This window comes from Enterobacter cloacae complex sp. 370H10, from assembly GCF_050031535.1.
Classification (GTDB): Bacteria; Pseudomonadota; Gammaproteobacteria; order Enterobacterales; family Enterobacteriaceae; genus Enterobacter; species Enterobacter intestinihominis.
Map to the genome: position 1 here is coordinate 1538988 of NZ_JBLGWG010000001.1, position 57671 is coordinate 1596658.

Consider the following 57671-nt stretch of genomic DNA (forward strand, 5'->3'; position numbering starts at 1 on the left):
CGGCCAGCGCCAGAAATACCGTGTTGCGCATGAGGCGGCGCGGGCGGTGAATTTCCGTGAGGCGATTTTTACCGGAACCCTGGACGCGCCGCCGCAGGACGGGCGCATGTCCTGGCTGGTTACGTTCACACTGACCGAACATATCAGCGTGCAGGAAAAACGTGAGGCCAGGGCAAGCGGCAAAACCAAAGCCGTGAAGCAAACGGCGGGAAGTGGCGGCGGCCAGAACGGTGGCCAGGCCGCTGGCGAGGATGAGGAAAAACTGACGTGGTTTGAACGTAAGGTGCTCAAGCCCGTGAATGATGCACTGGGATAAAAATGAAGCCGATTAAACGCCTGTACCTTTCAACGGATGAAATTCACCTGGCTGATGCCAGCCTGGTGCTGGAGCTGAACAGCTGCGGCCGGGGCTTTATTACGGCCGGAACAACGCAGGACTATACGGGGAAGCTGGTGCGTCTCGATGTGGGTTACACCGATCTGGTGTTGCGCTGGTTTACCGGGTACGTGGAACGCTCGCAACCTGCTGAAAACGGCTTTCAGCGCCTCTTTGTCCGGGAGCTGGTCGGCGTATTTGAACGCCTCTGGCCATGTTCGTTTCAGCATCCCACGCTGCGCGATGTGGCCAGCTGGCTGACAGAGCACAGCGGGTTAACCTTCAGCGTGCCGGATGCTGATTACTCAGACCGTCCGATCCCACATTTCACCCACAGCGGTACGGGTTATCAGTTGCTGGATAATCTCGGAAAGGCTTTTGGCATTACGGATTACGTCTGGTATCAGCTGCCGGACGGCGCGGTATATGTTGGCGGTGCGGAAAAAGCCCTGTTTGCTGGTCGCCCGATTGAGATCCCGCATGAATTTAATCAGGGGGCAGCCGGGGGGAACTCCATGACGCTTCCCCTGGTGCAGAGTCTGCGCCCCGGCGTGGAGCTGAACGGGGAACGGGTGACAAAAGTCCACCTGCAAAATGACACGATGGCTGTCACCTGGACACCCCGCAACCGTGCGACGGGTAAGCCACTGCAAAAAACGCCCGTTCAGCGCCAGATTGAAAGCCATTATCCGGAGCTGGCATCCGGGCTGCATTTGCCAAAGTTTGGCCGTGTGATGAATCCCGTTGAGGCAGTGAAAAGCGGCAATTTCTCCGATCCGTTCCGTCCCCGCTATGCAGTTGACGTGCAGCTGTTAGACGCGGACGGCAACCCGGATAAGGACACGCCTGTTTACTCAGCTGTGCCGCTGCCGGTTCCTATGGCGGGTAATGATTCGGGGATGTTCCAGTTTCCGCCTGAAGGGACACTGGTCGAAATCGCTTTTACTGGCGGGCGGCCGGATAAGCCGTTTGTGCGGCAGACCGTGCCGGACGGAACCAGTCTCCCGGATATCCAGCCTGGCGAACAGCTGCAACAGCAGCGCGCGGAAGTGTCGCAGCGCGTCACCCAGGCGGGGGACTGGGTGAGGCAGACAGACCAGACGATCAGTGAAAACTCAATGGCGCGGGTGGTTAAGGCCGATACAGAACAGCGGGAGCTGGTCAGCCGGGAAACCACGATTAAAGCCACGGATAAAATTACCGTGCTGGGTACGTCCACGCTGATGGCCGGAGCCATTCAGCAGGTATGCACGGGGGATTACAGCCAGGCTGTAAATAACCGCGTGGCGAGTATCGGCGGCAATGATGAAACGGATATAGCCGGGAGCCAGACAGTCACAACGGGTAAAGACCTGATTGAGAAAATTGGCCAGATACGTAAAAGCGTGGCGGCTGTGCAACAGCAAATTATTGCCCCGGTGGTGTGGATTGGCTCTGGCACTATCAACGTGGCACAGCTGATGCTGGACACGCTCGACGTGGTTAAGGAGCTGGCAGAGCAAACGGCAAGCCACACGCACAGCAATACGGGGACACCGACCAACGCGGGAGCCATCCGGAACACCGGAGCGAAAGCGGACACGCTGAACGGCAAATACTCCCCGGTGATTGGCAAGTAAACCTGTCCAGTACATAACCCGCGAAAGCGGGTTTTTTTATGCCCTTCATCCCCTGGCGGGGATATCTCCTTTCTTACCTCGTAAGCGGCTATCGCTACGCGCTGTCAGCGGCGCTCTGGCGCGTTCAGCCTTTTCGTACACTCAGAGCCACCCTTAAAACAGATCGTGCCCACTGCGGGGCGCTGGCGCGTCACAGCATGGCCAAAAAAATCTTTCGCAGACCAAAATCGCACTACACCGCACCCGCCTGCGGTTTTTGGATCATAAAAATTTTTCAGTTTTATTTTTCTTCAAACCGCCTCGCCAGGCCGCGCCAGTGCTGGCGGCCTTGCGGAAAACCAGAACTGAAAAGATTGAAAAGAATTTCAGTATTTTTCACTTTTATGGATCTGCGGAGGATCGAAAGAAAATTGTAAGTATAAGATATATAACGGGTAAATTAATTTTATGTGTGTTTGAAGGATCGTTTTTATTTTATGGCTATGGCCAGACTGTCACAGCTAAAGCCAGAACTGGCGAGGCTCAGGGGCAGACAGAAAGTTACTGGCAAACTGAAAAACTTGCGCACTATAATACTGTTTATATATGGGTCTTCCCTTGTTGTGGTGGCTGAAGGCATGATAATGGTGTATTTAATCGCCAGAGGTCACCGCCATGGACGAAAAGTCCCTCTACGCTCATATTCTCAACCTGTCCGATCCGTGGCAGGTAAAGTCCCTTTCTCTCGATGAAAATGCCGGTTCTGTTACTGTCACTATTGAGATCGCTGAAAACACCCGGCTAGCCTGTCCGACCTGCGGTAAATCCTGTTCTGTTCACGATCACCGTCATCGTAAATGGCGCCATCTTGATACCTGCCAGTTCACCACTATTGTTGAAGCCGATGTTCCACGAATTATGTGTCCGGAGCATGGCTGCCTGACGTTGCCTGTTCCGTGGGCTGGCCCCGGAAGCCGGTATACGTTGCTATTCGAATCGTTCGTTCTCTCATGGCTGAAAATCAGCACCGTTGATGCTGTCAGGAAGCAACTTAAGCTCAGTTGGAATGCGGTTGACGGCATTATGACCCGGGCAGTTAAGCGAGGTCTTGCCCGGATAAAAAAGCCATTATCCGCCCGTCATATGAATGTGGATGAGGTCGCCTTTAAAAAAGGACATCGTTACATAACGGTGATCTCCGATCGCGATGGTCGGGCGCTGGCCTTAACGGATGATCGCGGCACAGAGAGTCTTGCCGGCTATCTTCGCACGCTCACTGATGGGCAGTTGCTGGCTATCAAAACGCTCTCAATGGACATGAACGCGGGCTATATAAGAGCAGCGCGTATCCACTTACCCAGTGCGGTTGAGAAAATCGCCTTTGACCGCTTCCATGTGGCGAAGCAACTGGGCGAGGTAGTTGATAAAACCCGTCAGAATGAACATCCGCACCTCCCTGTTGAAAGCCGACACCAGGCAAAAGGAACCCGCTTCCTGTGGCAGTACAGCGATAAGTGGATGACCGAATCCCGGCAGGAAAAGCTGATGTGGCTGCGTGCACAGATGAAGCTGACGAGCCAGTGCTGGGCGCTGAAAGAGCTGGCAAAGGATATCTGGAACAGGCCATGGAGCGAGGAAAGACGGAGTGACTGGCAGAGATGGTTGGCGCTGGCGGCTAACAGTGACGTTCCCATGATGAAAAATGCCGCGAAAACGATAGGAAAAAGGCTGTACGGGATCCTGAATGCGATGCGACACAGTGTCTCAAACGGAAATGCGGAGGCACTTAACAGCAAGATCAGGCTGCTGAGGATAAAAGCCAGGGGATACCGAAACCGGGAGCGCTTTAAACTGGGGGTGATGTTCCACTACGGAAAGCTGAATATGGCGTTCTGAGCCTTCCCACCATGATCGGGGAAGACCCTTATATATACAGTATTTGTTTTGTGAAGAGACGCAGCTATGGGCAAAATTTCAATTAACGGCGCGGTTTTTATCTTTATGGCCAGAGGCGAAAAACTTAAAGATTCTGACGTTCTTTCCAGTAACTCACTACCTGACCAAAAATATGTGTTGTGGCCACGCGGCGAAGGGTGGGACGTGCGTTATCTGGTTTACGGTGCGAAAGGGATTGAGTGGTTGCCGATTGCAGAACAACTTTTCGCCGATGAGCCGGAGGCATGGCAAGCGGCATATGGACATTGGATGGAAAATTGTAGGCATTGGGAGAATATGTTGACTACTTCAGGTGCTGATAACTGGCAATATCTTTTAAGTCAATCAATAGATATATAAATTTATAATCAAGAAGTTGAACTTCAAGAAATAAAAAGGCGTGATAATCACGCCTTAGTGATGAATTAAATCGCAGCAATTGCTTTGTGTATCTCTACGCGAATGTCTCTTATATAGAAATCCCACTTTTCGCTATATTTGCTAATAAAGTTTAAAACCTTATACTCAATATTATCAAGTCTAGCTCTTCTAGCTAATTCAGGATAATAATCATGATAATCTGTAAGCGCACCGATACTTTGAGAATGTTTTTTGAGATTTACAAACATCGTTTTATCATTATCACTCACACCATTTACATCGATTGCTTCAAACCATAAGCGATGATTTTTTTCAGGTGAGCCTTTTACGTCTGTTACATCTAAATTAAACTGAAAAATTCTTGATAAAACTTCTTCTTTTTCGACTCTTTTATCAGTTCCTGAAAGAACTTTATTGACCATCTTAGTTTTTTCCGGAGAAGTGATATAGTAATCTCCATCTAAAATGGCTAAACTGGTATCGATTCTTTTTTTTGTAAGTTTCAGACCTGATAAAATCACAGCGGAGTTTTCTGCTGAACCAAAAAGAGAGATGTCAACTTTATCGTTTAAGCCTTCACTTTCAATTAATATGTTTATTGCTGTCTTTGCTAAGTTGTCTTCCACAAAGACATTGACCATATAGGGTTCAACATCAGTTATCTGTCTTAAAGCATCAGCTGATACACCTGGATATGCTTCTATCCCATTCCCTATGTTCCAAATGCTGATAATATTAATCTGGTTTTTAAAGTTGATTACTGACTCTCTATGCGTAGTAAAGACAACCTCAAAGCACATAGCCTTACTTTCTTTGATTAAGAAACTAATAAGTTCCTGAAATGCTCGTTCATGCAGTAAAACATCTATTTCATCAATTATTAAGTAACCGTTCCGATTTAGTTTTCCACTATAGACGTGTTTAACAATCTCGAAAACTCTTTTTTCTCCTGCGCCCATTGTATGTTCTGTGTATTCAATATCAGCTTTAACCATCCCTATGAATTTTTTATTGCCTTTAAGTGTATGGCATTCAAATAGATCATTATAATCAGCGTCAAGGATTTTGTTCAAAGCTAAAATCATCTTTTCCTTGATTGTCTTTTCGTAAATGTCCACCCTTTTATATTCTGCATATCTTGAAGCTCCAGTGTTGTCGGCTAAGGTGGCTAGATTTTGTAAACCGATATATATGGATTCTCTTTCGAGTCTTCGTGCGTAAACTGGTGTCCAGCGTTTATCCTTTCCATAAACAATATCTTTTTTATCATCCATTGCGATTCCTTCAAAAGAAACTGTTCCTCCGTTATATTTTATTTCTCCAGCGCGGAAAACAACCGAGAATTTACTATCCTGCCAGTTGTTTTCATTGTGGGGGGTAAAAAAGTCCGAAAACCTATTATTTTCTTTCGAAGATTTTTCAAGTGGTTTGAAAACGCAAGAGAGTGCATGAAGGATAGTTGACTTACCAGATCCGTTAATCCCCATGATAGCGGTTACAGATTTATCTTCTGGGAAAGAAATTGGGCAGTTATTAATACCTTTCAATTTTTCTATATTAATACTTTTTATTCTATATGATAAATTTTGGGGTTTATCGGTTTTTACTTTTTTAGCCATGTTAGGATCCATTCTAATTGCTTGTGTATAGTATGTTCTCAAAACCAAAAAGCAGCCATTAGCATAACAGTAAACTTCCTTTATGAGTAAGGGGAGAGCGAACAGGAGTCCTCAACATGCTTCTTCTATGTGTTCAAACTTTTCTCAAAGCTGAAAAACACTTTCAATTTAGCGACACTTTTGAGACATAAATGATTTCTACTGTTTGTAAGTTGTTGACTTATAGGTATATTTAATTATTAAACAGACTATATTGTATAGCTATGGCTAATTCGTTAATTTTTTGTGCTTGTAGAGCTATGGTTTACAATGTGCGCTCCGTTACAGGGCGCTGGAAGCGTCAACCCATTGAGGAAGCACAATGAACCGTCGCGCAGGTAAGCCAACAACAAAAAAAACGACGCAACTGGTGAACGTTGAAGAGCATGTGGAAGGCTTCCGTCAGGTGCGTGAGGCGCACCGCCGGGAGCTGATTGATGATTATGTCGAACTGATCTCCGATCTGATTCGTGAAGTTGGAGAAGCGCGCCAGGTGGATATGGCCGCACGCCTGGGGGTGTCGCAGCCAACCGTTGCCAAAATGTTAAAACGTCTGGCGTCGGTCGGGCTGATCGAGATGATCCCCTGGCGCGGGGTGTTTCTCACCGCTGAAGGCGAAAAGCTGGCGCAGGAGAGCCGCGAGCGCCATCAGATCGTCGAGAATTTTTTACTGGTGCTGGGCGTCAGCCCGGAAATCGCCCGTCGGGATGCCGAAGGTATGGAACACCACGTCAGCGAAGAGACGCTGGTGAAGTTCCGCGAATTTACGCTCAAATATGGCCCCGCCGCTGAATGAACATCCCCGGCTTGCAGGCCCTGAAACGCGATCGTTTTTTCCATCTTTTACTTATCACTGGCGTTGGGCTCAGCGTCTTTGTGCCCTTCACGCCGCACACCTGGCCGGCGGCCATAGACTGGCGCACCATTATTACCCTGAGCGGTTTGATGATGCTCACCAAAGGCGTGGAGCTGAGCGGCTATTTTGACGTGCTGGGGCGCAAAATGGTGCGCCGCTTCGCCACCGAGCGCAAACTGGCTCTTTTCATGGTCTTTTCGGCGGCGCTGCTGTCGACGTTCCTCACTAATGACGTAGCGCTGTTTATCGTGGTGCCGCTTACGCTCACGCTGCGTAAGCTGTGCGAAATACCGGTTACCCGTCTGATTATCTTTGAAGCGCTGGCCGTCAATGCAGGCTCGCTGCTCACGCCGATCGGTAACCCGCAGAACATTCTGCTGTGGGGACGCTCCGGCCTGTCGTTTACCGCATTTACCTGGCAGATGGCGCCGCTGGCGCTGGCGATCGTGGCGACGCTGCTGGTGGTGGGCTGGTTTGCTTTCCCGAATAAATCGTTGCAGTACCACAGCGGTACCACCGGCCCCCAGTGGCAGCCGCGTCTCGTCTGGAGCTGCCTGGGACTGTATATCGTTTTCATTACCGCGCTGGAGTTAAACCAGGCGCTGGCGGGCGCGCTGCTGGTGGCGTGTGGCTTCCTGTTCCTCGCCCGGCGGGTGCTGGTGAGCGTTGACTGGACGCTGCTGCTGGTGTTTATGGCGATGTTTATTGACGTCCATCTACTGATCCAGCTCCCGGTATTGCAGACCGTTCTCCATAGCGTCAGCGGTCTGTCGCAGACGGGACTATGGCTGACGGCGATTGGTCTCTCGCAGGTGATCAGTAACGTGCCGTCCACCATTTTGCTGCTTAACTATGTTCCCCCAACGGTACTGCTGGCGTGGGCGGTCAACGTCGGCGGCTTTGGGCTGCTGCCCGGCTCGCTGGCCAACCTCATCGCCCTGCGGATGGCCAACGATCGCCGCATCTGGTGGCGCTTCCATTTATGGTCAATCCCGATGCTGCTCTGGTCTGCGGCGGTCGGTTTCGGACTATTCCTTCTCATATAGTGCGCAATTTGTCAGTTTTTCCTGGCAAATGTATAGCAACGTCCTAGCTTTAGTGAACGGCATAGTGTGATGCCGCTCACTGACAGGACCGTTGCTGAACTATGGCAGAAAATCAAAATCCACCTGCTGACGAGCAGGATCAAAACAATAACGAGCGCAAGCGCCCGGGCAAAAAACCGTTAATTATCCTTGGCATCGTCGTCATCGTGATGGTGATTGTGGCGCTGGTCTGGTGGTTTTTGACCCGTAACGAAGAGACCACCGACGACGCCTTCACCGACGGCGACGTAGTGACCATTGCCCCAAAAACGGCAGGCTACGTTACCGAACTTCGCGTGCGGGATAACCAGCGTGTAAAGAAAGGGGATGTGCTGGTGGTGATCGATCCGCGTGATACCACCGCCCAGCGCGATCAGGCTCAGGCCCAGCTTGGGCTGGCGGTTGCGCAGTTGCATCAGGCGCAGGCGCAGCTGGCGCTCTCGAAGGTGCAATATCCCGCCCAGCGTGATGAAGCCAAAGCCCAGGTACTGAAAGCCCAGGCGGATATGGCCAACGCTCAGGCGGAGTACCGCCGTCAGCGCGGCGTTGACCCCCGCGCGACCACACAACAAAGCATCGATGCCGCGAACGCTCAACTGCGGAGTGCCCAGGCGGGTCTGGCCAGCGCGCAGGCGCAGCTGGAGGTGGCGGAGCAGGTCCAGCTGCAAATCCGCCAGCAGGAGACTAACGTCGAAGCCCGCGAACGGCAGGTCGATCAGGCCAGAGCGCAGTTGGAAACCGCCAACCTGAACCTCTCTTATACCGAAGTCCGCGCCCCGTTCGACGGTTTTGTCACCAAACGCAACGTCCAGCCTGGTACGCTGGTGCAGGCAGGCACGGCACTGTTCTCGCTGGTTTCCCCGAACGTGTGGGTGGTGGCGAACTTCAAGGAGTCGCAGCTTGAACGTATGAAGCCGGGCGACAAAGTGACCGTGTCCGTCGATGCCTGGCCGGATATGGCGCTCGAAGGCCATATTGACAGCATCCAGCAGGGCAGCGGCTCGCGCTTCTCCGCCTTCCCGTCGGAAAACGCCACCGGTAACTTTGTGAAGATCGTTCAGCGCGTGCCGGTGAAAATCGTCATTGATAAGGGGCTGGATCCGAACAAACCGCTGCCGCTGGGGCTGTCGGTTGAACCGAAGGTCACCGTGGAATGACGGACAGCAGCCACGAAAACTGGAAGCCCGCCAGTAACCCGTGGGCGGTGGCGATTGTGGTCACCCTGGCGGTGTTTATGGAAATTCTGGACACCACCATCGTCAACGTGGCGCTGCCCCACGTCGCGGGATCGCTCTCGGCCAGCTATGACGAATCTACCTGGGTGCTCACCAGCTACCTGGTGGCGAACGGCATCGTGCTGCCGATCTCGGCCTTCCTGAGCCGGCTGTTTGGCCGCAAGCAGTTCTTCCTGATCTGCATTGTGATGTTCACCATCTGCTCGTTCCTGTGCGGCATCGCCACCGAGCTTTGGCAAATCATCCTGTTCCGTGTGATGCAGGGCTTTTTTGGCGGCGGGTTGCAGCCCACGCAGCAATCGGTGCTGCTCGATTACTTCAAGCCGGAGGACAGGGGCAAAGCCTTTGGCCTTTCATCCATTGCCATTATCGTCGCGCCGGTACTTGGCCCGACGCTGGGAGGCTGGATCACCGATAACTACTCCTGGCGCTGGGTGTTCTTTATCAATATTCCGGTAGGGATTGTGACGGTGCTGGCCATCTATCAGCTGCTGGAAGATCCGCCGTGGGAGAAAAAGTCGGAAGAGAAGCTCACCGTCGACTGGACGGGGATCGGCCTGATCGCTCTCGGACTTGGCTGTTTGCAGGTGATGCTCGACCGGGGCGAAGATGATGACTGGTTCTATTCGAACTTTATCCGCACCTTCGCGGTACTGACGCTGGTCGGCATTATCGGCGCGATCTACTGGCTGATGTATGCCAAAAAGCCGGTGGTGGATCTGCACTGTATGAAGGATCGCAACTTTGCGATCTCCAGCCTGCTGATGGCGGGGATGGCGATGATCCTCTACGGCAGTTCGGTGGTTATTCCGCAACTGGCGCAGCAGGATTTGGGCTATACCGCCACCTGGTCCGGGCTGGTGCTCTCGCCCGGGGCGGTGCTGATTGTGCTGACTATTCCGCTGGTACTGAAGCTGATGCCGGTGGTGCAGACGCGCTGGATCATCGCCTTCGGCTTTACCTGCCTGGCGGTGTCCTTCTTCTGGTCCCGGACGCTGACGCCGGATATCGATTTCGAAACGCTGGTGCTGTTCCGCAGCGCCCAGTCGATTGGACTCGGGTTCCTGTTTGTGCCCCTTACCACCATCGCCTTTATCTCGATCCCGAGGCGGCTTAACGCCGACGCGGCGGCGCTGTTTACCATGTTCCGCAACGTGGCCGGCTCGATTGGGATTTCGCTCTCGACGGCGGCGATCACCGAGCGCTCACAGGCGCACAGCGCGCATCTGGCTTACCACGCTTCGCCGTTTAATGAGCAGTTCCAGCTGGCGATACGCGAAAGCGCCCAGGCGATCCAGAACTTCACCACTCAGGTGGGCGATCCGACCGGCATTGCCACCGGGCGGATGTACCAGACCATGATCGAGCAGTCGCGCTTTCTGGCCTACATTGACGTCTTCACCATTCTGAGCGCGGTGGCCTTCTTACTGATTCCGTTTTGTTTGTTGCTCTCGCCGGTTAAGAGCGAGGGGAGTGCAGGAGCACACTGATGATACACAGACGTTTACACCCCCTGATGATAATGATGCTGCTGGTGGGCTGCGCCGTCGGGCCGGACTACCAACAGCCTGCACCGCCCGCCACCACGCACTGGAACGATAAGGGCGACGGCGCGGTGAAATCACAAACGTCTTCCGCCGCCACCAACCCGCGCTGGTGGAAAACCTTCGGCTCGCCGCAGCTCGACAGCCTGATTGAACGCGCCATCGCCGGAAATCTGACGCTACAGCAAACCGTATTACGCATTGCCGGCGCGCGCGAACAGATTAACCAGGCCGGCGGGGCATTTTTCCCGTCGGTGAATGGCAATGTGCAGGCGACGCGCCAGCAGCTTGGGCTGGAAGGGGAGCTGAAATCCCACGGCGTGTATGACCAGTTGAGTAATGTCGATCCGCAGCTGCGAAGCGCGTTAGGCCCGCTGACGCAGCCGATTAACCTCTATCAGGGCAGCTTCGACGCTCAGTGGGAAATCGACCTGTGGGGCAAGGTGCGCCGTCAGGTAGAAGCGGCCGAGGCGCAGCAGCGGGCGGCGATCGAGCAGCGTAACGATGCGCTGGTCTCGCTGGAAGCCGAAGTGGCGCGGGCGTGGCTACAGCTGCGAGGGGCGCAGAGCATCATTGCCACGCTTAATACGCAAATTGAAAGCGCGCAGCAGACGCTGGATCTGACCGAAAGCCGCCAGCGGGGCGGGCTGTCACCGCAGATGGACGTAGAAAACGCCCGGGCGCAGTTGGGCAATCTTGAAGCCCAATTGCCGCAGTATCAGGCGCAGGAACGCCAGGCGATGAACGGGCTGGCCATCCTGCTCGGCAAACCGCCGGGGGCGCTGGATGCCGAATTACAATCCGTGCAGCCGATGCCAGCGTTGCCGGATATTGTGCAAACCGGCATTCCGTCAACGCTGGCGCGTCGTCGCCCGGACGTGCGCGAAGCTGAGGCGAACCTCCATGCCGCTACGGCGCAAATTGGCGTCTCGGTAGCCGAACTGTTCCCAAGCTTCACCCTCTCCGGGCAGTTTGGCCTGCGTAACAGCGAATCCGGCTGGCTGACCGACTGGAGCAGCCACTTTTACAGCTTCGGTCCGCAGGTCTCCATCCCCATCTTCCAGGGCGGTCGGCTGGTCTCCAGCGTCAAGGTGGCCCGCGCACAGCAAGGGGCGGCGGTGCTGGACTATCGTCAGACGGTGCTGACGGCGCTCGGCGACGTTGAAAACGCGCTGGTGAGCTATCGCACTGACCAGCAGCGTGAGGCGGGCCTGGCGAAAACCATCGACGCGCTGCAAAACGCTTTTGATCTCGCCAGCGACAGCTACCGACAGGGGATCGCCAGTTTTATTGACGTGCTGGACGCCCAGCGTCAGCTCGCTCAGGCCGAACAGCAGCGGGCGCAGGCGCAGGTGCAGAGCGCGCTTGACCTGGTGGCGCTCTACAAAGCCCTCGGCGGCGGCTGGGAGCCGTATCAGCAGGTTCAGCTGCCAGACTACAGCGTCTTTGGCGATGCCCCGCGCGGATAGATTCAGAGGATTGGGCAAGAAACGGACAGGAACGCCACATTCGCGATGGCTGGGGGGCGGGTATAACTAACAGACACCCAATCGACATGCGAGGAAAGCGTTATGCGTTATCAAAAACTGGGCAATACCGGACTGTTTGTTTCTGAACTCTGCCTCGGCACCATGACCTTCGGCGGCGAGGGCGGCATGTGGGGCAAGATTGGCCAGCTAAGGCAAAACGAAGCCGAGCAGCTGGTGGGCCGCGCGCTGGACGCGGGCATCAACTTTATCGACACTGCCGACGTCTATTCGGAAGGACGCTCGGAGGAGATCCTCGGGCAGGCGCTGAAAAACCTGAACGTTCCACGTGAAAACGTGGTGGTCGCCACAAAGGTGTTTGGTGAAACGGGCACGGCGGGAGTGAACTCACGCGGCGGCTCGCGCTATCACATTATCGACAGCGTAAAGGAGAGCCTGCGCCGCCTGCAGCTCGATCATATCGATCTCTATCAGCTGCACGGTTTCGACCCCGCGACCCCCATTGAGGAGACGCTTTACGCACTGGATAACCTTGTACAGCACGGTCACGTGCGATACATCGGCGTCTCGAACTGGACTGCGTGGCAGATTGCCAAAGCGCTCGGTATTTCTGAACGTCTTGGGCTGGCGCGTTTCGCATCGTTGCAGGCGTATTACACCATTGCCGGACGTGACCTGGAGCGCGAGCTGGTGCCGATGATGCAGAGCGAAGGCGTCGGATTGATGGTCTGGAGCCCGCTGGCGGGCGGCCTGCTGAGCGGAAAATACGGTCGTGACGGGCAGAGCGAAACCGGAGGCCGCCGTCTGGAATTTGACTTCCCGCCGGTGAATAAAGATCGCGCCTTCGACTGCGTGGACGTAATGCGCGTCATTGCCGAGCGTAGGGGCGTCTCCGTGGCGCAAATCGCGCTGGCATGGCTGCTGCATCAAAAAGCGGTGACCAGCGTCATTATTGGTGCGAAACGCGTCGATCAGCTGGACGATAATATTGCCGCCACCGGGATCCGCTTAAGCGAAGACGAGCTTAAACAGCTTGATGCCGTCAGCGCGCTGCCGCGCGAATATCCAGGCTGGATGCTGGAGCGGCAGGGGGAATACCGTCGTAGTCAGCTCGCGCAGCAGTAACCTTCCTTTTCCCCGGTGGCGCTTCGCCTACCGGGGCTACTATCTCTGGTCTTTATTTCAACCCACCTCACAAAAAATACTCCTTCTCTTTGCCTGATGTTTGATCTCGATCTATATGACTAGTCATGAAATTTAAATGACTAGTCATATAGGGAGAGACCATGAACAAATCACTGCAAGCCAACTTTTTATGGGGCAACTCGGTATCCAGCATGCAGACGGAAGGGGCATGGAATGAGGGCGGGAAGGGGATGTCGGTATATGACATTCGGGAAGCAGGAGAAAACATCTCCGACTGGAAAGTGGCGACCGACTCCTATCACCGCTACCGGGAAGATTTCGATCTAATGCAGGATCTGGGCATGAACTGCTACCGCTTCCAGATCTCCTGGAGCCGCGTCTGCCCGCAGGGTGACGGCGAGTTCAACGCCGAAGGTATCGCGTTTTACGACCGCTTTATTAACGATCTGCTCGCCCGCGGTATTGAGCCGATGGTCTGCCTCTACCACTTCGATATGCCGCTGGCGCTGGCGCAGGAGTACAACGGCTTCAACGACCGCCGGGTGATGGAGGCCTTTATCCGCTACGGCAAGAAGATGATCGACTGCTACGGCGATCGCGTGAAGTACTGGCTGACCTTCAACGAGCAGAACATTTTCCATATGCCGGAAGCTTTTCGCATTTCCGGTTACATGAAAGGCGAGCAAACCCTGCGCGAGCTGTATGAGCTTCAGCACCATGCGATGGTGGCGCACATGACTCTGACCGAATACCTGCACCAGACTAAGCCAGGCAAGCTGATGGGCGGCATGCTGGCGCACCAGCTGATTTATCCGGCCACCTGCAAACCGCGTGATATCTTCTGCGCCCAGCAGTACGACGAATTCCTCAACCAGAACCTGCTGCGCGTCTTCGCGGGACAGGGCTACAGCCCGGCGGTGATGGCGGTGGTGGAGCAGGAGGGCTTCGGTGATATCTACCGCGCAGACGATCTCGCGCTGTTTGCGCGCACGAAGAACGACTTTTTGGCCTTCAGCTATTACGCCAGCAAAACGCTGGACAGCGATGCCATCCCGGAAGGCACGCCGGTGAACCATTACCTGCTGCATGGCGAGAAAAATAACCCGTACCTGAAAGCCACCGAGTGGAACTGGCAGATCGACCCGCTGGGCTTTCGCACCATCATCACCCGCTATGCCAACGACTGGCGGATGCCGGTATTCCCGATTGAAAACGGCATCGGCGTGATCGAGTCCTGGGACGGGGTAAACCCGATCGAGGACACCTACCGCATCGACTACCACCGGGCGCACATCGAGGCGATGAAAGCGGCAATATTCGAGGACGGGGCAGAGGTAATGGGCTACCTCGGCTGGGGCTTAATCGACATTCTCAGCTCGCAGGGTGACATGCGTAAGCGCTACGGCGTGGTCTACGTCAACCGTGAAAATCACGACCTGAAAGACCTTAAGCGCGTGCCGAAGAAGAGCTACGCGTGGTTAAAACAGGTTATCCATACTAACGGACGCGAGATGTAAGCCGTACGCTGCCGGGCCGTTTTTGTGACTGATTGATGGGAATACTCCGCTATGTCTGAAACAAAAATAACACCGCACATGCAGTCTTTTGTCGATAAATTTGTTGAGTTCTCGGCGCGCCTGGCAAACCAGGTACACCTGCGATCCCTGCGGGACGCTTTCGCCACGGTGATGCCGATTTTCATCCTCGCCGGTCTGGCGGTGCTGGTGAACAACGTCGTGTTTCCATGGGTGCTGGAAGGCGACACGCTCACGCAGTTTAAGGTGTGGGGCGAGGCGATTATCAACGGCACGCTGAACATCGCCGCGCTGCTGCTGGCGCCGATGATCGCCTGGTCGCTGGCGCGCAACAAAGATTTCGACAATCCGGTCTCGGCAGTGGTTATCGCCGTCAGCAGCTTCATCATCATGATGCCGATGCGCTTACAGATTACGCCTGTCGGCAGCGACGCCACGGTGAACGTCACCCAGGTGCTGACGTTCGCCAATATCGGCTCCACCGGCATTTTCGCCGGGGTGCTGATTGGGCTGCTCTCAACCGAGCTGTTTATCGCCATTTCACGGCTGAAGGCGCTGCACATTTCGCTGGGGGAGAACGTGCCTCCGGCGGTGAGCAAATCCTTTACCGCGCTGATCCCGACAATCCTTACGCTCTCCCTGTTTGCGGTGCTGGCGGCCATACTGGCGAACGTGCTGCATACGGATCTGATCCATCTCATTACGACATTCATTCAGCAGCCGCTGCGGCTGATCAACACCAGTCTGCCCGGGACGATCTTCATTTACAGCTTCGGTAACTTCCTGTTCACGCTCGGTATTCATCAGTCGGTAGTCAACAGCGTGGTGCTGGAGCCGTTTCTGCTGATCAACACCAACGAGAACATGCTGGCCTTTGCCAACGGCCAGCCGATCCCACACATCATCAACAACATTTTTGTGCCGACCTTTGGCATGGTGGGCGGGACGGGCAGCACTATCTCATTGCTGATCGCTATCTTCATCTTCTCAAGACAGAAATCAGCGAAGCAGGTGGCGCGTCTGTCACTGGCGCCGGGTCTGTTCAACATCAACGAGCCGGTGATTTTCGGCCTGCCGATTGTCTTTAACCTGCCGCTGATGATCCCGTTTGTGCTGCTGCCCGCCATCGGGATTTACTTTGCGTGGCTCTGTACCACGCTGGGTCTGATGTCGCGCTGCGTGGTGATGATCCCGTGGACCACGCCGCCGATCCTCAGCGCCTGGCTGGCGACGGCGGGGGACTGGCGGGCGGTGGTGGTGCAGTTGGCAATCATCGTATTTGGTGTATTCTTCTACCTGCCTTTCCTCAAGGTGGCCGAGCGAGTGGCCGTGAAAAACAGCGGGACAGAAAACTAATTTAAGGAAGGAAGATGGCGGCGAAGTACATCACCATAGCGCGGGAAATTAAGAAACGCATTATTACCCAGCAGTACGCCGCCAATGAACCGTTGCCGGACCAGTTCGCGCTGGCGGCGGAATTCAGCACCAGCCGGATGACCATTCAGCAGGCGATGCGTCAGCTGATCGTAGAAGGGCTGGTCTATACCCGGCAGGGACAGGGCACGTTCATCCGAAAAAATTTCCTCCAGCTTTCCCAGTGGGATCTCTCCGGCAGCGACTACTTCGGGGCGACCAAAACCTGGGAACATTTAGGCACGGTGAGCAGTCAGGTTGTGCACTTCGAACTGCGTTTCCCGAACGAGAAAGAGCAGGCCTCGCTGATGATAAATCCGGATACGCCGATCTATGACTTCATCCGTCTGCGTTTACTCAACGGTGAGCCGATGTCCCTGGACGCCACGGTGATGCCGCTCAATCTGGTGCCCGGCCTGAACAAAGCCCATCTTGAAAGTTCGGTATTCCGGTATGTGCAGGAGACGCTGGGGCTGAAGATCATGGGATCGTATCGTGTGGTGCGGGCGCTGAAGCCCAGTGCGCTGGATATGCAGCATCTGGTCTGTGAGCCAACCGACCCGGTGCTGGAGGTCGAGCAGGTGATCTATCTGGAAGATGGTACGCCGCTGGAGTACGCCCATTGTCACTATCGCTATGATCATGGCGGCATCGTAATTGTGAATAACGGATAAAAAAGCGGGCCTCGAGGCCCGCTTTGTTCGTGCTCGCGATTAGTTCAAACGCACCGGCATACCGGAACGGTTCTGAATCGCCTGGTCAACGATGGTCGTGTCAACATCCGCCTGAGAGGTAACGGACTGCACCGCGCTGGTCAGCTTAATCGGTACGATTTCGTTGTTATTGATCTGATCTTCGCTGGTGGACAGCGGGTTATGCACTTCAATGTAACGGCTGCCGTCCGGCTCTGACGTCGCTTTCACCGGTTCGTTAATGAACTGCACGCGCGTACCGACCGGCACGTTATCGAACAGGAATTTGATGTCTTCATTACGCAGACGTACGCAGCCGTGGCTTACGCGCAGGCCGATACCGAAGTTGGCGTTAGTACCGTGGATGGCATACAGACGACCAATGTACAGCGCGTACAGACCCATCGGGTTATCCGGGCCAGCAGGCACAACGGCCGGCAGCGGTTCACCGGCAGCAATGTACTCAGCGTGCATTTTGGCGGTCGGCGTCCAGGTTGGGCCCGCTTTCTTACGCTCCACTTTGGTGGTCCAGTTCAGCGGGGTGTCTTTACCCAGCTGACCGATACCGATAGGCAGAACGATCACGGTGTTGGTGCCCTTCGGGTAGTAATACAGACGCATTTCGGCGCTGTTAATCACGATACCTTCGTGCACGGTATCCGGCAGGATCAGCTGCTGTGGAATGTTGAGTACGGTACCCGCTTTCGGCAGATACGGGTCAACGCCCGGGTTCGCTTCCAGCATGTTAGACAGGCCGAGCTGATACTGCGCCGCGAAGTATTCCAGCGGCTGAGTGTTACCTTCCGGAACTGTCACCACCAGGTTTTCACCCACCAGACGGCTTCCGTCTGTCGGCAGGGGATACGTCACCGCAGACGCGGTCTTACAAAAACCTACTACGGCTAACGCCGCCGCAAAAAGCGTTGTTAATTTCATGTTCATGTTATGCGAGGTATCTAAGCCATTCTGGCGATGAGTTGAGAAGTCTGAATCTGTAATGGGAGCGCATTATATGTGCATTCCCGTTAACTGGGAATTCAGATGTGTACGAAATCACATTTTTTTCGATTTTGTTAAAGTTTAGTGGATTACCGCAACACAGGATCTCAATTCGGAATTGTGGCATAATGCCGCGTTTATCACACTTTTCGCAGGAATCTCTCCGTGTTAGTTACCAGCAACGTCACTATGCAGTTTGGCAGTAAGCCGCTGTTCGAAAATATTTCCGTCAAATTTGGCGGCGGCAACCGTTACGGCCTGATTGGTGCCAACGGTAGCGGAAAATCCACCTTTATGAAGATCCTCGGCGGTGACCTGGAGCCGACGCTGGGCAACGTGTCGCTCGACCCGAACGAGCGTATCGGTAAGCTGCGTCAGGATCAGTTCGCCTTCGAAGAGTTCACCGTGCTCGACACCGTGATCATGGGGCATGCGGAGCTGTGGGAAGTGAAGCAGGAGCGCGATCGTATCTACGGTCTCGCTGAGATGAGCGAAGAAGACGGTTACAAAGTGGCCGACCTGGAAACGCAGTACGGCGAAATGGACGGTTATTCTGCGGAAGCGCGTGCGGGCGAACTGCTGCTGGGCGTCGGCATTCCTGTTGAACAGCATTATGGTCCGATGAGCGAAGTTGCGCCAGGCTGGAAGCTGCGTGTGCTGCTGGCGCAGGCGCTGTTCTCTAATCCAGACATCCTGCTGCTCGACGAACCGACCAACAACCTGGACATCGACACCATCCGCTGGCTTGAGCAGACGCTGAACGATCGCGACAGCACCATGATCATCATCTCGCACGACCGTCACTTCCTTAACATGGTGTGTACGCACATGGCGGATCTGGATTACGGCGAGCTGCGCGTTTATCCGGGCAACTACGATGAGTACATGACGGCGGCAACCCAGGCGCGTGAACGTCTGCTTGCCGACAACGCCAAGAAGAAAGCGCAGATTGCGGACCTGCAATCCTTCGTGAGCCGCTTCAGCGCCAACGCCTCTAAATCGCGCCAGGCAACGTCGCGTGCCCGTCAGATCGACAAAATCAAGCTCGAAGAGGTAAAAGCCTCCAGCCGTCAGAACCCGTTCATTCGCTTCGAGCAGGACAAGAAGCTGTTCCGTAACGCGCTGGAAGTGGAAGCCCTCACCAAAGGCTTCGATGAAGGCCCGCTGTTCAAAAACTTCAACCTGCTGCTGGAAGTGGGCGAGAAGATTGCTATCCTGGGTGCCAACGGCGTGGGTAAATCTACCCTGCTGAAAACTCTGGTGGGCGAAATGCAACCGGATAACGGTACCGTGAAATGGTCTGAAAACGCGCAGATTGGTTACTACGCGCAGGACCATGAATATGAGTTCGAAAACGATCTGACCGTCTTCGACTGGATGAGCCAGTGGAAGCAGGAAGGCGACGACGAGCAGGCGGTACGCAGCATTCTGGGGCGTCTGCTGTTCAGCCAGGACGACATCAAAAAGCCCGCCAAAGTGCTCTCCGGTGGTGAAAAGGGCCGTATGCTGTTCGGCAAGCTGATGATGGAAAAACCGAATATCCTGGTGATGGACGAACCAACCAACCACCTGGATATGGAATCGATCGAATCCCTGAACATGGCGCTGGAGATGTATCAGGGCACCCTGATCTTCGTCTCTCACGACCGTGAGTTCGTTAGCTCCCTGGCGACCCGCGTGATCGAAATCACGCCAGAGCGCGTGGTGGACTTCACCGGTAACTACGAAGATTACCTGCGCAGTAAAGGTATCGAGAGTTAAAAAAATAGCCGGGTGGCGGCTTCGCCTTACCCGGCCTACGTTCTGTCACCTCTCCCTGTGGGAGAGGGTTAGGGTGAGGGCATCAGGCCGTACTAAACCACCCACTCGCCCCCTTCAACCCCGTTCACCCGCAGCGTACGTTTTTCCCCCGTCGGTAACGACACCTTCAGTGCCTTCCATGCCGGACGATAGTCGCCGCGCGCATTCACCTTCAGGTTGATACTTGCGCCGTCGCACACCATCTCCCATTCCACCCACAGCGCATTGCCGTTCAGGTAGCCCCAGCTTTCGCCGTCATCCTCAAACAGCAGCCCGGAGGTGGTGCCGACGCCTTTCACCGGGAACAGTTTTAGCTCACGGGTATCGTCTTTATCGGCGCTCACGTGACGGATGCGTTCGCTGAGCGGCAAACCGGCCCCTGCGCGCACCAGAAGCGGCAGCTTTTCCAGCGGCGCATCAAGGACGATCGATTGCCCGCCCGCATACCACGCGTGGGTGTAAAAATCGTACCAGCCGGTTTCGTTATCCGGCAGCCAGACGCGGCGCTCGCGCTGCCCGGCTTCGACGACGCTAGCCACCAGCAGGTCACGGCCCAGCAGGAAGTCGTCGCACTCTTCAAAGGTCTGCGCATCGTGCTCATGATCGAGGAAGGTCGGGCGCAGCATCGGCTCGTCGTCGGCGTGCGCCTGCCAGAGCAGGGTGTAGAGATACGGCAGCAGGCGATAGCGCAGTTCAATGGCGCTGCGAATCGCAGGGGTCACGCCCGGGTACATCCACGGTTCGTTCACGGTGCGATCGTCATTCCACGAGTGGATGGTAAAGCGCGGATGCATCACGCCGTTCTGTACCCAGCGCACGAACAGCTCGGCATCCGGCTTGTCGCCGGAGAAACCGCCGACGTCGTGACCGACGTTGAACAGTCCGGACAGGCTCATGCCCAGGCCCATGCGGATGTTATAGCGCAGGGTGTCCCAGTTGGTACGGTTGTCGCCGCTCCAGGTCTGAACGTAGCGCTGCATTCCGGCACAGCCGGAGCGGGAGATCAGATACGGACGTTTATCCGGCGCAAAGCGCTGCTGTGCTTCCAGCGAGGCGCGCATCATCAGCAGCGGCATCACCGGGCGAATATGCTTGATGGCGATCGCCTGGCCGAAGCCATAGCAGCGCGCCTCCCCGTCCCACACTTCATACTCGTTGTTGTCGTTCCAGGTGGAGTCGATGCCCATCTCCAGCAGCTGCGTGGTCACGCCGTTCTGCCACCACTGCACCGTCTGCGGGTTGGTGAAGTCGAGATGCGATCCTTCGTCATCCCAGAAGCTGGAACGTTCAGGCGCATCGGTTTCTGAATCGCGAATGAACAGGCCGCGTTCCGCCACTTCGCCGTAGCGGGGATGATCCTGCAACAGGCACGGCTTGATGTTTGCCGCAAGCCGCAGCCCCGCGTCGTGGAACGCCTGGCTCATCACCTTCGGCTGCGGCACTTTGTCGTAGTTCCAGTTAAAAACGTAGCGCTTGCCGTTAATCGAGGTATAGCCGGAGGAGAGCTGGAACGAGTCGCACGGAATGGCATGCTCATCGCACAGGCGGATGAAGTTCATCAGCTGGTCCTGCGCGTCCGGCGCGTCGGTGTAGTGCATGGTTGAGCCGCTGTAGCCCAGGCTCCACTTCGGTCCGAACAGCGTTTTCCCCGTCAGGCGCACGAAGGCTTTCGTCACGTCCAGCACGCGCTTGCCGGTGAAGAGGTAGTAGTCAATATCGCCCGCTTCCGCCTGCCAGCGGCGGTAGGCGGTGTGATAGTTGTCGATCTCGTTACCCAGATCCAGCCAGCAGCTGCTCAGGTTATCGTAGAACAGGCCGTAGCTCACGTCATCGCGACGGGTGAGGGTGAACGGGATGTGCTTGTAAAGCGGATCGGTGCTGGCGGCGTTATAGCCCATCGCGTCCAGGTTACGCATCTCATAGCGTTTGCCGTTACGCTGTAAATCCCCCGCTTTCTCACCCAGACCGTAAAAACGTTCATCCTTGCGACGGCTGAGATAGTGCGCCACGCCGTCACCGTGGGCATTGAGCAGGTAGGCGCTGGTGGGACGGTCGTTAACCAGCGGCTGCCACTCGCCCGCTTCATTGCGGTAGTGCCACTCCAGCCACAGGGGCTGGTGGACGGTGACGCGCAGCTGTTCGGTCGCTACGGTTAACGCATCGCCCAGCTGCGTCAGTGTCCAGGCCGGGCAGGTGAAGCCACTGACATCGTCACGACGGCGGCCTTCCCACGGTACGTCTTGTTCCGGCGCGATGCTCCAGGTGCGGTCCAGCGCCAGCTGGCCTTTACGCTTGATCAGCACGCGGAACAGATTCTCTTCCAGCACATACAGGCACAGACGGTGCTGGTTATCCACCAGCAGTTCCAGATGATTCGCCGACTGCGTATCGATGGTCCAGTTTTTCAGGGTTTTCATATGCAATACATCCACTATCAGGCGCGCTTGGCGCGACGTTCAGCAATAAATGCCACCAGGAAGAAAGCGCCAATCAGGTCAAAGAAGCCCATGGCGATAAAGAGCGGGTTGAAGCCGATTTTGTCGGCGGTCACCCCAATCAAAAGGGAGAACAGGAAGCTGGCGATCCACGCCGCCGAGCCGCGCATGCCGTTAACCGTCGCCATCTGGCCCTTGTCGAACGACTCCACGACCAGCGCGCTCAGCATGCAGGAGATGATCTGGTGGCCGAAACCGCCGATGGAGATCAGCACGATGGTGATATACGGGTCGCGGGTCACGGCCACAACGGCCAGAGAAATCATCAAAAACGCGCCGGTCACTGAACTTGCCACCACCGAGTTGACGCGGGTGCAGCCGAACCAGCGGGTATAAAGCCGGGTGAGGTAGCCGCTCGCCACGCTGCCGAGGTCGGCGGCGAGGAACGGCAGCCAGGCGAACATCGCGATCTGTTTCAAATCCATGCCGTGCTCTTTGGCGAGGTACAGCGGCACCCAGAAGCTCAGCACAGCCCAGGCGGGTTCCGCCATAAAGGCCGGAATGGCGATACCGTAGAACCGTTTGTTCTTCGAGACGGTTTTCAGCGCGGTCAGAAAGGGCAGCCTGACCGGTGCGGGTTCGTTATCCTGTTTGATAAACGCCAGCTCGTCGCGGCTCAGGTTCGGGTGCTGCTCCGGGTTGTGATAGAAGATCCACCACAGGATCACCCACAGCAGCGCCAGCACGCCGGTAAACATAAACGCACCCTGCCAGCCGAACGACGCATGAGCGAAGTAAATGATTGGCGGAGCCAGCATCGCACCGATGGAGAAGCCCACGCCCGCCCAACCGGCGGCAACAGGACGCTCTGATTTCGGGAACCATTCACCGATGGTTTTGGCGTTCGCTGGCGTGGCGGCGGCTTCGGACGCGCCCATAAAGAAGCGCAGGATCGCGAGATGCAGCCAGCTCCCGGCACCTGCGTGGAAGATACACATCAGCGCCCAAATCCCGGCGCAGACCATAAAGCCAATCTTGAGGCCGATAACGTCAATCAGCCAGCCGCAAAGGGGCTGGAAAATGGTATAGGCGATCTGGAACGCGCCGACGATCCACGAGTATTGCTCGGTGGTGATACCAAGGCTCTCTTTCAGCTCGGGGGCGAGAATACCTAACGAGTTACGGGTGATGTAGTTTACGGTCACGCCAAGAAGAAACAGCACCAGTACGTACCAGCGCAGATTCTTAATGACGCGACGGGTTTTGCTTGTCGCAACGGTGTTGTTGATGTCCTGACTCATTTTCTTCTCCACAAGACGGACGGTAAGGGACAAAGGTTCAGGTGTCACACAGCGTCAGGCGTTTGAGAGTTATCTGTTTTAGAGTGCTAAGCTGCTATACAACTAGTATGGAAGTTGTGTGACAGGTTCACCTTAAGAGAGAAATTGAGCAGGAAATAGTGGATTTTGTGCAAACTTTCTCATAACCGAGGTTTAATTTTCGGCATTATGGCCTTCTCGCAAGTTATTACCTGATAAAGATGTTGTGAAAATTTTTTCATTTCACATCCGGAGCCAGATCACAAAATGGATAAAAGGCTTAAAATCACCGAAATCGCCGCCCGTACCCGGCTCTCCATCAGCACCGTTTCCCGCGTGCTGGCGGGGAAGGCAAACACCAGCGAAAAAGCACGGGCAACGGTGCTGGCATGCGCGCGGGAGCTGGGGGTAATGGAGGGCATGGCGGCGGGGCGTCTGCTGCTTAACAGCCTGATGGTGTTTGCCCCGCAGCGGGCGTTTGATGAGCGGTCCGACATCTTTTATTACCGCGTCATCCAGAGCGTGAGCAAAGGGCTGGCTTCGCACGAGGTTCGCCTGCGTTACTGTGCGCTGGAGGAGAACGACAGCGATGCCCAGCTGTTTCTGGCCCGCATGAACGAAGTGGACACCCAGGCGGCGATCCTCCTCGGTATCGACGATCCGCATATCCACGATCTGGCGGTAGACGTGGGCAAACCCTGCATGCTGATTAACTGCCGGGACCGCCACATGCGCCTGCCCGCCGTCGCGCCGGATCACCGCGCCATTGGCGAGCGGGCGGCGGAGTACCTGTTCGAGATGGGGCACCGGGAGGTGATGAATGTGCTGTGTTTGCGTCGCTATACCATGGAGCTGCGCCTGTCGGGGATCCGCGACGCGTGGCACGGCCATAACCTCAGGTTTAGCGACCGGCGCGATCTGCTGATGGTGCCAAGCTTTAGCGCCAAAGAGACGGAGCAACTGGTGAGTGAGTGGCTTCACCAGCAAAAAGGGAAAGATCTGCCGACGGCGTTCCTGGTGGGCGGCGACTTTATGGCGGCGGGGACCATCAGCGCCCTGCAAAAACACGGTCTGCGCGTGCCGCAGGATGTCTCGGTGATGAGCATCGACGGCTTTAATCTCGCGGCGATTCAGGATGTGCCTCTGACGGCGGTGCATGTCCCGCGCGATGAGCTGGGAACAGAAGCGGTATATATGCTCCAGCAGCGGCTGATGCGCCCGGACGCGCCGGTCGGAACATTGCTGCTGAACGGCACGCTGGCCGTGCGGGAATCGGTACGGCGGATACGTCAGGGAAAACGACGCACCGCCGTTGAGCGGGAAGGGCTTTACGACAGTTAAGCCATGCCCAGCGCGCGCTTGCCGTGGATGTTCAGATCGTTCACGGTGAAACGGTCCTGCCAGCTTTTCTCATAATCCTCGCGCGGGAAATCTCCCGGTGACGCGCCGGTTTCCAGCGCTTCCTTGACCTTTTTCGCGTAGGCGAGGTTTTTCTCGCACATCGGCGCGGCAGGAATATACATCACGTTGCCCCAGCCCTGTTGGTTTTCCACCGGCGCGACCGAGTGGATCACATCGCAGTGCCACCAGACAGAATCACCGGCTTCCAGCGCGGGAATGCTGGTCAACGATTCGATGAGCAGCGGATGCCACTTCTCAGAAATCGGCAGCACGCGCCCCGGCGCCACGCCGCACAGTTCGTCTTCCGGCACGTCGTCCAGCAGCGGACGCAGCAGAATGTAAGCCATCGCTTCCGGGATCGGCACCACGTGCAGCAGTCCCTGGCCGGGGATCATGTCCGACAGTGCCGTCCAGCCCTGGAAGGTGCGGAACACGGAGCATTTGGTGGTGTTATCCACCGTGTACTCTTCCACCTCGGTACGGTGCGCAGCATTCCACGGATCGTATTTCTCAACGTTGCCGTCAAACACGCGGGCAAAGACCTGCTGATAAGCGGGCAGCAGCCAGCGCTCCAGCGCGCCGGAATCGGTGTGTGCGCCAAGTCCTTTCGAGGTTGTTCCTGGTGGGCGGCGGCGAATGCGGTCCGGATAAATTACGCTCACGTCCGGGTCGAACCACTGCTTACCGTTGCTCTCAAATGTCCATAAACGATTCAGGAACGACTGTACCTGTGCCATCTCTTCACTCTGGCGCGCCTGCATTTGCGCCTGAGACCAGTAGATCGGATAAATCTCCGGGCGAGAGGCCGTTAAGGTGCCGAAGAAGTTATCGCCGGGTCCTTTGTAAACCTCGTCAAACTTATTCAGATCGAGGTAGTCGAGCATCGATTGATCCCATGCCAGCGCCTGCTCGCGCGGGAAGTGGCCTTTGATCACCGCGCAGCCGCGACGTTTAACCGCTTCGCGCTGTTCGGCGGTGATCGTACCGTTTTTCACATCCGTAAAGGGGATTACCGGCCATACGGATTCACCTTTATTTTTAAGGGCATTAATTTCCGCCACGCGGGCGGCGATTTTGTCGCTAAGCCGGTCGAACACTGCCTGCACGTCACCGATCTGGGCCCGTAGCGCGCGTTTCATCTGACGAATTGCTGCTTTGTGGTCCGCTGGCAACGTTTCGCTGGTAAAGGTCATAACTGCCTCGCATCTTTCATTCGAAAGTAAAAGTGTCTACAAGTGATACTTTAAGTTAAAAATAAGTTAATGCAAGTTTAAAACCTTGACGGGCGCCACAGGATGGAAAAAGAGTGAAGGGGCCGGAGTGAGGCTCCGGCAGGTAGGGGATCAGACGTCGAACGGGGAGTGGGCGTCGAGCACGGCCTGAATCACATTCAGCGCGCCCTGATGGTTGTTATCGTCGGTAGTGTAACGGCTGACCGTTTTAATGCTTTCTGCCGCATTGCCCATCGCAAATGAATATTTCACCAGCTTCAGCATTTCCGCATCGTTGCCACTGTCGCCAATGCCGACGCACGCCTGCGGGGAGACTTTCCAGCGTTTCAGCAGACGACTGATGCCGTTGGCTTTGTGCAGGCCCGGGATAATCAAATCGACAAAACCGAAGCCGCTGGTAACCGGCTTCATGATGCCGTCCAGGGAGACATGCAGTTTATCGACCAGGTTCGGGATATCGCTGTCTGGCAGGTTCAGGGAGAATTTAAACAGCACGTCGTCAATGTCGCGGTAATCGCTGATGGGTTTTAAGCGATGGTAGTGTTTCGACATCAGCTTCACGAACGCTTCTGGAGCCTTATCGCTGACGTACGCGCTCTCCAGCCCGCAGGCCACAAAGTTCAGCCCTTTGTCTTTCAGCAACTCGCCAATGACGATCTGCGACTCATGACGCGTTAGCTCACCGTGGAAAATCTGTTCGCCGTGGTCGAACACCAGCGCGCCGTTTTCCGCGACGAAGGAGATCTGATCTTTCAGCTCCGGGAAAAAGGAGATGAGCTGGTAATACTGGTTGCCGCTGGCGACAACAAATTCGATGTTACGGGCTTTAAGCTGCTCAAACTGTGCCTGGAAGCGGTCACGATCGTACTGCTTGGCATCATCAAGGAAAGTTCCGTCCATATCGGTGACGATAACTTTTACGGTCATACTGTGCTCCTGGGTCACTGCGTTTTGAAACATTCTAATAACAAGGTGACGGGGAGCACAAATTTAATTTCGAATGAAAGTCAGAAAGCCGGGTGGCGGCTTCGCCTTACCCGGCCTACGGGGAGACAATGTAGGCCCGGTAAGCGAAGCGCCACCGGGCGTTTTTTTACAGTGTATGCTCGGTACGGGCAATAATATCGTCCTGCGCATCCGGTGACAGGGCGGTGAAGAACGCCGAGTAACCCGCGACGCGCACCACCAGGTCACGATACTGATCAGGGTGTTTCTTCGCTTCCAGCAGCGTTTCGCGCGAGACAATGTTGTACTGAATATGCCAGCCTTTATGCACCTCGAAGAAGGTGCGCAGCAGCACCATCAGCTTCTGGCGATCGCTGTCGTTTTCCAGCGTCGACGGGTTCAGCTTCTGGTTAAGCAGCACGCCGCCGAGGATCGCTTCCGTCGGCAGTTTACCCACGGAGCCAATCACCGCCGTCGGGCCGAGGTGGTCGGTACCGGAGGCCGGGCTTGCCCCTTCCGCCAGCGGGGTGTGCGCTTTACGTCCGTCCGGCGTCGCCATGGTTGCTGCGCCAAACGGCACGTTTGCGGAGATAGACGACGTGCCCGCGTAGTAGTTACCCCCAATTGGGCCACGGCCATAGCGTGGGTTGTGATACTGCTTCAGTTCTTCAATGTAGGTTTCGTAGGCACGGGTCAGCAGCAGGTCCACGCTGTCGTCGTCGTTGCCGTACTTCGGCGCGCCGTTGATCAGGCGCTGGCGCAGCTGCTCGTGGGTCAGCCCCTCGAAGTCATCCGCCAGCGCCGCCGCCAGCTGTTGCTGACCGATAACGCCCTGGTCAAACACCAGCTTCTTCACCGCGGCCAGGCTGTTACCGAGGTTGGCGATCCCCACCTGAAGGCCGGAAACCCAGTCATATTTCGCGCCGCCCTGCTTAATGCTTTTCGCGCGTTCGATGCAGTCGTCCACCAGCGCCGAGCAGAGAATATCGTGGACGTTCTCTTCCAGCATGGTGTCCACCACGTACTCGATTTCAATAGATTTGCGGGTGTAGTAGCGGATCTGGTTATCCCACGCCGCCATCACTTCGTCGAAATTGCCGAAATTACCGGCCGAAAGCGCTTTTTCCTGCGGCAGGAATACCTGGCCGCTGGTGGCATCGCGACCGCCTTCCAGCGCTGCCAGCATCACGCGGGCGAAGTTGATAAAGCTCATGCCGGTGCAGCGATAGCCCCACTTTCCGCCGACCGCGGTTTCGATGCAGCCAATCGCCGCATAGTCATACGCGTCCTCTCGTTCCACGCCGAGCTTGATAAATTCCGGGATGACGATTTCATCGTTGTTAAACGCCGGCATCCCGAAGCCGCAGCGGATCACCTGCACGCAGGCGTCGAGGAAGTCGTTGCTCATCCCCGCGTGGTAACGCACGCTCAGGTTTGGCTGGGTGGAGCGCAGACGGCCGCAGGATTCCAGAATTGCGTAGGAGAGCGGGTTGACCGCGTCCATTGGCTCGCCGTTGACCAGCTTCTGGCCGCCGATGGTGACGTTCTGATACAGCGGGCTGCCCGCAGAGGCTTTGGAGTGCGAGCCGGAGCGGATTTTGTTCACCTCCAGCAGCTTCAGCCAGCAGCTGTGCAGTAGCTCGATGGCGTGCTCGCGATCCAGGCTCTGGTCCAGCTCCACGTCGCGGCGATAGTACGGGTAAAGGTACTGGTCCATACGGGCAAAGGAGACGGAGTGACCGTTGGACTCAATTTGCAGGATCAGCTGAATGAAGTAGCACAGCTGTAGCGCCTGCCAGAAGGTTTTTGGCGGCTGGTGGGCGATGATGTCGCAGTTTTCCGCCATCGCCAGCAGCTCGTCGCGGCGGCTGTCGCGGGTTTCGCTGGCGGCCATCTCACGAGCCAGATCGGCGAAGCGCCTGATGTGCAGGCTTACGGCTTCCAGCACGATATCAATGGCTTTCAGGAACTGATCGCCGTGCAGATCGTCCAGTACCGTCAGGTTGATGCGCGAGCGGCGCTCGGCTACTTTCGCGCGCAGGCCGTCGAGCCCTTTCTCCAGCACCAGCGGGAAATTCACCGCCAGGTGTGCGTCACCGGAGGTCATGTTACCTTCCGCTTTGATGATGCCGGTTTCCAGCAGGCCCTTCTGCTCGTCAGTAAACATACCGTAGCAGCGATCCTGTACCGTCTGGCCGCGCCACCACGGGCAGATTTCATGCAGAACGCGTTTATTCTCTTCGCTCACCGCAAAGCCTGCACCTGGACGGTCCGCCAGATCGTCAATCTCTTTCTCAATCCAGGAGACGGTATATTCCGGGAAGATCGGCGCGGCACGCACTTCGCTGGCCTGGTTACCGATAATCAGCTCGTCGTGCTTGATCCAGATGGTACGTTTTGCCAGGTGGTGGGCGAGGGCCAGCGCGCGACGTACCGGGATCGGCTTGTCCAGATGCTGCTGATACATTTCGGTATAGTGCTGCGCGCGTTCGGTACAAACCGGCGGCTTAACGATATGCACCAGAGCCGTTTTGTGCGCCTTGATGCGCTCGCTGAGGGTGTTGAGATTCAGGGTGGTCATAAGTTTATCCTCGTAAGGTCGCGGTTAACCCTTTCTGGCAGGCATACTGCTGCGCGAAGTCCAGCAGGGCAGGGTTATCCAGCGGTTTGTCAGGGGCAGAGTAGGGTTGGCCGAGCAGGGTGTATTTGTTCATGCCCAGCGTGTGATACGGCAGATAATGAATATCATCGACGCCGAGTTCATCGGCGGCGAAGTTGGTAATGGCGGTAACCGACGCTTCATCGGCGTTAAAGCCCTGGATCAGCGGCACGCGGATGGTGATCTTCTTCCCGACGGTAGCCAGGCGCTTCAGGTTGTCCAGGATCCGCTTAGCAGAACCATCGGTCCACTGCTTGAACACCTCGCCGTCGACATGTTTCAGATCCGCCAGGAACAGATCGACATACGGCAGTGAAGGCTCGATATAATGCCAGGGCACGTGAAGGCAGGTTTCAACCGCAGTATGAATGCCTTGTTCATGGCTGACTTTAAACAGGGCGTGCGCCAGGTCAGGATTCATAAACGGCTCGCCGCCGGAAAGGGTGATCCCGCCGCCGCTGCGGTCGTAGAAGGGCTTGTCGCGCAGCACGGTGGCCATAATCTCCTCCACCTGCTTCTCTTCACCGCAGACGGTAAGCGCCTGCGTCGGGCAGCAGTCGGTGAGGGCAGTGAGCGTTTTTTCACTTAATTTTTCACGATGGATGATCAACCCGTTCAGGGCGCGTTCAACACACCCTGGCGCGGCCTGCTGACACAGGTCACAGCCGTCCAGACACAGACGGGCGTCAAACAGGACGTCCCGCGTGCGGGAGCGGCTTTCCGGGTTCTGGCACCAGCGACAGCCCAGCGAGCAGCCTTTCAGGAACACCACGGTTCGAATACCGGGGCCGTCGTGGGTGGAGTAACGCTGTATGTTGAAGATCATTTTTTTGCCCTCTGATTACATATGAAGATTAAATTACTTTCGAATGAAAGTTATCTTGATGTGGGTCAATTCATGAGCAGGTTTTCTCGTGATAGGGTAAATGCAGGCTAATTTTGAGGGTGACATCATGGAACTTTATCTCGACACATCCGACGTTGCGGCAGTCAAAAAGCTGGCGCGTCTCTTCCCGCTGGCGGGCGTGACCACTAACCCAAGCATTGTGGCGGCGGGTAAAACCCCCCTGGAAGAGTTGCTGCCCGCGCTGCACGACGCGCTGGGCGGCAAGGGCCGGCTGTTCGCCCAGGTGATGGCGAAGACCGCCGAGGGGATGGTGGAAGACGCACGTAAGCTGCGCGCGATAATCAATGACCTGGTGGTGAAAGTGCCCGTGACCGCTGAAGGGCTGGCGGCGATCAAAATGCTGAAAGCAGAAGGGATCCCGACCCTGGGTACCGCGGTATACGGCGCAGCGCAGGGGATGCTCTCCGCGCTGGCGGGTGCTGAGTATGTGGCCCCTTACGTGAACCGCGTGGACGCGCAGGGCGGGGACGGGATCCAGACGGTGATTGAACTGCAAAAATTGCTGACGCTGCACGCACCGCAGTCAAAGGTGCTCGCCGCGAGCTTTAAAACCCCGCGCCAGGCGCTGGACTGCCTGCTGGCAGGGTGCGAGTCCATCACGCTGCCGCTGGACGTGGCGCAGCAGTTTATTACCTCTCCGGCAGTAGATGCGGCAATTGTGAAGTTTGAGCAGGACTGGCAGGGGGCGTTTGGGCGGACGTCTATTTGATGCTGTTGCCGGGTGGCGCTGACGCTTACCCGGCCTACGATTTTCTCCCTCTCCCTGTGGGAGAGGGCCGGGGTGAGGGCATCAGGCCGCAGCAGGGTTTAACCTCCACACACCTCACACCCCGGATTACGCATCAGCTTCATCTCGCGGAACTGACAGGTCATCGCGTCATACATCACGATTTTGCCCGCTGCGGGCGTGCCGTAATGCGCCAGCACCTTGATCGCCTCCATGGCCTGCAAGGAACCGATAACCCCAACCAGCGGCGCCATCACGCCCGCCTCGACGCAGGTCAGCGCATTCTCGCCGAACAGACGGCTCAGGCAGCGGTAGCAGGGCTCTCCCTCAGCGTAGGTGAAAACGCTGATTTGACCCTCCATGCGGATGGCCGCGCCGGAAATTAGCGGCGTTTTATGGGCAAAGCAGCCCGCATTGAGCTGGTTGCGAATGGCGACGTTATCGGTGCAGTCCAGCACCAGGTCATGCCGTGCAATCTGCGCAAACAGCGCGTCGTCATCCAGCATCGCGTCAATCAGGGTGAACTGAACGTTGGGGTTAATTCGCGCCAGCGCCGTGCGCGCAGATTCCACTTTCGGCTGACCAACCGTCGCGTCGCTGTGTAGCGTCTGGCGTTGCAGGTTCGACACCGACACGGTATCGAAATCCAGCAGCGTCATGCGGCCGACGCCCGCCGCAGCCAGATATTGCGCTGCCGCGCAGCCCAGCCCGCCAAGACCCACAACCAGCACGCTGGCCGCCTTGAGCGCTTCCTGGCCCTCGAAATCAAACCCGCGCAGCACGATCTGGCGGTTATAGCGCATCATCTCCGGGTCGCTCAGTTCCACCGTCATGTCAGCCTCCGAACAGGTGGTTAAAGCGTTCCACTTCAACCCATTCGCCCGCCTCAACGTGGCCGCGATCGCGCTCCAGCACGATAAAGCAGTTACCCTGGCTGAAGGAGCTAAAGATGTGCGAACCCTGATGCCCGGTGGTGCTCACCTCCAGCTCGCCATCGGCGTTGCGCGCCAGAATGCCGCGCTGGAAATCGAGACGGCCCGGAGATTTTTTGAGGCGCGTTGCCGCCCGCACGCGCACACGTTCCGGCAGCGGGTCGGCATTGTTGCCTGAGAGCTTCGCCAGCAGCGGGATCACCAGCTGGTAGAAGGTCAGCGCGGCAGAGACCGGGTTACCCGGCAGGCCACAGAACCAGCTGTGCGGAAGTTTGCCAAACGCGAACGGTTTGCCCGGTTTAATCGCCAGCTTCCAGAAGGCGATTTCACCCAGCTCTTCAAGCAGGGTTTTGGTGTAATCCGCTTCGCCAACCGAAACGCCGCCGGAGCTGATCACCACGTCGGCAGAGGCGTCCGCGTCGATAAACGCCGTGCGCAGTTTCTCCGGATCGTCAGGAATGATGCCGAGGTTAATCACCTCGCAGCCCAGTTGCTCAAGCATCAGGTGCACCGCCAGACGGTTGGTGTCGTAAATCTGCCCCTCGTTCAGCGGCTGACCCGGAAGCTGTAGCTCGTCTCCCGTTGAGAACACCGCCACGCGTACCTTGCGGACAACGTCAATCTCCGCGATGCCAAGCGATGCCAGCACCGGCAGTTCGGCGACCGTCAGTTTTTGCCCGGCGGCAAAGACCGTTGCGCCGAGGGTAATGTCTTCCCCGATGTGGCGGATATTCTGTCCCGCTTTGACGCTGGCGGTAAAACGCACGCCGTCGTCCGTTAGTTCGGTCTCTTCCTGCATCACCACGGCTTCACAGCCCTTTGGCACCGGCGCGCCGGTCATAATGCGCACGCAGGTGCCCGCTGGCCACTCACCGTTGAACGGCTGCCCGGCAAAGGCTTTACCTGCCACCGGCAGCGGCTGACCCGTTTGCAAATCCGCCAGACGTACGGCATAGCCGTCCATCGCCGCGTTATCAAACCCCGGCACGTTCAGCGGCGAGACGATATCGCGCGCGGCAATACGGCCAAAACAGCGCACAAGCGGCAGCGTCTCAACGTCGTGCAGGGGAGTAATACGATCAAGCATCTGCGAGAGTGCCGTCTCAAGCGGCATCAGTCCGGCGGTAAAATCCATGGTGGGCTCCTGCGGAGTAACAACGAAAGCGCTCATTATGGCAGAAAAGTGCGGCTAACTGTATGACCCGATGGGTGTACGCTTTACATCACAGTTGCGTCTTTCTATATTCAAAAATCATCTGAAGATTCGTCGACGATAATGATATTTATAGAAAAAGCAGCCAGCCAGGCTGATGGGTGATGCGAAATGAGTAAAGCGGTTATCGCAATTCATGGCGGTGCCGGGGCAATCACCCGTGCACAGCTCAGTCCCGAGCAGGAGAAGCGTTATATTGATGCGCTGAACGCCATTGTGGAAACAGGCCAGCGGATGCTGGAAGCGGGCGACAGCGCGCTGGACGTGGTGACCGAAGCGGTGCGCCTGCTGGAGGAGTGTCCGCTGTTTAATGCCGGTATTGGCTCGGTCTTTACGCGCGATGAAACGCATGAACTGGATGCCTGCGTGATGGACGGTATCACCCTGAAAGCGGGGGCGGTGGCAGGCGTCAGCCGACTGCGCAATCCCGTGCTGGCCGCGCGTCTGGTGATGGATCAAAGCCCGCATGTGCTGCTGACCGGTGCGGGGGCGGAGAAATTTGCCGTCGAGCACGGGATGGATACGGTCTCGCCCGATCTTTTTTCCACCGAGGAGCGTTACCGGCAGTTGCTGGAGGCCCGTACAGCGGGGATGACGCAGCTGGACCATGCCGCGCCGCTCGATGAACGCAGAAAAATGGGCACGGTAGGCGCGGTGGCGCTGGATAAAGCCGGTAACCTCGCCGCCGCGACGTCGACAGGCGGTATGACCAACAAGCTTCCCGGACGCGTCGGCGACAGTCCGCTGCCGGGGGCCGGGTGTTACGCTAATAACGCCACGGCGGCGGTGTCATGCACCGGAACCGGCGAAGTGTTTATCCGCGCGCTGGCGGCCTACGACATTACCGCGCTAATGGATTACGGCGGATTAAGCCTGAGTGAGGCCTGCGAGCGGGTAGTAATGGAGAAACTGCCAGCCCTGGGCGGGGAAGGTGGCTTAATCGCGGTGGATCGGGAGGGCAACGTGGCGCTGCCGTTCAACAGTGAAGGGATGTACCGGGCGTGGGGGTATGCCGGCGATGCGCCCAGCACAGGCATTTATCGTGAATAAGGGGGCATTGCGTGCCGCACAGTAAAGAGCTGGACAACTGCGAAGTGCTGGCTGTCCACCAACTGAATATTGCCTTTCAGGAAGAGCGGCAGTTCATCCCTGCAGTACAGAATTTATCGTTTTCGCTCAGGCGCGGCGAGACGCTGGCGATTGTCGGCGAGTCCGGATCCGGTAAATCGGTTACCGCGCTGGCGCTGATGCGTCTGCTTGAGCAGACGGGCGGGCAGGTCACCAGCGAGCGGATGCTGTTGCGCCGTCGCAACCGTCAGGTTATCGATCTCAACGAGCTGAACGCGTCCCGGATGCAGGGGGTGCGCGGGGCGGATATTGCGATGATTTTTCAGGAGCCGATGACCTCCCTGAACCCGGTCTTCCCGGTGGGCGAGCAGATTGCCGAATCTATCCGCCTGCATCAGGGATTGAGCGGTGATGAGGCGCTCAACGAAGCTAAACGGATGCTGGAGCTGGTGCGTATCCCTGAGGCGCACGCGATTTTGTCCCGCTATCCGCATCAGCTTTCCGGTGGCATGCGCCAGCGGGTGATGATTGCGATGGCGCTGTCGTGCCGTCCGGCGGTGCTCATTGCGGACGAACCCACCACGGCGCTGGATGTCACCATTCAGGCCCAGATCCTGCAACTGATTAAGGTGTTGCAGCAGGAGATGGAGATGGGGGTGATATTCATCACCCACGATATGGGGGTGGTGGCGGATATTGCCGATCGGGTGCTGGTTATGCATCAGGGCAATGCCGTGGAAACCGGCACGGTGGAGCAGGTCTTTCATGCGCCGGTGCATCCTTATACTAAAGCGCTGCTGGCGGCGGTCCCGCGTCTGGGCGCCATGAATGGCAGTGATTTTCCGCGCCGTTTTCCGCTGTTCTCTCAGACCGAACAGGGCCAGCAGGAAGACGAAACCGAGCAGAACACGGTGGTTTCCGGCAGGCCGATCCTTGAAGTGCGTGACCTGGTGACCCGTTTCCCGCTGCGCAGCGGGATCCTTAACCGCGTGAAGCGCGAAGTGCATGCGGTTGAATACGTCAGTTTTGATCTCTGGCCGGGCGAAACGCTGGCGCTGGTGGGGGAGTCCGGCTGCGGTAAATCCACCACCGGGCGGGCGCTGCTCAGGCTGGTTGAGTCGCAGGAGGGGAGCATCACCTTCAACGGTGAGCGCATCGATACACTCCCCAATGGTAAATTGCAGGCGGTGCGCCGGGATATTCAGTTTATTTTTCAGGATCCTTATGCGTCGCTCGATCCGCGCCATACGGTGGGGTACTCGATTATGGAGCCGCTGCGGGTGCACAACCTGCTCGACGGTGAAGCCGCGCAGCGCCGCGTCGCGTGGCTGCTGGAGCGCGTGGGCCTGAAACCGGAGCATGCCTGGCGTTATCCGCACGAATTTTCTGGCGGTCAGCGACAGCGTATCTGCATAGCCCGGGCATTGGCCCTGAATCCGAAAGTGGTGATTGCGGATGAGTCCGTGTCAGCGCTGGATGTCTCCATCCGCGCGCAAATCATCAATCTCCTGCTCGATTTACAGCGGGATTTGGGCATTGCGTTTCTGTTTATCTCTCACGATATGGCGGTGGTTGAGCGGATCAGCCATCGCGTGGCGGTGATGTACATGGGGCAAATTGTTGAAATTGGCCCCCGTCGGGCGGTATTTGAAAACCCGCAGCATCCGTACACCCGCAAGCTGATGGCCGCCGTACCGGTTGCCGATCCTGAGCATCGTCACGCCCAGCGCGTGCTGTTGCAGGACGAAATGCCGAGCAATATTCGTAAACGGGGCGAAACTCTGGAGCGCGTGGCGCTGCGTGAAGTCGGTCCCGGTCATTTTGTCGCACCCCCGCGTCAGGGCAATGCATTCTCGCGGTTATAACTTACAACAGGCAGGAGAACACAATGGTTCCTTTTGTTGCTCGTCAATGGCTGCTTGCCGCGAGCGTGACGGCTGCGCTGGCCGCCGCCCCCGCGATCGCGGCGAAAGACGTGGTGGTGGCTGTGGGGTCTAACTTCACGACGCTGGATCCGTATGATGCTAACGACACCCTTTCTCAGGCGGTGGCAAAATCCTTCTACCAGGGGCTGTTCGGCCTGGACCGCGAGATGAAGCTGAAAAACGTGCTGGCGGAAGGTTATACCGTGTCGGACGACGGGCTGGTCTATACCGTTAAGCTCCGTACCGGCGTGAAGTTCCAGGACGGCACCGACTTCAACGCCGAGGCGGTTAAGGTCAACCTGGACCGAGCCAGCAATCCGGAAAACGGTCTTAAGCGCTACAACCTGTATAAAAATATCGCCCAAACCGAGGTGGTTGATCCGGCGACGGTGAAGATCACCCTCAAAGAGCCGTTCTCGGCGTTTATCAATATCCTGGCGCATCCCGCGACGGTGATGATTTCCCCTGCGGCGTTAAAGAAATACGGCAAAGAGATTGGCTTCCACCCGGTGGGGACCGGACCGTACGAACTGCTTACCTGGAACCAGACCGATTATGTGAAGGTGAAGAAATTCGCCGGATACTGGCAGCCGGGGCTGCCGAAGCTGGATACCCTCACCTGGCGGCCGGTCGTGGACAACAATACCCGCGCCGCGATGCTGCAAACCGGCGAAGCGCAGTTTGCCTTCCCGATCCCCTACGAACAGGCAGCGCTGCTGGCGAAAAACAGCAAGCTGGAGCTGGTGGCCAGCCCGTCGATTATGCAGCGCTACATCAGCATGAACGTCACGCAGAAACCGTTCGATAACCCGAAGGTGCGCGAAGCCATCAACTACGCCATTAACCGCCAGGCACTGGTGAAGGTGGCCTTTGCCGGCTACGCCACCCCGGCGACGGGCGTGATGCCGCCAACCATTGAGTACGCGCAGAGCTATCAGCCGTGGCCGTACGATCCGGCGAAAGCGCGGGAACTGCTGAAAGAGGCGGGCTATCCGAACGGCTTTAGCACCACGCTGTGGTCGTCGCATAACCACAGTACCGCGCAGAAGGTGCTGCAATTTACCCAGCAGCAGCTGGCACAGGTGGGCATTAAAGCCAGGGTCACGGCGATGGATGCTGGACAGCGCGCGGCGGAAGTGGAAGGCAAAGGACAGAAAGAGAGCGGCGTGCGGATGTTCTACACCGGCTGGACGGCTTCAACCGGTGAAGCGGACTGGTCCCTGTCGCCGCTGTTTGCTTCCCAGAACTGGCCGCCAACGCTGTTCAATACCGCGTTCTACAGTAATCCGCAGGTGGATAAGGATCTGGCCGATGCCCTGAAAACCACCAAACCGGAAGAGAAAGCGCGCCTGTACAAAGAGGCGCAGGACATTATCTGGAAAGAGTCGCCGTGGGTGCCGCTGGTGGTGGAAAAACTGGTCTCAGCCCACAATAAAGCGCTGACCGGTTTTTACATCATGCCGGATACGGGCTTTAGCTTTGATGACGCGGATCTAAAATAAAACTCATGCTGAATTATGTGTGTAAACGCCTGCTGGGGCTTATCCCGACGCTGCTGATTGTGGCCGTGCTGGTGTTTTTGTTTGTCCACATGCTGCCCGGCGATCCGGCGCGTTTGATTGCCGGACCGGAAGCGGATGCGACGGTTATCGAACTGGTACGTAAACAGCTCGGTCTTGATCAGCCGCTGTATCGGCAATTTCTGCGCTACATTGGCAATGTCCTTCAGGGCGATTTCGGCATTTCGATGGTGTCGCGTCGTCCGGTGTCGGAGGAGATTGCCAGCCGCTTTATGCCTACCTTCTGGTTAACGATTGCCAGTATGAGCTGGGCGGTTGTGTTTGGCCTGGGCGCGGGAATCGTTGCCGCCGTCTGGCGCAACCGCTGGCCGGATAAGCTCGGTATGGCGCTGGCGGTCACCGGTATCTCTTTCCCGGCGTTTGCGCTGGGTATGCTGCTGATGCAGATTTTCTCCGTCGAGCTGGGCTGGTTGCCCACCGTCGGGGCCGACACCTGGAAGCACTACATTCTGCCCTCTATGACGCTTGGCGCAGCCGTTGCGGCAGTGATGGCCCGCTTCACCCGCGCCTCGTTTGTCGACGTGCTGAGCGAAGATTACATTCGCACCGCGCGGGCAAAAGGGGTGAGTGAGAAATGGGTCATTCTGAAGCATGGTTTTCGTAATGCGATGATCCCGGTGGTCACGATGATGGGGCTACAGTTCGGCTTCCTGCTGGGCGGCTCTATCGTGGTAGAGAAGGTCTTCAACTGGCCGGGGCTGGGGCGTCTGCTGGTCGACTCGGTCGATATGCGTGACTATCCGGTTATTCAGGCTGAAGTTCTGCTTTTCTCGCTGGAGTTTATTCTTATCAACTTAGTGGTGGATGTGCTGTACGCCGCCATTAACCCGGCCATCAGGTATAAGTAAGATGCGGTTACTGAACTGGCGTCGCCAGGCCATTTTAAACGCTATGCCGGGGATCAGGCCGGACCATATTCGCACCCCGTGGGTTGAGTTCTGGCGTCGATTCCGTCGTCAGCCCGTCGCTATGGTCGCCGGGTTGTTTGTGTTACTGCTGATCCTGGTGGCGATTATCGCCCCCTGGATAGCCCCGTTTGATGCGGAAAATTACTTCGATTACGACCGGCTGAACGATGGACCGTCGATGATGCACTGGTTTGGCGTGGACTCGCTCGGGCGCGATATTTTCAGCCGCGTGCTGGTAGGGGCGCAGATCTCGCTGGCGGCCGGGGTCTTTGCGGTGCTGATGGGCGCAGCAATTGGCACCGTGCTTGGGCTGGTGGCCGGGTACTATGAAGGCTGGTGGGACCGCATCATCATGCGTATCTGCGACGTGCTGTTTGCCTTTCCCGGTATTCTGCTGGCGATTGCCGTGGTGGCGGTGATGGGCAGCGGCATGGCGAACGTCATCATCGCCGTGGCGGTATTCACGATTCCCGCTTTCGCGCGCCTGGTACGTGGCAACACGCTGGTGCTGAAGCAGCAGACCTTTATCGAGTCGGCCCGCAGCATGGGAGCCGGCGATGCCACTATCCTGTTCAGCCATATTCTGCCGGGAACGGTCTCGTCTATCGTGGTCTATTTCACCATGCGCATAGGCGTGTCGATTATCTCGGCGGCCAGCCTGTCGTTTCTGGGGTTAGGCGCACAGCCGCCGACGCCGGAGTGGGGCGCGATGCTGAACGAGGCGCGGGCGGATATGGTGATCGCCCCGCACGTGGCGATCTTCCCGAGCCTGGCGATTTTCCTGACCGTGCTGGCGTTTAACCTGCTGGGGGATGGGCTGCGCGACGCGCTGGATCCGCGGATTAAGGGGTAGGTTTTTGCAGGAACTTACCCCTCACCCTAACCCTCTCCCCTGAGGGGAGAGGGGACTGCTCGGTGCGGTCTGTTCCCCCTCGCCCCTTTGGGGAGAGGGCCGGGGTGAGGGGTTAAAGATTAAACCCGGCTGCCCCACAAATCATACTCGTCGGCGTTTTCAACCTTCACGCGAATAATATCACCCGGCTTGACGTTGGTTTCCCCGTTCAGGTACACCGCGCCGTCGATTTCAGGCGCATCCGCCATGCTGCGGCCAATCGCGCCTTCTTCGTCCACTTCGTCGATAATGACCAGAATTTCGCGGCCCACTTTCTCCTGCAAGCGTTCAGCAGAGATCTGCTGTTGCAGCTGCATAAAGCGGTTCCAGCGTTCCTCTTTGACTTCTTCCGGTACCTGGTCCGCCAGCTCGTTGGCCGTTGCGCCTTCAACCGGGCTGTACTTGAAGCAGCCCACGCGATCCAGACGCGCTTCTTTCAGGAAGTCGAGCAGCATCTGGAAATCTTCTTCGGTTTCACCCGGGAAGCCAACGATGAAGGTGGAGCGCAGGGTCAGATCCGGGCAGATCTCGCGCCACTGCTTGATGCGCGCCAGCTGGCGGTCAACGGAGCCAGGACGCTTCATCAGCTTCAGAATGCGCGGGCTGGCGTGCTGTAACGGGATATCCAGATACGGCAGGATTTTGCCTTCCGCCATCAGCGGAATCACGTCGTCAACGTGCGGGTAAGGGTAGACGTAGTGCAGACGCGTCCAGATCCCGAGCTTAGCAAGCTGCTCGCACAGGCCGACCATGCTGGTTTTTACCGGCTCGCCGTTGTGGAAACCGGAGCGGTGTTTGACGTCCACGCCGTAGGCGGAGGTGTCCTGGGAGATGACCAGTAACTCCTTCACGCCCGCGTCGGCCAGGCGTTTGGCTTCTGCCAGCACCTCGCCAATCGGACGGCTCACCAGCTCGCCACGCATCGACGGGATGATGCAGAAGGTGCAGCGATGGTTGCAGCCTTCGGAAATTTTCAGGTAAGCATAGTGGCGCGGCGTCAGCTTCACGCCCTGCTCCGGCACCAGGCTCAGGAACGGGTTGTGCTTTGGCTTTGGTACGTAGTGATGAACATGTTCCAGCACCTGCTCGTAGCTGTGCGGGCCGGTGATCTCCAGTACCTTCGGGTGCACTTCGCGGATCTGATCCACCTTCGCGCCCAGGCAGCCGGTGACAATCACTTTGCCATTTTCCGTCAGGGCTTCACCAATGGCTTCCAGTGACTCCTGGACCGCGCTGTCGATGAACCCACAGGTGTTGACGATCACCATGTCGGCGTTGTCGTAGCTTGGCACCACGTCATAGCCTTCAGTGCGAAGTTCAGTCAGGATGCGTTCGGAATCCACCAGGTTCTTCGGGCAGCCCAGGGAGACAAAGCCGATTTTCGGCGGGTGCGTAACATTGCTCATAGGTTAAAAATTCATCAATTATGGAGTTATCAGGGCGGGATTTTACAGCGTATCGCGGGGGATTTATACACTCTTGATGGCGCAGTTGAGGCGGGCAATCGTTGTAACATTGTAAAGAATGTTAATCAGTTATCGTTTATTGATCTCAGGCATCACATTGTACAAAAAATGACCTTATTATTAATAGGGTAACATGGCTGACAGAGGAGGAAATAGCATGTCCGTTGACAGACTGAAACGCGATCTGCTTAACAAGCTGATCAACGCCCGAATCGACCTGGCTGCATATCTGCAACTCCGCAAGGCGAAAGGGTATATGTCAGTCAGCGAAAGCGAAAATCTGCGTGAAAATTTCTTTGAACTTTGCAATTTCATGCGTGAAAAAGCACCCATCCTGAAAGCGCACTGCGCTGAAAACGAATTAGTGGCGCTGCGCCGCGCCGCCGAGGTGCTTTCCATCGCAGGGGTCTGTTTGATGAACGGACGTCACGACTGCCCGAATTTTATTGCCGTTAACGCGGAGAAGCTTGAAAACTGCCTGACCACGCTCGCGCTTTGCATCATGTGTCTGAACAAGCCGGAAAAGCTTGCCCGACACTGAACCCGGGGGAGGCAACTCCCCCTTTTGATTAAGCTTTTGTAAAAGTGTTAACGCACCCGGGAACAGTGGCTAATCTTTAAGCCATATGCCGATAAAGGAGTGCGTTATGCCTCGATCCTCGCTGCTTTTCCTCCCTGCACTGTTATTCCCGCTTTCGCTGCTTGCGGCGCCCGAGACGGTTAAGGTCGACGTGCTACAGACAAAACTGGATCACCCCTGGTCGCTGGCGTTTCTGCCTGATAATAAGGGGCTGCTGATCACGCTAAAAGACGGGCAGCTTAAGCACTGGCAGGCAGGGAAAGGGCTCTCCGACCCGATTATCGGCGTGCCGAAGGTCTGGGCGAGCGGCCAGGGCGGATTGCTGGACGTGGTGCTGGCCCCGGATTTTGAACAATCACGGCGGATCTGGCTCAGCTTCGCCGAGGCGGGTGATGATGGAAAAGCGGGCACCGCGGTGGGCTACGGGCGGTTGAGCGATGACCTCTCGCGCATTGAGGGCTTCCAGGTGGTGTTCCGACAGATGCCGAAGCTCTCTACTGGCAACCACTTTGGTGGACGGCTGGTGTTCGACGGCAAAGGCCATCTCTTTATTGGCTTAGGTGAAAACAACCAGCGCCCGACGGCGCAGGATCTGGATAAGCTTCAGGGCAAGGTGGTGCGCCTGACGGAGGACGGGAAAGTGCCGCCGGATAACCCGTTTGTGAACACCGCCGGTGCACGGCCTGAAATCTGGTCTTACGGCATTCGCAACCCGCAGGGGATGGCGATGAACCCGTGGAGCGACGCGCTGTGGCTTAATGAACACGGCCCTCGCGGCGGGGATGAGATCAACATTCCTGAAAAAGGCAAAAACTACGGCTGGCCGATGGCGACGCACGGGATCAACTACAGCGGCCTGAAAATCCCGGAAGCGAAAGGCGAGCACGTTGAGGGCACTGAAAAACCGCTGTTTGTCTGGAAAGTGTCGCCCGCCGTCAGCGGCATGGCGTTTTACAACAGCGACGTCTTCCCGCAATGGAAAAACAAGCTGTTTATCGGCGCGCTGAAGGAGAAAGACGTCATCGTGCTGAGCGTGAAGGGCAATACCGTGACGGAGGACGGGCGCATTCTTGGGGATAAAGATCATCGAATTCGCGATGTGCGCGTCGGGCCGGATGGTTATCTGTACGTGCTGACCGACGAGACGGACGGGCAGCTTTGGAAAGTCAGCCCGTCCGGGTCGTAATCAGGTCACCGGGATCATCACCACGTTGCGATACGCCGGGCGCTCGCTGAGCTGCTGGATCCAGCGCTCAAGGTGAGGGCGCGGGGTCCAGCTGAGACCCATGTTAGTGAGGTTCCAGACGAAAGGGGCGACGGCGATATCGCCCACGCCGAACGTGTCGCCGGAGAACCAGGTATGCTTCGCCAGTTCGTCGTCCATCATCGCAAACAGCGACTCGCACGCGTCCTGGGCGGCATGAATGGCGGGATAATCACGATCGGCTTCCGGCGTACGGATAAGCCCCATCAGGATCACGCGGTGCGTTGGGGAAAGCGTCTGGTTTGCCCAGTCCATCCATTTTTCGCCCTGCGCGCGCTGGGCTGGATTTTCTACCCACAGCCGACCCTGGCCGTACTGCGCGGCGAGGTATCGCACGATGGTGTTAGACTCCCACAGCGTGGCGTCTGTCTCGTCATCGCGCAGTAGCGGCACCAGTCCGTTTGGGTTCATCGCCAGGTAGTCCGCGTCTTTATTCACGCCAAACTCCAGGCCCGCCATAACCTGCTTAAACGGTAAATCCAGCTCTTCCAGCGTCCAGAGCACTTTTTTCACGTTGGTCGAATTGTTCCTGCCCCACAGCGTAATCATATTTACTCCCGATGAGATGTGAATCCGAGTCAGCTTTTCGCCATGGTGAGATAAACCTAACAATTACGCAACAGATGCTAAAAAAAACACCGCAATCAAAGCGTATCTGAATGTTATTGCATAAACTTTAAAAACTTTACCTGGAACAGGTTTCTTTGAAGGCTGTAGTGCGCTATTACTCATCGCTTCTTGCGACACGGTGATTGTGACGTGATTTTTAGAATGGACACTCGGGTGGCATTTATGACGCAAAAAACTTCCTCTCTGCGCAGCCTGGCGGCAGGCTCGGCGCTGCTTTTCCTTTTTGCCCCAACGCTCCATGCGGCGGAACAGACAGCGCCCGAAGCGCCGCCTGTTGATGCGCGCGCCTGGATCCTGATGGATTACGCCAGCGGGAAAGTGCTGGCGGAAGGTAACGCCGACGAAAAACTCGACCCGGCGAGCCTGACGAAAATTATGACCAGCTATGTGGTCGGCCAGGCGTTGAAAGCGGGCAAGATCAAGCTGAATGACATGGTCACCGTCGGGAAAGATGCCTGGGCGACCGGTAATCCGGCGCTGCGCGGCTCGTCCGTGATGTTCCTGAAGCCTGGCGACCAGGTCTCCGTGTCCGATCTGAATAAAGGGGTTATTATTCAGTCGGGAAATGATGCCTGTATTGCGCTGGCCGATTACGTCGCGGGCAGTCAGGACTCATTTATTGGGCTGATGAATGGCTACGCGAAAAAACTGGGTCTGACCAATACCACTTTTAAAACTGTTCACGGCCTGGATGCGCCGGGTCAGTTCAGTACCGCGCGCGATATGGCGCTGCTGGGCAAAGCGCTGATCCATGACGTGCCGGATGAGTACGCTATCCATAAAGAGAAAGAGTTTACCTTCAACAATATCCGCCAGCCTAACCGTAACCGTCTGCTGTGGAGCAGTAACGTTAACGTGGACGGCATGAAAACCGGTACAACTGCCGGGGCCGGATACAACCTGGTGGCTTCTGCGACGCAGGGCGATATGCGCCTGATCTCAGTGGTGCTGGGAACGAAAACCGACCGAATTCGTTTTAACGAATCCGAAAAACTGCTGACCTGGGGTTTCCGCTTCTTTGAAACCGTCACGCCGATTAAGCCGGACGCCACCTTCGTCAGCCAGCGTGTCTGGTTTGGTGATAAAAGTGAAGTAAACCTGGGAGCGGGTGAAGCGGGTTCCGTCACCATTCCACGCGGTCAGCTGAAAAACCTGAAAGCCAGCTATACCCTGACCGAGCCACAGCTCACCGCACCGCTGAAAAAAGGTCAGGTGGTCGGGACGATAGATTTCCAGCTTAACGGCAAATCTATTGAGCAGCGTCCGCTGGTGGTAATGGAAGCGGTGGAAGAGGGCGGCTTCTTCAGCCGGATGTGGGACTTTGTGTTAATGAAATTCCACGGCTGGTTTGGCAGCTGGTTCAGCTAAGTTTTTGCCGGGTGGCGGCTTCGCCTTACCCGGCCTACAACGGCTCGAACGTAGGCCGGGTAAGCGCAGCGCCACCCGGCATAACCTCAATACATCAACTTCACCTGCTGCGCTTTCGCGTATGCCACCAGCTCGTCATCCGGGCGGCAATCACTGACGATGGCGTCAAAGCGCGACAGTTCTCCCATCCTTGCCGGACGGACCTTGCCAAATTTACTGTGATCAACCACCAGCACATGCTGCTGCGCGGCGTTGAGCGCCCACTGTTTCACCGGTAACTCTTCAAGATTAAAACAGGTTGCCCCCTGTTTCACATTCACGCCCGCCGCAGAGTAAAAGGCGATATCAGGGCATACATTGCTCAGCGTGTCCTGAATATTCAGCGGCTTGAAGATGGCGTTGCTGGCATGAAATTCGCCGCCACACAAAATCACCCGGCACGCTGGTTTCTCCTGCAAGGCCAGGAAGGTATTTAGCGAATAACAGACGGCGGTAAAGGGAACGGTGCTGTCGATGGCCTCAATGATCCACGGGGTTGTCGTACCGCAGTCAAAAAACAGCGTTTGATGCGGCTGCACCAGCGAGGCGGCGAGCCGCGCGGCTTTGCGCTTCTCTTCCACCAGGCGTGTTTTTTGATCGCTTAACAGATAATGGCTGGCGCTACGCGGCTCCAGAACAATATACCCGCCAAGCAGCACAACGGGGGCGCTGTCGCTGTTCAGATCGCGACGAATGGTCATTTCAGACACGCCAAGCAGGGAAGCGGCTTCCTTAAGATGCAGCTTATCGCTGCGCTTCAGCGCCTGAAGCAGCTGAGCAATGCGGTCATCGCGACGTGTTTCCATAGATCCTCGGGCTAAAAAAGTGAGCCCCCGCAGGGCGGGGGCTCAAGTGTAACCTGACGGACCGGGGTTAGTCACGTATCCAGCCTTTGCGGATCGGAAGGGCAAACAGAACGCGATAGGCCTGTGATAATCCACGATAAAGCGCCGGGCCAAAGAGGCTCCACAGGATGGCTGCGCTGACGCAGCCCATCAGCCCCACCAGGAAACCGCCGACCATATCCAGCGGCCAGTGCACTCCCAGGTAGACGCGGGACCAGGCGATGGCGACTGCCACGCCCATCAGCACTACGCCGGACCACAGGCGATGCCAGAACAGGAAGGCCAGCGCAAAGGTGAAGATCACCGTGCCGTGATCGCTCGGGAACGAGTCATCCGGCGCATGGTGCAGGAAGTTGTAGCCGACGCGATCGACAAAAGGACGATCGTGCGGGAAGGCGTGACCCAGCACGTAGCTTGCCAGCACGCTCACGCCAATTGCCATCGCCATTTTGATCACCAGATGGCGCTGGGCGGTGACCTGTGTACGAGGTCCCCATAACCAGAGGATCACCGCCAGCGCCGGTACAATGCTAATCAGATCTTTCGCAATGAAGGTGGCGAGATCGATCATCCATTCCGGTGACGACGGTGTGGCGTTGAGCAGGTAAAACAGTTCGTAGTTCAGATTTTCTAACATAATCTCGTTACTCTTTAGCAAACCGGGCGGAAACCAGCCCGTAAACCAGCACCTGGGAAAACCAGACCCACCACCCGGCCCACAGGTTGTGAGAGAAAAAATGCGCGCCGCGCATGACCTGCCCGAAGCCCATCACCAGCCCCATAACAACGCCTGACGCGACAAAGGACCATGCCAGGCGCGGACGTTCACGCCAGAAGGCAAAAAACAGCCCCATCACCATAAACCCGCTGGAGGCGTGGCCGCCGGGAAAGCAGCGTCCCGGTCCGCTGTCTGCCGGAACGGCGCTGAACAGGGGATACGAAACGGACCTGCCGCCATATTCCACCAGATCCCACGGACAGCTGTGGTGGCTTATGCTTTTCAGCACCCCTACTACCAGCGCACCCAGCCCCATCAGAAGCGCGGCCGTTACCAGTCGGGCATTGCGTTTGTAAGCGCCGTAAATCAGCGATGCGGCAGCGATAACAATGGTCACATATTTCGCCAGCCGATGGTTCAGCAGATCCAGCAACGGGTTTTGCTGTAGCGGAAAATGATGCGTCGCTGCGTCATACCAGAAACCGGTTATCCATCGGTCAAGCGATTCATCGCGCGAAAGCCAGGTAAAAAGCACCGCAAGGGCAATAAGCACGAAAAGTTGATAACCATAAAAGCGGGCAGGCAAACGGTAAAGGCGTTTTGTCTTATTTGTCGGTAACTTAGATAATTCTGAAGGGCTGACGGTGTGTGTCATAGTTTCGGTCAATAACGTGAAATAGCACTATCATAGGGAGGGCAACTTAAGGAAACCTTAAACAACAACGATAAGTGCCTTATTTCTGAGTTTTCACATGATTGTGCTATCTCAGACAGCGGCAATTCATTACACTCATCGCGATTTTTTCATACTAAAGAGATTGCATGATAAACCGTTCTTCTTCCGGTAATCGTCTGGGTCGTCAGGCGTTACTTTTTCCTCTGTGTCTGGTGCTTTACGAATTCTCTACCTACATCGGCAACGACATGATCCAGCCAGGCATGCTGGCTGTGGTTGAGCAGTACAACGCAGGTATTGAGTGGGTACCTACATCCATGACCGCCTATCTGGCGGGTGGCATGTTTTTACAGTGGCTGTTAGGGCCGCTGTCGGATCGTATTGGCCGCCGTCCGGTGATGCTGACGGGCGTAGTGTGGTTTATCGTCACCTGTCTCGCCACGCTGCTGGCGCAGAGTATTGAGCAGTTCACACTGCTGCGTTTCCTTCAGGGCGTGAGCCTGTGCTTTATTGGCGCCGTGGGCTATGCCGCTATTCAGGAGTCGTTTGAGGAGGCGGTGTGTATCAAAATTACCGCGCTGATGGCAAACGTGGCACTGATTGCACCGCTTCTTGGGCCGCTGGTGGGAGCCGCATGGGTTCACGTCGCGCCGTGGGAGGGGATGTTCGTCCTCTTTGCCGCGCTTGCGGCTATCTCTTTCTTTGGCCTGCACCGTGCGATGCCGGAAACCGCCACCCGCCTGGGCGAAAAGCTCTCGCTTAAAGAGCTGGGGCGGGATTATAAGGCGGTGCTGAAAAATGGCCGTTTTGTCGCGGGCGCATTGGCGACGGGCTTTGTCAGCCTGCCGCTGCTGGCGTGGATTGCCCAGTCGCCGGTCATTATCATCAGCGGCGAACAGCTTAGCAGCTATGAGTATGGCCTGTTACAGGTGCCGATTTTTGGCGCGCTGATTATCGGTAACCTGGTGCTGGCGCGTCTGACGTCACGCCGTACCGTGCGTTCGCTGATTATTTTGGGCGGCTGGCCCATAGCGGCAGGGCTGATTATCGCGGCGGTGGCGACCGTAGCCTCGTCTCATGCGTACCTGTGGATGACGGCGGGGCTGAGTGTTTACGCGTTTGGTATCGGCGTGGCGAATGCTGGCCTGGTGCGCCTGACGCTGTTCGCCAGTGAAATGAGTAAAGGCACGGTGTCTGCCGCGATGGGGATGCTGCAAATGCTGATTTTCACTGTCGGTATTGAGGTGAGCAAACATGCCTATGCTTTCGGCGGTAACGGGCTGTTCAGCCTGTTCAATCTCGCAAACGGTGTGCTGTGGGTAGGTCTGATGGTGGTGTTCCTGAAGGACAAACGCGTCGGAAATGCCCTGCAACCGTAATCCTTATTCCCTCTCCCCCCTGGGCGAGCTCGGGACAGTTCCCTCTGCCTGTGGGCTTAGGGATCCCCAGTAATTTGAAAGCAAAAGCGATAACGTTGCCTCAGAATAACTGAGGGCTTTCAGCGATGCCTCGGTCCGGCTGTAAATCGCTGAGGCGTTTCCTGTAGGCCGGGGCGAGGCGCAGGGATGCGCCGAGAGGGCGGGCTTTACAGGGATGTTACCTCCGCCCGTCCCCGATAAGCCGGAAGGAATAAGCCGAAGGCACCGCGAAGCGGCGATTTTCCGCCGGAAGCCCGGGTCGCCAGGGTGGTGGCGACTGAGCCACCCTGGCACGTTCACCGGTCATGTCGTGACAGAGTAGCAAGGAACATAAAGTGAACGGAATGACCACCAGAGCCGTATGTTCCCCCTCACCCCAGCCCTCTCCCTCAAGGGAGAGGGGGCCATCTGTGCAGGCATTATTTTGTGGGGAACCCTCAGCCCTGTGGGAGAGGGTTAGGGTGAGGGCACCAGACCGCACGGAATCAATTAAACGGCGCCTTCCCCTCCAGCACCATATCAATCACCTCCAGCACCCCTTCGTCATTATTATTTGGCGCTTCATAGCGGGCTACCGCTTTAATATGCGGTCTGGCGTTGGCCATCGCGAAGCCAAACCCAGCCTGGCGCAGCATCTCCACGTCGTTACCGCTGTCGCCAAAGGCCACCACTTCACTGTCCTCAATGCCCCAGCGCGCTTGCAGGATCCGCAGGCCGTTAGCTTTGTGCACGCCAGGGATTATCAGGTCGATACTGCCGTGACCCGTGGTCACCGGCACCATGATGTCGCCAAGCTTCTCATGCAGCAGCGCCTGAATGCGCGGTATTTCGTCGTCAGAGACGTTAAGCCCGAACTTGAAGAAAATATCGTTGAGGTTGTCAAAGCTGCTGACGCTTTCAAGGCGGTGATAGTATTTCGCCGCAATTTCTTTGAAGAGGTCGTTATACGTTTTCAGCGTGTAGGCGCTGTTTTTTCCGCAGGCAATTATCTCAATGCCGGGCACGTCGTTTAACAGGGTGGCGACGGTCAGAAAATGCTCTTTCGACAGTTCGCCGTTAAACACGTCTTCGCCCGCATCCACCACCCAGCCGCCGTTTTCGGCGACGAAGGCGATTTCATGGGCGATCTCGGGGAAAAATGAGATCAGCTGGTAGTACTGGTTTCCGCTGGCGACCACAAAACGGATGCCTTGCGCTTTCATGCGCGCGTACTGCGCCAGAAAACGCGCGCGATTATAGGTTTTCGCATCGCTCAGGAAGGAGCCATCCATGTCGACTGCAATCAGTTTAACGCTCATATCCCTTCTCCATTGTCGTTTGTTCTGCTTCCGGTTTTGCCACCGCACGCGCCACCAGGGCGGCAATAATCACTAACCCTAACACCACCAGCATGGCGCTGCGCAACCCGTAGTGCTCACCGAGGAATCCAAGCAACGGTGGCCCCACCAGGAAGGCAAGGTAGCCCGTGGTCGCCACAACGCTCACGCGCGTCGGCGCATCGGGACCGGTATCGCTGGCAGCGGAAATGGTCAGCGGGAAGCCAAGGGAGGCGCCCAGCCCCCACAGGATCACCGACACACCGGCAATCCAGTCCACATCCACAAAGATGATCATCGCGATGCCCAGCCCACCCAGCAGGGCGCTGGCACGGACGACCGCCACGCGGCTGTAACGGTCGATAAACCAGCCGCCGGTAAAGCGTCCGACGGTCATGCCGAGCGTAAATCCAGCGTAGATCAGCGAGCCGGAGGTGGGGCTAAATCCGTGCCCGTCCACCATCAGCAACGGTAGCCAGTCGTTGGCGGAGCCTTCAGCAAATGCCATCGCCAGCACCACCACGCCAATCAGCATTAGCTGGAAATCACGATAGAAGGGCAACCCTTTTGCCGCAGACTTCTGTTCGTCCGAGGCGTGTTGTCCTGTGCCTGCGGGAATAGCCCTGATGCCGGTGAGGATCGGGATAATACAGACCAGCGCCGCCAGCAAAATGTGCACATTGGCCGCAATGCCCAGCGCCGTCAGCGCCATCCCCACGCCCGCGCCCGCCAGCGTGCCGAGACTGTAAAAGCCATGCATCATGGGCAGCACCGTTTTGTTCATCGCCTGTTCGACGGCGGCCCCCTCGACGTTAATGGCCACTTCAGCCGCACCAAAGCTGCCGCCAAATACCATCAGCCCAAGGGCAAACATCAGCGGCGAGGCGAACCACAGCGCCACGCTCAAAGCGAACATTCCCACCACGGCGCAGCACATGGTGGTACGGATCACCGCGCGCGTGCCAAAGCGCTTCACCAGCCAGGCCGAGCAGAGGATGCCGCTCATCGAGCCAATCGACAGGCCAAACAGCACGATCCCCATCTCCGCCGTCGAGACGGATAGCGTATCGCGGATTGCCGGGGTGCGCGTTGCCCAGGAAGCCATCAGCAGCCCGGGTATGAAGAAGAACATAAACAGCGCCCACATGCGCAGATGCAGGGCTTTGCGAGGAGAAGTTAGCGTCATTGGGATCAGCACCAGAAGTACAACAATAGCGACAACACTAGCAACTTTGTGTACATTTGTACATAAACCGGATGAGGATTTTATGAGCAGACCACCAAACGACCCTAACCGCCGCGAGAAGATACTCCAGGCGACGCTGGACACCATTGCTGAGCACGGTATTCATGCCGTCACGCACCGCAAAATTGCCACCTGCGCAGGCGTGCCGCTGGGGTCGATGACCTACTATTTCGACGGGATGGAGTCGCTTCTGGAGGAGGCGTTCACGTGGTTTACGCAGCAGATGTCTCAGCAGTACCGGGATTTCTTCGCGGGGGTGACCGGGCGGGAGAGGGCGTGCGAGGCCATTACCACGCTGATCCACAGTTCAGCCGTGACCACGCCACACAATATGGCGCTGATGTATCAGCTGTACGCTTTTATGCACCGCAGCGCCGCGCTGAAAACGGTGATGCAGGACTGGATGAAGATGAGCCAGACTACGCTTGAGCAGTGGTTTGATCCGGCCACCGCCCGTGCGCTGGATGCGTTTATCGAGGGGATGACGCTGCATTTTGTAACCGACCGGTCGCCGTTAACCCGGGAGGAGATCCGGGCGATAGTGGGACGGATTGCAGGCGAGGATACCGACTGATAGCGCTCGCCCCGGCTACGCCTGATGTCAGGAGATTTTTTTCCCGCTGGCGTCAACGACGACTTCGCCATCTTCCTTTGTAAATGCCCCTTTTTGCGCGTCCGGAAGGATGTCGAGAACGACTTCAGAAGGGCGGCACAGACGTGTACCCAGCGGCGTCACCACAATCGGACGGTTAATCAGAATGGGGTACAGCAGCATGAAATCGATAAGCTGGTCATCGGTGAAATTTCCCCCGGCAAGGCCCAGTTGCTCATAAGGCTCGACGTTTTTGCGCAGCAGATCGCACACGGAAATCCCCATGTCTGCAATCAGCCTGGTCAATTCATCACGCGACGGTGGGTTCTCAAGATAGAGAATAATTTCGGGTTCCGTACCGCTGTTACGGATCATCTCCAGCGTATTGCGCGACGTGCCGCAGGCCGGGTTGTGGTAGATAGTGATGTTGCTCATATCCGTTACTCATTACAGTGTGAAGGAGAGACGTAGCGCCAGCGCGGCGAGCGTCACAAACAGAACCGGCAGCGTCATTACGATGCCCGTCCTGAAATAGTAGCCCCAGGTAATGGTCATGTTTTTCTGTGCCAGCACATGAAGCCATAGCAGGGTGGCCAGGCTACCGATGGGGGTGATTTTCGGCCCCAGATCGCAGCCAATCACGTTAGCGTAAATCATCGCCTCCTTAATCAAACCTGTTGCCGCACTACCCTCAATGGAGAGCGCGCCGATCAATACCGTTGGCATATTGTTCATTATGGATGACAGAAAGGCGGTGATAAATCCGGTTCCCAGCGTAGTGGCCCAGAGTCCGTGTCCGGCTAAGCGATCAAGAACGCCTGAAAGAGACTCCGTCAGCCCGGCATTACGCAGGCCATACACCACCAGATACATCCCCAGCGAAAAGATAACGATCTGCCAGGGTGCGCCGCGCAGCACTTTCCCGGTGTTGATGGCGTGCCCGCGTTTCGCAACGGCAAATAAAATCAGCGCGCCAGTTGTTGCGATAGCGCTGACCGGGATACCCAGAGGTTCAAGCACAAAGAAACCGACGAGCAGTAGCAGCAGCACGATCCAGCCCGTTCTGAACGTCGGCAGGTCATGAATGGCCCGTGCGGGCTCGCGGAGTTTTGCCAGGTCATATTCCGGCGGTATTTCCTTGCGGAAGAACAGATGCAGCATTACCAGCGTCGCGGCAATTGCGGCGATATCAACCGGGATCATCACCGAGGCGTATTCGCTAAAGCCCAGCTTAAAGAAGTCCGCTGAGACGATGTTGACCAGGTTGGAGACAATCAGCGGCAGGCTGGCGGTATCGGCGATAAATCCCGCCGCCATCACGAACGCCAGCGTGGCCTGCTTGCTGAACCCCAGTGCCAGCAGCATGGCGATAACGATAGGCGTCAGGATCAATGCCGCACCGTCATTGGCGAACAGCGCCGCCACGGCCGCACCCAGCAGCACGATCCAGGTAAACAGCAACCGCCCGCGACCGTTTCCCCAGCGAGCAACGTGCAGCGCCGCCCACTCGAAAAAACCGGACTCATCCAGCAGCAAACTGATAACGATTACCGCGATAAACGTGGCCGTCGCATTCCAGACGATGTTCCAGACCACCGGAATATCGTTAACGTGGATCACACCGCTCGCCAGCGCCAGCGCGGCGCCAATGGTGGCACTCCAGCCGATACTGAGCCCTTTGGGCTGCCAGATAACCAGTACCAGCGTAAACAGAAAAATAGCCCCTGCCAGAAACATCTTTTACTCCGTTATATCTGTTTTTGTGAATGTGTTGTGGTCAGCACGAGCCCGGGAGGCGGTTTTTCAGCTTCATACGTGTCTCTTCTCGCAGGCAGTTCCAGCTGGTGTCGATAACGGTTGCCGCCCACGCGGGCATGTTGGGAGAGAGACGGTAGTAGATCCATTTACCCTCACGACGATCGATGACCAGCCCGGCCTCACGCAGTAAGGCCATATGGCGGGAGACTTTCGGCTGCGGCTCGTTGGTAGCGGAGCAGAGATCGCAGACGCACAGCTCGCCCGCTTCACGCAGAAGCATGACGATGGAGAGGCGCGTTTCGTCGGAGAGGGTTTTGAAGAGCTGGAGCGGGTGGAGCATTCTGTCATCCTGAATGTTTTTGTCATATGCATTAAATCATATGTGATTGTAGTAAAGGAGAGAAGAAGGAGATAGCAGGAAGGATAAAAAAGCGACTGGAGGACTCGCTAAGGTCAAAATAGTCTTTATGGCTTGTCCGGACTACTCCTGATAGTCATGGGAAAGAAACCGCCCCAGGGGGACGGTTTCTTTATATCTGCTCACTTTCAACGCTCTTCTGTGCTCAGGCGCAGCAGCGATCGTTCCAGGTGTCACGGTAAATGATATTCCCCTCCGTGTACTTCCATGAGACTGCTTCGTAACGCAATTCGAGCGTTTCAAGATGGGTGCTGCTCATCCCGTTAGGGGTCATGAAGGGTGCCACTGTCGTGAACTTAACGTTTTCCATCATGATATTGAAATATTCGGCCTCGATCCCGGACTCCAGAATGCGGTACATCTTAATGATCCCCTTCTTCATAACTCTCCCTTCGCACACGGCGCGGTAAAGAAGCGGGGTAGTCAGATCAAATTCTTTAACTATCGTAATAGGGCGATGGACGCGCGTGCCGGTGAGTTTACCCCAGCTTGGATCAACCGGAATGGTTACACCGTGGGAGAACGATTTTAGCTCTATGGAACCAAGACGCGTGGGCATCATGCAGCTACCGATAATCGGCGAACCGTTCTCGTCTTCTAGCCATAGGTGTGCGGGTGTAGACATGTAATTTCCTTATTAGTAAGCGTAACGCATTGATGTTCCTCAATGCCATATCCAGTAAGCCAGTCCCAGTGTTACCAGGTAAAACAGGAGGATGAATCCCTGGCTAACCTCAGGGAAGTAAACGTCAAGGACATAGCCAAAAATGAACGTGAGGATGATCGGGACATAGGTCCAGAAGAAAAACTGAGCCTGAGATTTGAACCAGCGTCTTAAAAAGCCCATCAGTGTCTACCCATTAGCTTCAGGATCGTGTCAGCAGCATCATAAGGGCTTTGACTGTCAGTCCATTGCTGGGTTAGCACGCCCGCGCGCATAAAAGCAGGCTCCACCAGGAAATACATCATCTCCAGTTCTCGCAGGTATAACGCTTGATAGTAGGCGGGATGCATCACTTGCAGGCGATGAGCGCTGTCAGCAGCTTTTTGCACGACCCCGTATATCCCCAGCCCTCCAATAGCCGCGCCCGTTAATCCTGAAACGACCTTTAACCCTGAAGGTGGAAGGGTCACATAGAGGCAAACAGTCGATGCGACGCCTGCAGAGAATGAATACGAGGTTAGCGTGCTGGTGGATATATAAACGTTAGCGCGCATTAGAGCATGCTGTATCGCTGATAATTCTGCCGGGGAATAATCCTTAACCAGCTCCTCTACGTACGTGTTGATTAGGTCAAAGACGATGTTCCAGCGAGAAACGAGATGGAATATGCCCTTTCGGAATCGAGCGTCCTCCAGGTTTTGTCGGGTGCATACATCGTAATATTCATCAGTAAAGCAGGAGGTGTAGTACAGCAGGCGTTGGGCACCGGCACCTATATTATTCAGGTGGCTCTTTACCTCTTCACCTACATCACGTACCGCCCGGTCCAGCTTCATTGCCAGTATCTTTTGGCTCTGAAGCTGGCGGATGATCTCTTCAGAATGGTACATGCTTACTGACCTCGCACTTCAGCTCAATTGAGCGATTTTTTGCTGCATCCCCTAAGACCGGCATTGCTATTACTGAACTTGAAAACTGCATTCCTGTCCCCTCCATAGTGTTTCTATCCGCTCCAGCGTATATCTGTAACTAATATGGAAGTTCAAAGCAGTTCATGTTTATGAAAAGCAGGGTATTTTTAGGATAATGACTTGATGTTTTTTAACCAATATGCGATTTATCGGCGAGCTTTTAGTGCGAATAGATAAGTTCAACATTGAGTGACTCGTTCCAAAATCCAACAGAAATATCATCACATACAGACTTTGCCACGCGCAACTAGTAGCGCTCTGGCGTGTTCCAGCCTTTCAGGCAGTTAGCGCCACCCTTAAAGCAGATCGAGCCCCCAGCAGGGCGCTGGCGCGTCACAGCATGGCCAAAAAATCTTTCGCAGACCAAAATCGCACTACACCGCACCCACCTGCGGTTTTTGGATCATAAAAATTTTTCAGTTTTATTTTTCTTCAAACCAGACCGCTTGGCCGCACCAGTGCTGGCGGCCTTGCGGAAAACCGCAACTGAAAAGATTGAAATGAATTTCAGTGTTTTTCACTTTTATGGATCTGTGGAGGATCTAATGAAACATGTAACCATCTGAAAAAAATGACATTTTGAATTTTAAGTGAAAAAAGAAGATCAAATTTTATGAGGCGAGAAGCTCAGGGAAAACCCGCAGGGTGAGAACTGGTGCGGGTTTTCCATTAGGCAAGAACCTATGAAAAACTGAAAAGATTATCAGTGTTAGGATACACATGATTTTATGGGGGTACGTTAGGAATGTAACTGGCCAAGTCGTTTCAAAGCCCTCTCTTCATTAAAATTACAGAGTATGTAACTTCTAATCTCTGCGCCCAATTTCTCATGAACGTAGGGGTAATGATGCTCGTCGATATAAAACTGTATATTGCAGTTATCAATGAATTCACCTAGTTCGTATATTTCATTTTTAATAACAGGTTGATAGTTGTACCTGTTTTGATAACTAACAAAGGGAATGTTGAATATATGTTCTTCATCAAAGGTGTTATCTTGAAAAATTTTCATCAACATTTTAAGTCCATCAGGGTTGAAATCAAATAATTCATCAACTTCTTTTCGATGTTTGAATTCAAATAATTGGTTGATTACATTTTTATATAGCGGATTAATAGTGCAGAAAGTGGTTTTTTTATCTAGTCGGTGTAGTGGCAATATAATCTTACTTTCAAGGAGTCCCATGAATGCCTTATTGTGCTCAGATTCACTATATGATTCCAGAGCAATTGTGCAATCACTTTTATTGAGCTTTAACATTATATTTTTGGCTTGGAATGAATAGTCATTGAAGCTACTTTTAAATAAGTCTAATTTCTTGCGCTCGCTTATCTCTTTTTCTGCTGCTTGTTTTTGAAGGTCCAATTTATTCTTTCTGAGTTGTATTCTGTTTTTGGTGAAACTGTATAGGAAGTCTACTGAGTTGAATAGAATGGAAGATGTCAAAGCACCAAATGAAAAACCAATTACTGTAATTAATCCTAATGATAATTCGCTGGGTAGCTTAAATGGGGTCAGCATTGGTGCAATAAAAACCCAGCAGAAAATGATCGAACCAGCGATTATCAGCAGCCTGAGTGACGATCTAAATGAAACAAGATTTGTTAAGTGCGATAGAACCGTTGCTAAAGGGTCAGCCATTGAGTCCTCCTCAGTTTGTAACCAGTTATCATATATGAATTATTAAGCATCAGGACTAAGGCGCATAGAGTGTCATACATCACAAACAGATAAATCTAGTGCGACACTTTTGTGTCACTCATTTCTCGGCCAACAAATACTTACTTGAATGCTTAGGTTTATTCAAAGTATCACGGG

Annotated in this window: 52 protein-coding genes (2 of these 52 cut by a window edge); 28 read left to right on the forward strand and 24 right to left on the reverse strand. The window is 56.0% G+C overall.

Annotated features, from left to right (window positions below):
• The 5 genes from ACQG2Q_RS07525 to ACQG2Q_RS07545 all read left to right on the forward strand — a co-directional run.
• A protein-coding gene (locus ACQG2Q_RS07525) for a hypothetical protein (RefSeq protein ID WP_063412003.1) crosses the window boundary here: on the forward strand, positions 1-316 show its 3' portion. Its footprint begins 233 nt before the window's first position; only the last 316 of its 549 coding nucleotides appear in the window; its start codon lies beyond the left edge, outside the window; its stop codon occupies positions 314-316.
• Positions 317-318: 2 nt separating this feature from the next.
• A complete protein-coding gene (locus tag ACQG2Q_RS07530) occupies positions 319-1995 on the forward strand; it encodes a hypothetical protein (protein ID WP_198091817.1) in 1677 nt (558 codons plus the stop codon).
• A 256-nt stretch (positions 1996-2251) separates the two neighbouring features.
• Positions 2252-2608 carry a hypothetical protein gene (locus ACQG2Q_RS07535; RefSeq protein ID WP_426759095.1) on the forward strand — a complete coding sequence of 119 codons (357 nt, stop codon included), beginning with the start codon at positions 2252-2254 and terminating at the stop codon, positions 2606-2608.
• Between the two features lie 41 nt (positions 2609-2649).
• Positions 2650-3870 (forward strand): ISL3-like element ISKox3 family transposase, encoded by a 1221-nt coding sequence (locus tag ACQG2Q_RS07540; protein ID WP_000343760.1) that lies wholly within the window; start codon positions 2650-2652, stop codon positions 3868-3870.
• 66 nt (positions 3871-3936) lie between these two features.
• Positions 3937-4269, forward strand: coding sequence for a hypothetical protein (locus ACQG2Q_RS07545; RefSeq protein WP_198091815.1), 333 nt, complete (start codon positions 3937-3939; stop codon positions 4267-4269).
• A 65-nt stretch (positions 4270-4334) separates the two neighbouring features.
• Here ACQG2Q_RS07545 and ACQG2Q_RS07550 read toward each other — a convergent pair whose 3' ends face one another.
• The gene (locus tag ACQG2Q_RS07550; protein WP_096216794.1) at positions 4335-5909 is read right to left on the reverse strand and encodes an AAA family ATPase; all 1575 of its coding nucleotides are present in this window, start codon (positions 5907-5909) and stop codon (positions 4335-4337) included.
• Between the two features lie 361 nt (positions 5910-6270).
• On the opposite strand from ACQG2Q_RS07550, the gene mntR reads away from it, so the two are divergent.
• The 9 genes from mntR to ACQG2Q_RS07595 all read left to right on the forward strand — a co-directional run bounded on the left by mntR (position 6271) and on the right by ACQG2Q_RS07595 (position 16923).
• Positions 6271-6744: a manganese-binding transcriptional regulator MntR gene (gene mntR / locus ACQG2Q_RS07555; protein ID WP_022647526.1), complete on the forward strand. Its 474-nt coding sequence runs from the start codon at positions 6271-6273 to the stop codon at positions 6742-6744.
• Positions 6741-7850 (forward strand): anion transporter, encoded by a 1110-nt coding sequence (locus ACQG2Q_RS07560; RefSeq protein WP_063850235.1) that lies wholly within the window; start codon positions 6741-6743, stop codon positions 7848-7850. The genes mntR and ACQG2Q_RS07560 overlap by 4 nt, the downstream gene beginning before the upstream one ends.
• A 101-nt stretch (positions 7851-7951) precedes the next feature.
• Positions 7952-9046 (forward strand): HlyD family secretion protein, encoded by a 1095-nt coding sequence (locus tag ACQG2Q_RS07565; protein ID WP_063850237.1) that lies wholly within the window; start codon positions 7952-7954, stop codon positions 9044-9046.
• Positions 9043-10614 carry a DHA2 family efflux MFS transporter permease subunit gene (locus ACQG2Q_RS07570; protein WP_022647529.1) on the forward strand — a complete coding sequence of 524 codons (1572 nt, stop codon included), beginning with the start codon at positions 9043-9045 and terminating at the stop codon, positions 10612-10614. Before ACQG2Q_RS07565 ends, ACQG2Q_RS07570 begins: the two co-directional genes overlap by 4 nt.
• On the forward strand, positions 10614-12137 hold the full coding sequence (locus ACQG2Q_RS07575; RefSeq protein WP_022647530.1) for an efflux transporter outer membrane subunit: 1524 nt from the start codon (positions 10614-10616) through the stop codon (positions 12135-12137). Before ACQG2Q_RS07570 ends, ACQG2Q_RS07575 begins: the two co-directional genes overlap by 1 nt.
• A gap of 102 nt (positions 12138-12239) precedes the next feature.
• On the forward strand, positions 12240-13280 hold the full coding sequence (locus ACQG2Q_RS07580; RefSeq protein WP_023299653.1) for an aldo/keto reductase: 1041 nt from the start codon (positions 12240-12242) through the stop codon (positions 13278-13280).
• 161 nt (positions 13281-13441) lie between these two features.
• A complete protein-coding gene (locus ACQG2Q_RS07585) occupies positions 13442-14818 on the forward strand; it encodes a glycoside hydrolase family 1 protein (RefSeq protein ID WP_063148408.1) in 1377 nt (458 codons plus the stop codon).
• A 51-nt stretch (positions 14819-14869) separates the two neighbouring features.
• A complete protein-coding gene (locus ACQG2Q_RS07590) occupies positions 14870-16192 on the forward strand; it encodes a PTS sugar transporter subunit IIC (protein ID WP_023299655.1) in 1323 nt (440 codons plus the stop codon).
• Between the two features lie 14 nt (positions 16193-16206).
• Positions 16207-16923, forward strand: a complete 717-nt coding sequence (locus tag ACQG2Q_RS07595) for a GntR family transcriptional regulator (RefSeq protein WP_032624601.1) — start codon at positions 16207-16209, stop codon at positions 16921-16923.
• Between the two features lie 39 nt (positions 16924-16962).
• Here the strand turns inward: ACQG2Q_RS07595 and ldtB are convergent, their stop codons facing one another.
• On the reverse strand, positions 16963-17883 hold the full coding sequence (gene ldtB, locus ACQG2Q_RS07600; protein ID WP_063850238.1) for a L,D-transpeptidase: 921 nt from the start codon (positions 17881-17883) through the stop codon (positions 16963-16965).
• A 222-nt stretch (positions 17884-18105) separates the two neighbouring features.
• Here ldtB and ACQG2Q_RS07605 point away from each other — a divergent pair, with 222 nt between their 5' ends.
• A complete protein-coding gene (locus tag ACQG2Q_RS07605) occupies positions 18106-19701 on the forward strand; it encodes an ABC-F family ATPase (protein WP_023299657.1) in 1596 nt (531 codons plus the stop codon).
• 92 nt (positions 19702-19793) lie between these two features.
• On the opposite strand, the gene ACQG2Q_RS07610 is transcribed toward ACQG2Q_RS07605, so the two are convergent.
• Complete coding sequence (locus ACQG2Q_RS07610; RefSeq protein WP_063850239.1) at positions 19794-22157, reverse strand: glycoside hydrolase family 31 protein; 2364 nt, start codon at positions 22155-22157, stop codon at positions 19794-19796.
• A gap of 17 nt (positions 22158-22174) precedes the next feature.
• Positions 22175-23476 (reverse strand): MFS transporter, encoded by a 1302-nt coding sequence (locus ACQG2Q_RS07615; RefSeq protein ID WP_023299659.1) that lies wholly within the window; start codon positions 23474-23476, stop codon positions 22175-22177.
• 285 nt (positions 23477-23761) lie between these two features.
• Here ACQG2Q_RS07615 and ACQG2Q_RS07620 point away from each other — a divergent pair, with 285 nt between their 5' ends.
• Positions 23762-24835: a LacI family DNA-binding transcriptional regulator gene (locus ACQG2Q_RS07620; protein ID WP_063850241.1), complete on the forward strand. Its 1074-nt coding sequence runs from the start codon at positions 23762-23764 to the stop codon at positions 24833-24835.
• Here ACQG2Q_RS07620 and ACQG2Q_RS07625 read toward each other — a convergent pair.
• The 4 genes from ACQG2Q_RS07625 to ACQG2Q_RS07640 all read right to left on the reverse strand — a co-directional run bounded on the left by ACQG2Q_RS07625 (position 24832) and on the right by ACQG2Q_RS07640 (position 30557).
• Complete coding sequence (locus tag ACQG2Q_RS07625; RefSeq protein ID WP_063850242.1) at positions 24832-26088, reverse strand: DUF1479 domain-containing protein; 1257 nt, start codon at positions 26086-26088, stop codon at positions 24832-24834. The genes ACQG2Q_RS07620 and ACQG2Q_RS07625 overlap by 4 nt on opposite strands.
• A 150-nt stretch (positions 26089-26238) precedes the next feature.
• The gene (locus ACQG2Q_RS07630) at positions 26239-27054 is read right to left on the reverse strand and encodes a Cof-type HAD-IIB family hydrolase (protein WP_063850244.1); all 816 of its coding nucleotides are present in this window, start codon (positions 27052-27054) and stop codon (positions 26239-26241) included.
• Between the two features lie 166 nt (positions 27055-27220).
• Positions 27221-29653 (reverse strand): formate C-acetyltransferase/glycerol dehydratase family glycyl radical enzyme, encoded by a 2433-nt coding sequence (locus tag ACQG2Q_RS07635; RefSeq protein ID WP_023299663.1) that lies wholly within the window; start codon positions 29651-29653, stop codon positions 27221-27223.
• A gap of 4 nt (positions 29654-29657) precedes the next feature.
• Positions 29658-30557, reverse strand: coding sequence for a glycyl-radical enzyme activating protein (locus ACQG2Q_RS07640; protein WP_063850247.1), 900 nt, complete (start codon positions 30555-30557; stop codon positions 29658-29660).
• Positions 30558-30684: 127 nt separating this feature from the next.
• On the opposite strand from ACQG2Q_RS07640, the gene fsa reads away from it, so the two are divergent.
• Complete coding sequence (gene fsa / locus ACQG2Q_RS07645) at positions 30685-31347, forward strand: fructose-6-phosphate aldolase (protein ID WP_063850258.1); 663 nt, start codon at positions 30685-30687, stop codon at positions 31345-31347.
• A 98-nt stretch (positions 31348-31445) separates the two neighbouring features.
• Here the strand turns inward: fsa and moeB are convergent, their stop codons facing one another.
• Together moeB and moeA are read right to left on the reverse strand one after the other, a co-directional pair.
• Positions 31446-32198 carry a molybdopterin-synthase adenylyltransferase MoeB gene (moeB, locus tag ACQG2Q_RS07650; RefSeq protein ID WP_038415730.1) on the reverse strand — a complete coding sequence of 251 codons (753 nt, stop codon included), beginning with the start codon at positions 32196-32198 and terminating at the stop codon, positions 31446-31448.
• Position 32199: 1 nt separating this feature from the next.
• Positions 32200-33432 (reverse strand): molybdopterin molybdotransferase MoeA, encoded by a 1233-nt coding sequence (gene moeA, locus ACQG2Q_RS07655; protein ID WP_023305756.1) that lies wholly within the window; start codon positions 33430-33432, stop codon positions 32200-32202.
• A gap of 189 nt (positions 33433-33621) precedes the next feature.
• Here moeA and iaaA point away from each other — a divergent pair, with 189 nt between their 5' ends.
• Genes iaaA through gsiD form a run of 5 tightly spaced genes read left to right on the forward strand, consistent with a single transcriptional unit; the run spans position 33622 to position 39844 of the window.
• Positions 33622-34560, forward strand: coding sequence for a beta-aspartyl-peptidase (gene iaaA, locus ACQG2Q_RS07660; RefSeq protein WP_063850248.1), 939 nt, complete (start codon positions 33622-33624; stop codon positions 34558-34560).
• Positions 34561-34571: 11 nt separating this feature from the next.
• The gene (gene gsiA / locus ACQG2Q_RS07665) at positions 34572-36443 is read left to right on the forward strand and encodes a glutathione ABC transporter ATP-binding protein GsiA (RefSeq protein ID WP_063850250.1); all 1872 of its coding nucleotides are present in this window, start codon (positions 34572-34574) and stop codon (positions 36441-36443) included.
• A 23-nt stretch (positions 36444-36466) separates the two neighbouring features.
• Positions 36467-38005, forward strand: coding sequence for a glutathione ABC transporter substrate-binding protein GsiB (gene gsiB / locus ACQG2Q_RS07670; protein ID WP_032624586.1), 1539 nt, complete (start codon positions 36467-36469; stop codon positions 38003-38005).
• A 5-nt stretch (positions 38006-38010) separates the two neighbouring features.
• The gene (gene gsiC, locus ACQG2Q_RS07675; protein WP_006809475.1) at positions 38011-38931 is read left to right on the forward strand and encodes a glutathione ABC transporter permease GsiC; all 921 of its coding nucleotides are present in this window, start codon (positions 38011-38013) and stop codon (positions 38929-38931) included.
• 1 nt (position 38932) lies between these two features.
• Positions 38933-39844 (forward strand): glutathione ABC transporter permease GsiD, encoded by a 912-nt coding sequence (gene gsiD, locus ACQG2Q_RS07680; RefSeq protein ID WP_032624585.1) that lies wholly within the window; start codon positions 38933-38935, stop codon positions 39842-39844.
• Positions 39845-39963: 119 nt separating this feature from the next.
• On the opposite strand, the gene rimO is transcribed toward gsiD, so the two are convergent.
• Positions 39964-41289, reverse strand: a complete 1326-nt coding sequence (rimO, locus tag ACQG2Q_RS07685; protein WP_063850251.1) for a 30S ribosomal protein S12 methylthiotransferase RimO — start codon at positions 41287-41289, stop codon at positions 39964-39966.
• Between the two features lie 217 nt (positions 41290-41506).
• Here rimO and bssR point away from each other — a divergent pair, with 217 nt between their 5' ends.
• Both bssR and ACQG2Q_RS07695 read left to right on the forward strand, forming a co-directional pair.
• Positions 41507-41890 (forward strand): biofilm formation regulator BssR, encoded by a 384-nt coding sequence (bssR, locus tag ACQG2Q_RS07690; protein WP_063850253.1) that lies wholly within the window; start codon positions 41507-41509, stop codon positions 41888-41890.
• Positions 41891-41996: 106 nt separating this feature from the next.
• The gene (locus ACQG2Q_RS07695) at positions 41997-43115 is read left to right on the forward strand and encodes a PQQ-dependent sugar dehydrogenase (protein WP_038415735.1); all 1119 of its coding nucleotides are present in this window, start codon (positions 41997-41999) and stop codon (positions 43113-43115) included.
• Here the strand turns inward: ACQG2Q_RS07695 and ACQG2Q_RS07700 are convergent, their stop codons facing one another.
• Positions 43116-43742, reverse strand: coding sequence for a glutathione S-transferase family protein (locus ACQG2Q_RS07700; protein WP_063138193.1), 627 nt, complete (start codon positions 43740-43742; stop codon positions 43116-43118).
• A 243-nt stretch (positions 43743-43985) separates the two neighbouring features.
• Here ACQG2Q_RS07700 and dacC point away from each other — a divergent pair, with 243 nt between their 5' ends.
• The gene (gene dacC, locus ACQG2Q_RS07705; RefSeq protein WP_023299674.1) at positions 43986-45191 is read left to right on the forward strand and encodes a serine-type D-Ala-D-Ala carboxypeptidase; all 1206 of its coding nucleotides are present in this window, start codon (positions 43986-43988) and stop codon (positions 45189-45191) included.
• A gap of 86 nt (positions 45192-45277) precedes the next feature.
• Here dacC and deoR read toward each other — a convergent pair whose 3' ends face one another.
• The 3 genes from deoR to ACQG2Q_RS07720 all read right to left on the reverse strand — a co-directional run bounded on the left by deoR (position 45278) and on the right by ACQG2Q_RS07720 (position 47448).
• On the reverse strand, positions 45278-46036 hold the full coding sequence (deoR, locus tag ACQG2Q_RS07710) for a DNA-binding transcriptional repressor DeoR (protein ID WP_022647554.1): 759 nt from the start codon (positions 46034-46036) through the stop codon (positions 45278-45280).
• Between the two features lie 67 nt (positions 46037-46103).
• Positions 46104-46712, reverse strand: coding sequence for an undecaprenyl-diphosphate phosphatase (ybjG, locus tag ACQG2Q_RS07715; protein ID WP_022647555.1), 609 nt, complete (start codon positions 46710-46712; stop codon positions 46104-46106).
• A gap of 7 nt (positions 46713-46719) precedes the next feature.
• Complete coding sequence (locus tag ACQG2Q_RS07720) at positions 46720-47448, reverse strand: phosphatase PAP2 family protein (RefSeq protein ID WP_063850254.1); 729 nt, start codon at positions 47446-47448, stop codon at positions 46720-46722.
• A gap of 167 nt (positions 47449-47615) precedes the next feature.
• Here ACQG2Q_RS07720 and ACQG2Q_RS07725 point away from each other — a divergent pair, with 167 nt between their 5' ends.
• Complete coding sequence (locus ACQG2Q_RS07725) at positions 47616-48848, forward strand: MFS transporter (RefSeq protein WP_045621923.1); 1233 nt, start codon at positions 47616-47618, stop codon at positions 48846-48848.
• A gap of 524 nt (positions 48849-49372) precedes the next feature.
• On the opposite strand, the gene ACQG2Q_RS07730 is transcribed toward ACQG2Q_RS07725, so the two are convergent.
• Together ACQG2Q_RS07730 and ACQG2Q_RS07735 are read right to left on the reverse strand one after the other, a co-directional pair.
• Positions 49373-50185, reverse strand: a complete 813-nt coding sequence (locus tag ACQG2Q_RS07730) for a Cof-type HAD-IIB family hydrolase (protein WP_063152071.1) — start codon at positions 50183-50185, stop codon at positions 49373-49375.
• Entirely contained in the window at positions 50175-51389 is a 1215-nt protein-coding gene (locus ACQG2Q_RS07735; RefSeq protein ID WP_023299676.1) for an MFS transporter, read from the reverse strand. The genes ACQG2Q_RS07730 and ACQG2Q_RS07735 overlap by 11 nt, the downstream gene beginning before the upstream one ends.
• Before the next feature lie 82 nt (positions 51390-51471).
• Here ACQG2Q_RS07735 and ACQG2Q_RS07740 point away from each other — a divergent pair, with 82 nt between their 5' ends.
• Complete coding sequence (locus ACQG2Q_RS07740) at positions 51472-52023, forward strand: TetR/AcrR family transcriptional regulator (protein WP_058676909.1); 552 nt, start codon at positions 51472-51474, stop codon at positions 52021-52023.
• 27 nt (positions 52024-52050) lie between these two features.
• Here the strand turns inward: ACQG2Q_RS07740 and arsC are convergent, their stop codons facing one another.
• The 5 genes from arsC to ACQG2Q_RS07765 form a co-directional block, all read right to left on the reverse strand.
• A complete protein-coding gene (gene arsC / locus ACQG2Q_RS07745) occupies positions 52051-52476 on the reverse strand; it encodes a glutaredoxin-dependent arsenate reductase (protein WP_023305765.1) in 426 nt (141 codons plus the stop codon).
• A 12-nt stretch (positions 52477-52488) separates the two neighbouring features.
• Complete coding sequence (locus ACQG2Q_RS07750) at positions 52489-53778, reverse strand: arsenic transporter (RefSeq protein WP_058676908.1); 1290 nt, start codon at positions 53776-53778, stop codon at positions 52489-52491.
• A 40-nt stretch (positions 53779-53818) separates the two neighbouring features.
• On the reverse strand, positions 53819-54139 hold the full coding sequence (locus tag ACQG2Q_RS07755; protein ID WP_022647563.1) for a metalloregulator ArsR/SmtB family transcription factor: 321 nt from the start codon (positions 54137-54139) through the stop codon (positions 53819-53821).
• A gap of 223 nt (positions 54140-54362) precedes the next feature.
• Complete coding sequence (locus ACQG2Q_RS07760) at positions 54363-54842, reverse strand: Hcp family type VI secretion system effector (protein ID WP_058676907.1); 480 nt, start codon at positions 54840-54842, stop codon at positions 54363-54365.
• Positions 54843-55063: 221 nt separating this feature from the next.
• Positions 55064-55771 (reverse strand): hypothetical protein, encoded by a 708-nt coding sequence (locus ACQG2Q_RS07765; RefSeq protein WP_023305769.1) that lies wholly within the window; start codon positions 55769-55771, stop codon positions 55064-55066.
• A 344-nt stretch (positions 55772-56115) separates the two neighbouring features.
• Here ACQG2Q_RS07765 and ACQG2Q_RS07770 point away from each other — a divergent pair, with 344 nt between their 5' ends.
• The gene (locus ACQG2Q_RS07770) at positions 56116-56418 is read left to right on the forward strand and encodes a hypothetical protein (protein WP_139154169.1); all 303 of its coding nucleotides are present in this window, start codon (positions 56116-56118) and stop codon (positions 56416-56418) included.
• A gap of 173 nt (positions 56419-56591) precedes the next feature.
• Here ACQG2Q_RS07770 and ACQG2Q_RS07775 read toward each other — a convergent pair whose 3' ends face one another.
• Together ACQG2Q_RS07775 and ACQG2Q_RS07780 are read right to left on the reverse strand one after the other, a co-directional pair.
• Positions 56592-57494, reverse strand: a complete 903-nt coding sequence (locus tag ACQG2Q_RS07775; RefSeq protein ID WP_063849213.1) for a hypothetical protein — start codon at positions 57492-57494, stop codon at positions 56592-56594.
• A gap of 170 nt (positions 57495-57664) precedes the next feature.
• On the reverse strand, positions 57665-57671 hold the end of the coding sequence (locus ACQG2Q_RS07780; protein ID WP_045308519.1) for an abortive infection family protein. The gene runs 812 nt beyond the window's last position; only the last 7 of its 819 coding nucleotides appear in the window; its start codon lies beyond the right edge, outside the window; its stop codon occupies positions 57665-57667.

Coding starts and splice junctions, on each gene's coding strand:
- ACQG2Q_RS07530 (WP_198091817.1), top strand. CDS start 319: ATGAAGCCGATTAAACGCCTGTACCTTTCAACGGATGAAATTCACCTG.
- ACQG2Q_RS07540 (WP_000343760.1), top strand. CDS start 2,650: ATGGACGAAAAGTCCCTCTACGCTCATATTCTCAACCTGTCCGATCCG.
- ACQG2Q_RS07545 (WP_198091815.1), top strand. CDS start 3,937: ATGGGCAAAATTTCAATTAACGGCGCGGTTTTTATCTTTATGGCCAGA.
- ACQG2Q_RS07550 (WP_096216794.1), bottom strand. CDS start 5,909: ATGGCTAAAAAAGTAAAAACCGATAAACCCCAAAATTTATCATATAGA.
- mntR (WP_022647526.1), top strand. CDS start 6,271: ATGAACCGTCGCGCAGGTAAGCCAACAACAAAAAAAACGACGCAACTG.
- ACQG2Q_RS07560 (WP_063850235.1), top strand. CDS start 6,741: ATGAACATCCCCGGCTTGCAGGCCCTGAAACGCGATCGTTTTTTCCAT.
- ACQG2Q_RS07565 (WP_063850237.1), top strand. CDS start 7,952: ATGGCAGAAAATCAAAATCCACCTGCTGACGAGCAGGATCAAAACAAT.
- ACQG2Q_RS07570 (WP_022647529.1), top strand. CDS start 9,043: ATGACGGACAGCAGCCACGAAAACTGGAAGCCCGCCAGTAACCCGTGG.
- ACQG2Q_RS07575 (WP_022647530.1), top strand. CDS start 10,614: ATGATACACAGACGTTTACACCCCCTGATGATAATGATGCTGCTGGTG.
- ACQG2Q_RS07580 (WP_023299653.1), top strand. CDS start 12,240: ATGCGTTATCAAAAACTGGGCAATACCGGACTGTTTGTTTCTGAACTC.
- ACQG2Q_RS07585 (WP_063148408.1), top strand. CDS start 13,442: ATGAACAAATCACTGCAAGCCAACTTTTTATGGGGCAACTCGGTATCC.
- ACQG2Q_RS07590 (WP_023299655.1), top strand. CDS start 14,870: ATGTCTGAAACAAAAATAACACCGCACATGCAGTCTTTTGTCGATAAA.
- ACQG2Q_RS07595 (WP_032624601.1), top strand. CDS start 16,207: ATGGCGGCGAAGTACATCACCATAGCGCGGGAAATTAAGAAACGCATT.
- ldtB (WP_063850238.1), bottom strand. CDS start 17,883: ATGAACATGAAATTAACAACGCTTTTTGCGGCGGCGTTAGCCGTAGTA.
- ACQG2Q_RS07610 (WP_063850239.1), bottom strand. CDS start 22,157: ATGAAAACCCTGAAAAACTGGACCATCGATACGCAGTCGGCGAATCAT.
- ACQG2Q_RS07615 (WP_023299659.1), bottom strand. CDS start 23,476: ATGAGTCAGGACATCAACAACACCGTTGCGACAAGCAAAACCCGTCGC.
- ACQG2Q_RS07620 (WP_063850241.1), top strand. CDS start 23,762: ATGGATAAAAGGCTTAAAATCACCGAAATCGCCGCCCGTACCCGGCTC.
- ACQG2Q_RS07625 (WP_063850242.1), bottom strand. CDS start 26,088: ATGACCTTTACCAGCGAAACGTTGCCAGCGGACCACAAAGCAGCAATT.
- ACQG2Q_RS07630 (WP_063850244.1), bottom strand. CDS start 27,054: ATGACCGTAAAAGTTATCGTCACCGATATGGACGGAACTTTCCTTGAT.
- ACQG2Q_RS07635 (WP_023299663.1), bottom strand. CDS start 29,653: ATGACCACCCTGAATCTCAACACCCTCAGCGAGCGCATCAAGGCGCAC.
- ACQG2Q_RS07640 (WP_063850247.1), bottom strand. CDS start 30,557: ATGATCTTCAACATACAGCGTTACTCCACCCACGACGGCCCCGGTATT.
- fsa (WP_063850258.1), top strand. CDS start 30,685: ATGGAACTTTATCTCGACACATCCGACGTTGCGGCAGTCAAAAAGCTG.
- moeB (WP_038415730.1), bottom strand. CDS start 32,198: ATGACGGTGGAACTGAGCGACCCGGAGATGATGCGCTATAACCGCCAG.
- moeA (WP_023305756.1), bottom strand. CDS start 33,432: ATGGATTTTACCGCCGGACTGATGCCGCTTGAGACGGCACTCTCGCAG.
- iaaA (WP_063850248.1), top strand. CDS start 33,622: ATGAGTAAAGCGGTTATCGCAATTCATGGCGGTGCCGGGGCAATCACC.
- gsiB (WP_032624586.1), top strand. CDS start 36,467: ATGGTTCCTTTTGTTGCTCGTCAATGGCTGCTTGCCGCGAGCGTGACG.
- gsiC (WP_006809475.1), top strand. CDS start 38,011: ATGCTGAATTATGTGTGTAAACGCCTGCTGGGGCTTATCCCGACGCTG.
- gsiD (WP_032624585.1), top strand. CDS start 38,933: ATGCGGTTACTGAACTGGCGTCGCCAGGCCATTTTAAACGCTATGCCG.
- rimO (WP_063850251.1), bottom strand. CDS start 41,289: ATGAGCAATGTTACGCACCCGCCGAAAATCGGCTTTGTCTCCCTGGGC.
- bssR (WP_063850253.1), top strand. CDS start 41,507: ATGTCCGTTGACAGACTGAAACGCGATCTGCTTAACAAGCTGATCAAC.
- ACQG2Q_RS07695 (WP_038415735.1), top strand. CDS start 41,997: ATGCCTCGATCCTCGCTGCTTTTCCTCCCTGCACTGTTATTCCCGCTT.
- ACQG2Q_RS07700 (WP_063138193.1), bottom strand. CDS start 43,742: ATGATTACGCTGTGGGGCAGGAACAATTCGACCAACGTGAAAAAAGTG.
- dacC (WP_023299674.1), top strand. CDS start 43,986: ATGACGCAAAAAACTTCCTCTCTGCGCAGCCTGGCGGCAGGCTCGGCG.
- deoR (WP_022647554.1), bottom strand. CDS start 46,036: ATGGAAACACGTCGCGATGACCGCATTGCTCAGCTGCTTCAGGCGCTG.
- ybjG (WP_022647555.1), bottom strand. CDS start 46,712: ATGTTAGAAAATCTGAACTACGAACTGTTTTACCTGCTCAACGCCACA.
- ACQG2Q_RS07720 (WP_063850254.1), bottom strand. CDS start 47,448: ATGACACACACCGTCAGCCCTTCAGAATTATCTAAGTTACCGACAAAT.
- ACQG2Q_RS07725 (WP_045621923.1), top strand. CDS start 47,616: ATGATAAACCGTTCTTCTTCCGGTAATCGTCTGGGTCGTCAGGCGTTA.
- ACQG2Q_RS07730 (WP_063152071.1), bottom strand. CDS start 50,185: ATGAGCGTTAAACTGATTGCAGTCGACATGGATGGCTCCTTCCTGAGC.
- ACQG2Q_RS07735 (WP_023299676.1), bottom strand. CDS start 51,389: ATGACGCTAACTTCTCCTCGCAAAGCCCTGCATCTGCGCATGTGGGCG.
- ACQG2Q_RS07740 (WP_058676909.1), top strand. CDS start 51,472: ATGAGCAGACCACCAAACGACCCTAACCGCCGCGAGAAGATACTCCAG.
- arsC (WP_023305765.1), bottom strand. CDS start 52,476: ATGAGCAACATCACTATCTACCACAACCCGGCCTGCGGCACGTCGCGC.
- ACQG2Q_RS07750 (WP_058676908.1), bottom strand. CDS start 53,778: ATGTTTCTGGCAGGGGCTATTTTTCTGTTTACGCTGGTACTGGTTATC.
- ACQG2Q_RS07755 (WP_022647563.1), bottom strand. CDS start 54,139: ATGCTCCACCCGCTCCAGCTCTTCAAAACCCTCTCCGACGAAACGCGC.
- ACQG2Q_RS07760 (WP_058676907.1), bottom strand. CDS start 54,842: ATGTCTACACCCGCACACCTATGGCTAGAAGACGAGAACGGTTCGCCG.
- ACQG2Q_RS07765 (WP_023305769.1), bottom strand. CDS start 55,771: ATGTACCATTCTGAAGAGATCATCCGCCAGCTTCAGAGCCAAAAGATA.
- ACQG2Q_RS07775 (WP_063849213.1), bottom strand. CDS start 57,494: ATGGCTGACCCTTTAGCAACGGTTCTATCGCACTTAACAAATCTTGTT.